This window comes from Pseudomonas sp. B21-017 (genome assembly GCF_024749245.1).
GTDB lineage: Bacteria > Pseudomonadota > Gammaproteobacteria > Pseudomonadales > Pseudomonadaceae > Aquipseudomonas.
Genome location: NZ_CP087194.1, coordinates 2,890,577 through 2,946,782 on the forward strand (window position 1 = coordinate 2,890,577; position 56,206 = coordinate 2,946,782).

At 59.8% G+C, this 56,206-nt stretch carries 52 protein-coding genes, 2 tRNA genes and 1 pseudogene (2 of these 55 cut by a window edge); 29 read left to right on the forward strand and 26 right to left on the reverse strand.

Annotated elements, in window-relative coordinates; translation table 11 throughout:
- Window positions 1-347 carry the 3' portion of an HAD-IA family hydrolase gene (locus LOY28_RS13035; RefSeq protein WP_018928968.1) on the forward strand. Its footprint begins 322 nt before the window's first position, so 347 of the gene's 669 nt are visible here — the last part of the coding sequence; its start codon lies off the left edge, out of view; it ends in the stop codon at window positions 345-347.
- 25 nt (window positions 348-372) lie between these two features.
- Here LOY28_RS13035 and LOY28_RS13040 read toward each other — a convergent pair whose 3' ends face one another.
- Window positions 373-1,032: an isoprenylcysteine carboxylmethyltransferase family protein gene (locus tag LOY28_RS13040; protein ID WP_018928969.1), complete on the reverse strand. Its 660-nt coding sequence runs from the start codon at window positions 1,030-1,032 to the stop codon at window positions 373-375.
- A gap of 166 nt (window positions 1,033-1,198) precedes the next feature.
- On the opposite strand from LOY28_RS13040, the gene LOY28_RS13045 reads away from it, so the two are divergent.
- Complete coding sequence (locus LOY28_RS13045) at window positions 1,199-2,146, forward strand: pyridoxal-phosphate dependent enzyme (protein WP_064617590.1); 948 nt, start codon at window positions 1,199-1,201, stop codon at window positions 2,144-2,146.
- 35 nt (window positions 2,147-2,181) lie between these two features.
- On the opposite strand, the gene LOY28_RS13050 is transcribed toward LOY28_RS13045, so the two are convergent.
- The 3 genes from LOY28_RS13050 to LOY28_RS13060 all read right to left on the reverse strand — a co-directional run bounded on the left by LOY28_RS13050 (window position 2,182) and on the right by LOY28_RS13060 (window position 4,757).
- Window positions 2,182-2,499: a DUF2388 domain-containing protein gene (locus LOY28_RS13050; protein WP_026286632.1), complete on the reverse strand. Its 318-nt coding sequence runs from the start codon at window positions 2,497-2,499 to the stop codon at window positions 2,182-2,184.
- Window positions 2,500-2,590: 91 nt separating this feature from the next.
- Window positions 2,591-4,261: a Na/Pi cotransporter family protein gene (locus tag LOY28_RS13055; RefSeq protein ID WP_258614108.1), complete on the reverse strand. Its 1,671-nt coding sequence runs from the start codon at window positions 4,259-4,261 to the stop codon at window positions 2,591-2,593.
- Between the two features lie 199 nt (window positions 4,262-4,460).
- The gene (locus LOY28_RS13060) at window positions 4,461-4,757 is read right to left on the reverse strand and encodes a hypothetical protein (protein WP_018928973.1); all 297 of its coding nucleotides are present in this window, start codon (window positions 4,755-4,757) and stop codon (window positions 4,461-4,463) included.
- A gap of 451 nt (window positions 4,758-5,208) precedes the next feature.
- On the opposite strand from LOY28_RS13060, the gene LOY28_RS13065 reads away from it, so the two are divergent.
- Both LOY28_RS13065 and LOY28_RS13070 read left to right on the forward strand, forming a co-directional pair.
- Window positions 5,209-6,327: an NAD(P)/FAD-dependent oxidoreductase gene (locus LOY28_RS13065; protein ID WP_192350340.1), complete on the forward strand. Its 1,119-nt coding sequence runs from the start codon at window positions 5,209-5,211 to the stop codon at window positions 6,325-6,327.
- 223 nt (window positions 6,328-6,550) lie between these two features.
- Window positions 6,551-7,057 (forward strand): DinB family protein, encoded by a 507-nt coding sequence (locus tag LOY28_RS13070; protein ID WP_018928975.1) that lies wholly within the window; start codon window positions 6,551-6,553, stop codon window positions 7,055-7,057.
- A 100-nt stretch (window positions 7,058-7,157) separates the two neighbouring features.
- Here the strand turns inward: LOY28_RS13070 and LOY28_RS13075 are convergent, their stop codons facing one another.
- Together LOY28_RS13075 and LOY28_RS13080 are read right to left on the reverse strand one after the other, a co-directional pair.
- Window positions 7,158-8,552: a HAMP domain-containing sensor histidine kinase gene (locus LOY28_RS13075; RefSeq protein WP_018928976.1), complete on the reverse strand. Its 1,395-nt coding sequence runs from the start codon at window positions 8,550-8,552 to the stop codon at window positions 7,158-7,160.
- Window positions 8,530-9,213 carry a response regulator transcription factor gene (locus LOY28_RS13080; protein ID WP_018928977.1) on the reverse strand — a complete coding sequence of 228 codons (684 nt, stop codon included), beginning with the start codon at window positions 9,211-9,213 and terminating at the stop codon, window positions 8,530-8,532. Before LOY28_RS13080 ends, LOY28_RS13075 begins: the two co-directional genes overlap by 23 nt.
- Window positions 9,214-9,373: 160 nt before the next feature.
- Here LOY28_RS13080 and LOY28_RS13085 point away from each other — a divergent pair, with 160 nt between their 5' ends.
- From LOY28_RS13085 to hcnC, 4 genes are all read left to right on the forward strand, one after another.
- Window positions 9,374-9,694, forward strand: a complete 321-nt coding sequence (locus LOY28_RS13085) for a hypothetical protein (RefSeq protein ID WP_064617596.1) — start codon at window positions 9,374-9,376, stop codon at window positions 9,692-9,694.
- 287 nt (window positions 9,695-9,981) lie between these two features.
- The gene (locus LOY28_RS13090) at window positions 9,982-10,296 is read left to right on the forward strand and encodes a (2Fe-2S)-binding protein (RefSeq protein ID WP_018928979.1); all 315 of its coding nucleotides are present in this window, start codon (window positions 9,982-9,984) and stop codon (window positions 10,294-10,296) included.
- Window positions 10,293-11,702, forward strand: coding sequence for a cyanide-forming glycine dehydrogenase subunit HcnB (gene hcnB / locus LOY28_RS13095; protein ID WP_230139129.1), 1,410 nt, complete (start codon window positions 10,293-10,295; stop codon window positions 11,700-11,702). Before LOY28_RS13090 ends, hcnB begins: the two co-directional genes overlap by 4 nt.
- Complete coding sequence (gene hcnC, locus LOY28_RS13100) at window positions 11,695-12,954, forward strand: cyanide-forming glycine dehydrogenase subunit HcnC (protein WP_018928981.1); 1,260 nt, start codon at window positions 11,695-11,697, stop codon at window positions 12,952-12,954. Before hcnB ends, hcnC begins: the two co-directional genes overlap by 8 nt.
- Window positions 12,955-13,005: 51 nt before the next feature.
- On the opposite strand, the gene LOY28_RS13105 is transcribed toward hcnC, so the two are convergent.
- The 8 genes from LOY28_RS13105 to LOY28_RS13140 form a co-directional block, all read right to left on the reverse strand.
- A complete protein-coding gene (locus LOY28_RS13105; RefSeq protein ID WP_018928982.1) occupies window positions 13,006-13,875 on the reverse strand; it encodes an oxaloacetate decarboxylase in 870 nt (289 codons plus the stop codon).
- A 134-nt stretch (window positions 13,876-14,009) separates the two neighbouring features.
- A complete protein-coding gene (astA, locus tag LOY28_RS13110; protein WP_086945598.1) occupies window positions 14,010-15,044 on the reverse strand; it encodes an arginine N-succinyltransferase in 1,035 nt (344 codons plus the stop codon).
- Between the two features lie 61 nt (window positions 15,045-15,105).
- Complete coding sequence (locus LOY28_RS13115) at window positions 15,106-16,122, reverse strand: arginine N-succinyltransferase (RefSeq protein ID WP_064617605.1); 1,017 nt, start codon at window positions 16,120-16,122, stop codon at window positions 15,106-15,108.
- Window positions 16,123-16,241: 119 nt separating this feature from the next.
- On the reverse strand, window positions 16,242-17,591 hold the full coding sequence (locus tag LOY28_RS13120) for an APC family permease (RefSeq protein WP_018928985.1): 1,350 nt from the start codon (window positions 17,589-17,591) through the stop codon (window positions 16,242-16,244).
- Window positions 17,592-17,644: 53 nt separating this feature from the next.
- Entirely contained in the window at window positions 17,645-18,397 is a 753-nt protein-coding gene (locus tag LOY28_RS13125; protein ID WP_018928986.1) for an N-formylglutamate amidohydrolase, read from the reverse strand.
- Window positions 18,381-19,712 (reverse strand): glutamine synthetase family protein, encoded by a 1,332-nt coding sequence (locus LOY28_RS13130; protein WP_258614132.1) that lies wholly within the window; start codon window positions 19,710-19,712, stop codon window positions 18,381-18,383. The genes LOY28_RS13125 and LOY28_RS13130 overlap by 17 nt, the downstream gene beginning before the upstream one ends.
- Window positions 19,709-20,353, reverse strand: coding sequence for an isochorismatase family cysteine hydrolase (locus LOY28_RS13135; RefSeq protein ID WP_192350353.1), 645 nt, complete (start codon window positions 20,351-20,353; stop codon window positions 19,709-19,711). The genes LOY28_RS13130 and LOY28_RS13135 overlap by 4 nt, the downstream gene beginning before the upstream one ends.
- 2 nt (window positions 20,354-20,355) lie before the next feature.
- The gene (locus tag LOY28_RS13140) at window positions 20,356-21,210 is read right to left on the reverse strand and encodes a MurR/RpiR family transcriptional regulator (RefSeq protein ID WP_018928989.1); all 855 of its coding nucleotides are present in this window, start codon (window positions 21,208-21,210) and stop codon (window positions 20,356-20,358) included.
- 478 nt (window positions 21,211-21,688) lie between these two features.
- On the opposite strand from LOY28_RS13140, the gene LOY28_RS13145 reads away from it, so the two are divergent.
- Window positions 21,689-22,261, forward strand: coding sequence for a histidine phosphatase family protein (locus LOY28_RS13145; protein ID WP_258614133.1), 573 nt, complete (start codon window positions 21,689-21,691; stop codon window positions 22,259-22,261).
- A complete protein-coding gene (cobF, locus tag LOY28_RS13150; protein WP_064617614.1) occupies window positions 22,261-23,016 on the forward strand; it encodes a precorrin-6A synthase (deacetylating) in 756 nt (251 codons plus the stop codon). The genes LOY28_RS13145 and cobF overlap by 1 nt, the downstream gene beginning before the upstream one ends.
- 18 nt (window positions 23,017-23,034) lie before the next feature.
- Here cobF and LOY28_RS13155 read toward each other — a convergent pair whose 3' ends face one another.
- Complete coding sequence (locus LOY28_RS13155) at window positions 23,035-24,258, reverse strand: DUF3422 domain-containing protein (protein ID WP_258614135.1); 1,224 nt, start codon at window positions 24,256-24,258, stop codon at window positions 23,035-23,037.
- A 259-nt stretch (window positions 24,259-24,517) separates the two neighbouring features.
- On the opposite strand from LOY28_RS13155, the gene LOY28_RS13160 reads away from it, so the two are divergent.
- The 3 genes from LOY28_RS13160 (at window position 24,518) to LOY28_RS13170 (ending at window position 26,556) form a co-directional block, all read left to right on the forward strand.
- A complete protein-coding gene (locus tag LOY28_RS13160; protein ID WP_258614137.1) occupies window positions 24,518-25,405 on the forward strand; it encodes a universal stress protein in 888 nt (295 codons plus the stop codon).
- A gap of 65 nt (window positions 25,406-25,470) precedes the next feature.
- Window positions 25,471-26,151 (forward strand): phosphoribosyltransferase, encoded by a 681-nt coding sequence (locus LOY28_RS13165; RefSeq protein WP_258614139.1) that lies wholly within the window; start codon window positions 25,471-25,473, stop codon window positions 26,149-26,151.
- 75 nt (window positions 26,152-26,226) lie between these two features.
- On the forward strand, window positions 26,227-26,556 hold the full coding sequence (locus tag LOY28_RS13170) for a hypothetical protein (protein ID WP_111453226.1): 330 nt from the start codon (window positions 26,227-26,229) through the stop codon (window positions 26,554-26,556).
- Between the two features lie 119 nt (window positions 26,557-26,675).
- Here LOY28_RS13170 and LOY28_RS13175 read toward each other — a convergent pair whose 3' ends face one another.
- A complete protein-coding gene (locus LOY28_RS13175) occupies window positions 26,676-27,356 on the reverse strand; it encodes a glutathione S-transferase family protein (RefSeq protein WP_258614141.1) in 681 nt (226 codons plus the stop codon).
- A 285-nt stretch (window positions 27,357-27,641) separates the two neighbouring features.
- Between LOY28_RS13175 and LOY28_RS13180 the strand changes: the two genes are divergently transcribed.
- Window positions 27,642-28,562, forward strand: coding sequence for an alpha/beta fold hydrolase (locus LOY28_RS13180; RefSeq protein WP_018928997.1), 921 nt, complete (start codon window positions 27,642-27,644; stop codon window positions 28,560-28,562).
- Here the strand turns inward: LOY28_RS13180 and LOY28_RS13185 are convergent.
- Genes LOY28_RS13185 through LOY28_RS13200 form a run of 4 tightly spaced genes read right to left on the reverse strand, consistent with a single transcriptional unit; the run spans window position 28,539 to window position 33,155 of the window.
- Window positions 28,539-29,003: a response regulator gene (locus LOY28_RS13185; RefSeq protein WP_018928998.1), complete on the reverse strand. Its 465-nt coding sequence runs from the start codon at window positions 29,001-29,003 to the stop codon at window positions 28,539-28,541. The two genes, LOY28_RS13180 and LOY28_RS13185, sit on opposite strands and share 24 nt — an antisense overlap.
- A complete protein-coding gene (locus tag LOY28_RS13190; protein ID WP_258614149.1) occupies window positions 29,000-31,327 on the reverse strand; it encodes an ATP-binding protein in 2,328 nt (775 codons plus the stop codon). Before LOY28_RS13190 ends, LOY28_RS13185 begins: the two co-directional genes overlap by 4 nt.
- Window positions 31,324-31,974: a response regulator transcription factor gene (locus tag LOY28_RS13195; RefSeq protein WP_258614150.1), complete on the reverse strand. Its 651-nt coding sequence runs from the start codon at window positions 31,972-31,974 to the stop codon at window positions 31,324-31,326. The genes LOY28_RS13190 and LOY28_RS13195 overlap by 4 nt, the downstream gene beginning before the upstream one ends.
- The gene (locus tag LOY28_RS13200; RefSeq protein ID WP_258614151.1) at window positions 31,971-33,155 is read right to left on the reverse strand and encodes a sensor histidine kinase; all 1,185 of its coding nucleotides are present in this window, start codon (window positions 33,153-33,155) and stop codon (window positions 31,971-31,973) included. The genes LOY28_RS13195 and LOY28_RS13200 overlap by 4 nt, the downstream gene beginning before the upstream one ends.
- Window positions 33,156-33,327: 172 nt before the next feature.
- Between LOY28_RS13200 and LOY28_RS13205 the strand changes: the two genes are divergently transcribed.
- Entirely contained in the window at window positions 33,328-33,846 is a 519-nt protein-coding gene (locus tag LOY28_RS13205; RefSeq protein WP_028940690.1) for an SgcJ/EcaC family oxidoreductase, read from the forward strand.
- Between the two features lie 163 nt (window positions 33,847-34,009).
- Here the strand turns inward: LOY28_RS13205 and LOY28_RS13210 are convergent, their stop codons facing one another.
- The 3 genes from LOY28_RS13210 to LOY28_RS13220 all read right to left on the reverse strand — a co-directional run bounded on the left by LOY28_RS13210 (window position 34,010) and on the right by LOY28_RS13220 (window position 36,199).
- Window positions 34,010-34,936, reverse strand: a complete 927-nt coding sequence (locus tag LOY28_RS13210; protein WP_018929003.1) for a bifunctional 5,10-methylenetetrahydrofolate dehydrogenase/5,10-methenyltetrahydrofolate cyclohydrolase — start codon at window positions 34,934-34,936, stop codon at window positions 34,010-34,012.
- Window positions 34,937-35,105: 169 nt separating this feature from the next.
- On the reverse strand, window positions 35,106-35,594 hold the full coding sequence (locus LOY28_RS13215) for a copper chaperone PCu(A)C (RefSeq protein WP_018929004.1): 489 nt from the start codon (window positions 35,592-35,594) through the stop codon (window positions 35,106-35,108).
- Window positions 35,594-36,199 (reverse strand): SCO family protein, encoded by a 606-nt coding sequence (locus LOY28_RS13220; RefSeq protein ID WP_018929005.1) that lies wholly within the window; start codon window positions 36,197-36,199, stop codon window positions 35,594-35,596. Before LOY28_RS13220 ends, LOY28_RS13215 begins: the two co-directional genes overlap by 1 nt.
- 786 nt (window positions 36,200-36,985) lie before the next feature.
- Here LOY28_RS13220 and nirB point away from each other — a divergent pair.
- The 5 genes and pseudogenes from nirB (at window position 36,986) to LOY28_RS30110 (ending at window position 42,149) form a co-directional block, all read left to right on the forward strand.
- Window positions 36,986-39,547, forward strand: coding sequence for a nitrite reductase large subunit NirB (nirB, locus tag LOY28_RS13225; RefSeq protein ID WP_258614152.1), 2,562 nt, complete (start codon window positions 36,986-36,988; stop codon window positions 39,545-39,547).
- Window positions 39,547-39,933 (forward strand): nitrite reductase small subunit NirD, encoded by a 387-nt coding sequence (nirD, locus tag LOY28_RS13230; protein ID WP_018929007.1) that lies wholly within the window; start codon window positions 39,547-39,549, stop codon window positions 39,931-39,933. The genes nirB and nirD overlap by 1 nt, the downstream gene beginning before the upstream one ends.
- Before the next feature lie 31 nt (window positions 39,934-39,964).
- Entirely contained in the window at window positions 39,965-40,405 is a 441-nt protein-coding gene (locus LOY28_RS13235; protein WP_018929008.1) for a CBS domain-containing protein, read from the forward strand.
- A gap of 130 nt (window positions 40,406-40,535) precedes the next feature.
- Window positions 40,536-41,291: pseudogene (locus LOY28_RS30105) on the forward strand (MCP four helix bundle domain-containing protein); the annotation flags it as partial.
- A gap of 132 nt (window positions 41,292-41,423) precedes the next feature.
- The gene (locus tag LOY28_RS30110) at window positions 41,424-42,149 is read left to right on the forward strand and encodes a methyl-accepting chemotaxis protein (protein ID WP_371924247.1); all 726 of its coding nucleotides are present in this window, start codon (window positions 41,424-41,426) and stop codon (window positions 42,147-42,149) included.
- A 30-nt stretch (window positions 42,150-42,179) separates the two neighbouring features.
- Here the strand turns inward: LOY28_RS30110 and LOY28_RS13245 are convergent, their stop codons facing one another.
- Both LOY28_RS13245 and LOY28_RS13250 read right to left on the reverse strand, forming a co-directional pair.
- Window positions 42,180-42,953, reverse strand: coding sequence for an L-iditol 2-dehydrogenase (locus LOY28_RS13245; RefSeq protein WP_258614158.1), 774 nt, complete (start codon window positions 42,951-42,953; stop codon window positions 42,180-42,182).
- Window positions 42,954-43,054: 101 nt separating this feature from the next.
- Entirely contained in the window at window positions 43,055-44,365 is a 1,311-nt protein-coding gene (locus LOY28_RS13250; protein WP_258614161.1) for a sugar ABC transporter substrate-binding protein, read from the reverse strand.
- 301 nt (window positions 44,366-44,666) lie between these two features.
- Between LOY28_RS13250 and LOY28_RS13255 the strand changes: the two genes are divergently transcribed.
- The 3 genes from LOY28_RS13255 to LOY28_RS13265 all read left to right on the forward strand — a co-directional run bounded on the left by LOY28_RS13255 (window position 44,667) and on the right by LOY28_RS13265 (window position 46,166).
- Entirely contained in the window at window positions 44,667-45,569 is a 903-nt protein-coding gene (locus tag LOY28_RS13255) for an AraC family transcriptional regulator (protein WP_018929012.1), read from the forward strand.
- Between the two features lie 241 nt (window positions 45,570-45,810).
- A tRNA-Cys gene (locus LOY28_RS13260) sits at window positions 45,811-45,884 on the forward strand.
- 195 nt (window positions 45,885-46,079) lie between these two features.
- Window positions 46,080-46,166: transfer RNA gene (locus LOY28_RS13265), tRNA-Leu, on the forward strand.
- A 137-nt stretch (window positions 46,167-46,303) separates the two neighbouring features.
- Here LOY28_RS13265 and LOY28_RS13270 read toward each other — a convergent pair.
- Entirely contained in the window at window positions 46,304-46,504 is a 201-nt protein-coding gene (locus tag LOY28_RS13270) for a KTSC domain-containing protein (RefSeq protein ID WP_309475744.1), read from the reverse strand.
- Between the two features lie 219 nt (window positions 46,505-46,723).
- Between LOY28_RS13270 and LOY28_RS13275 the strand changes: the two genes are divergently transcribed.
- The 6 genes from LOY28_RS13275 to LOY28_RS13300 form a co-directional block, all read left to right on the forward strand.
- A complete protein-coding gene (locus tag LOY28_RS13275) occupies window positions 46,724-46,897 on the forward strand; it encodes a hypothetical protein (protein ID WP_408981041.1) in 174 nt (57 codons plus the stop codon).
- Window positions 46,898-47,323: 426 nt separating this feature from the next.
- Complete coding sequence (locus tag LOY28_RS13280) at window positions 47,324-47,839, forward strand: Hcp family type VI secretion system effector (RefSeq protein ID WP_007900657.1); 516 nt, start codon at window positions 47,324-47,326, stop codon at window positions 47,837-47,839.
- 129 nt (window positions 47,840-47,968) lie between these two features.
- A complete protein-coding gene (locus tag LOY28_RS13285; protein ID WP_258614164.1) occupies window positions 47,969-50,881 on the forward strand; it encodes a type VI secretion system tip protein VgrG in 2,913 nt (970 codons plus the stop codon).
- A complete protein-coding gene (locus LOY28_RS13290) occupies window positions 50,878-55,563 on the forward strand; it encodes an RHS repeat-associated core domain-containing protein (protein WP_258614167.1) in 4,686 nt (1,561 codons plus the stop codon). Before LOY28_RS13285 ends, LOY28_RS13290 begins: the two co-directional genes overlap by 4 nt.
- Window positions 55,553-56,032: a DUF4265 domain-containing protein gene (locus LOY28_RS13295; protein ID WP_258614168.1), complete on the forward strand. Its 480-nt coding sequence runs from the start codon at window positions 55,553-55,555 to the stop codon at window positions 56,030-56,032. Before LOY28_RS13290 ends, LOY28_RS13295 begins: the two co-directional genes overlap by 11 nt.
- A gap of 10 nt (window positions 56,033-56,042) precedes the next feature.
- Window positions 56,043-56,206, forward strand: the beginning of a protein-coding gene (locus tag LOY28_RS13300; RefSeq protein ID WP_309475745.1) for a hypothetical protein. Its footprint extends 232 nt past the window's final position; only the first 164 of its 396 coding nucleotides appear in the window; its start codon is at window positions 56,043-56,045; its stop codon lies off the right edge, out of view.

Genomic DNA, 56,206 nt, shown 5'->3' on the forward strand with positions numbered 1-56,206 from the left:
CCATCGTCACCTCTGCACCGCGGGCCCTGGCGTTGCGCCGAATGGCCGCGGCCGGTATTCCCGAGCCTGGCGTGATGGTTACCGCTGAAGATGTCAGCGCCGGCAAGCCCGATCCTGCGGGCTATCGGCTGGCGGCTGGTCGACTGCAGGTGGACCCAGCCGAGTGCCTGATCTTCGAAGACGCCGACGTCGGAATTCGCGCAGGTGAAGCGGCGGGTGCCAACATCATGGTCATCACCGCGACCCACGTTCATCCCCTTCAGACCCGGCACGCCACACTGGCCAGTTATGACTCGGTCACGAGCCATGTGGATGCCAATAACCTGATCCGTTTACACTTTTTGTAATCGACACGGCCCTGATGCGGTCAGTTCAGTAGATCCCCGGAATCAATCGCCAGCTACGGGCGCAATAAGCTTCGTATTCGTTGCCGAACTGCGAGCGTAACAGCGCTTCTTCAGAGCGAATGCGGGCGATCAGCGGTATCAACATCAGCGCCACCAGCAGTAACCCGACACCGGAACGAAAGGCCAGCGCCCAGCCCACGCCATTGATCAGCAGCCCCAGGTAGCTGGGGTTGCGCACATTCCGATAAATTCCGTCGGTGACCAGACGGTGTCCTGGCTGAATCGCCACTAATCCGCTGAAGCGCTTGCCCAGTACAAACACCGGCCACATCCGCAACGCGCCGCCGCCAATGAACAGCAGCGCACCCAGCCAACGCACGCCCTCGCCACCGAAGGTCCAGAAGTCGATCCGGTCGGTGTAGGCCGGCAGATACCCGCTCAACAACCCGAGCACCCCGAAAACCGGCAGCACCCAGCGATTGGCCCGGTCTTCACGTTCGCCGGGGCTCAAATTGCCCTCACTGAACAATGACACGATCGCCATCACCAGGGTTGCCAGCGCAATGACCACCAGCGGTGGATGCGAGAAAAACGCCGCCAACCCGCCCAGCCCGAACACCGCGAGAGCGAGGTAGGCAAGGGTGCTGACGAGGGCGAAAAACGCGAGTTTGGCTGAGATTTTCATAACTGATCTCGCAAAAAGGGCATATCACCAGTGTAGAGGGCAGTCCGTTATGAGAGCGGTAGTCGTCGAGCAGGGTGAACTAAGCTTGGATAAGGATGAGCCTGTCCGTTCACTTCCGGCCCGTTGAAAGATCTCAACGCGCCGGTGCTGTCACAAGGAGCACACGATGCTTCACATCAGAACGCCCCTGATTCTGCACCCGGGTCTGTCGACTCCGACCCGGCGAATCTGGCTCAAGCTGGAAAACCTGCAACCCAGCGGCTCGTTCAAACTGCGCGGCATGGGCCTGTTATGCAGTCAGGCGGCAGAGCAGGGCAAGCGCAAAGTTGTCTGCCCTTCCGGTGGCAATGCCGGTTTGGCCACGGCCGTGGCCGCCGCCAACCTTGGGCTGAAAGCCTGCATCGTGGTGCCGAACACGACCCCGGAAACCACCCGCGCCAGGATCAGGAAAACCGGTGCCGAGGTGATTGTCCATGGCAAGGTCTGGGACGAGGCCAATCAGCGGGCGAAAGAACTCGCGAAGGGCGCAGACACCGAATACGTGCCGGCTTTCGATCACCCGGTGTTGTGGGAAGGGCACAGCACCATGGTCGATGAAATCCTCGAGGACTGTCCTCAGGTCGATGCGTTGGTGACATCCGTGGGGGGCGGCGGTTTGCTGGCGGGCCTGCTCACCGGCCTGATTCGTCATCAGCGCATGGATTGTCGGATCGTTGCGTGCGAAACCCAGGGGGCGGCGTCGTTCGCTGCCGCCATCGCTGCCGGGCACCCGGTCAGATTGCCGCGCATCGACACCGTTGCCACCTCACTCGGCGCCGCGCAAGTGGCCGCCTGGCCGGTGCAGCACATCCTTGATTTCCCGCATGAATGCGTGGTGCTTAGCGATGATGAGGCGATCATGGGCGTGGTTCGTTACGCCAACGACCTGCGCCAGTTGGTCGAACCGGCGTGTGGCGTTTCATTGGCGATTGCCTACCTCGACCATCCGGCAATTGCCGAGGCCCACGACGTAGTGATTGTGGTGTGCGGCGGCGTCAGCATCAGCGCGCAGTTGGTCGCCGGCTGGGCACGCCTGTCTGCCGGGGTCGAAAAACACAGCGTTGAAGCAAGGTAGGGCTGTCACTAGCCCTACCGCTTACGTTTCAGACTTTATTGACCGGCTGGAACACCTTCTTGAACGAGGATCGCTCTGGCCAGGTCTTCATCGCTGGCCTTCAGGTCGGGATGATTCTGGCGAATTTCCTTCAATACCGACTCCAGGTAAACGCCACGGATCGTGCCGCCGCTGGCGACAAAACTGGAGGCGTCATCCCGGGCGGGAATGACCATTTTGTGATCCTTGAACGTTGAGTACAGCGATGCGGATACCCCGGCTGAGGTGGCGACATCGCCCGCATCCACACGGGCCATGGCTGAGCCAAAGGGCAAGCAAAGCACGAGTGAAGATACTAAAAACAGACGGCGCATGACGGCGTCCTCCGAAGCGTGAAGCGTAAAAGAAGTAACACATAATTTAGGATGCCTGGCGGTGGTCAGGAGTTCCCTGCCGATCGACACCTCACTCAATTCCAGCCAGATCTACCGTCATGCGACCCGTAGCGGGAGCATCGATGCTCTCGACCAAGCGCTCACCGGCGCGTTCGAGCAGCGGATACGCCAGGGCGGCGATGTGGTGATGCATGCGCCGGTAATCACGCAGTACCCGCTGGAAAATATCACCGGATTGCGCCCAGGTACTTTTGTCTTCCTGCAACTGGCGAAAGTGCTCGCGGCTGGCGCAGGCTTCGAGCCTTCTGACGGTCTCCTTGCGCTGGATCAGTTGATGGGCGGTGGCGATGTCTTCGCGCAGGAACACGGTGATCGCCAGGCTCAGGCTTTCCAGAACGGCGTCGTGCAGCGGGGCGATGTTGCCCAGTTCGAAGGCCGAGAACTGTTCACCCCGACGCAAGCGGCGCATGGCCAACTGCGTGAGGCTGCTGGAAAGAATGTCCGCGGCATGTTCGAGGTTGATCACGAACGTGAGGATTTCCTGGGAACGATCAGCATCGCTGTCACTGATGCCTTCCTTGCCGATGTCGGCCAGATAAGCGCGAATTGCCGCGCTGAGCAGGTCCAGGGATTGATCGATCCGCTGCACTTCATCGGCGCAGGCCGGTAGCGATGTGTGGAACAGCTGCAGCATCCGGCCGAGCATGGTCGAGAACATGTCGGTCATGCGCAACGCTTCGCGAGCGGCATTCGACAGGCCGATGTTGGCCACTTCCAGGCCGGCCTCGTCCAGATAGCACGGCATGCCGGGATCGACATCCCGCTCAGGTGCCGGCAGCAGTCGGGTGAGGGCATTGGCGAGTACGTCGGTCAGACCGATGAACACCAACGCCAGCAGTAGATTGAAACCGGTGTGCAGGCACACCACCAGGGTCGAGGGCGCGAGCGGCGCCTGAGCGAGCAACCCGGCAAACGGCAAGGCCGCCAGAGCACCGACCGCACGCACCAGCAGGTTGCCCAGCGGCAGGCGTCGGCCGACGCTCGATCCGGCGTTGATGACCGAGGGCAGCGCACCGCCAATGTTCACCCCCAGCACCAGCGCGACGATGGTGCTGGCCGAGAGCATGCCAGTGGCGGCCAGCGAGACGATCAGCAACACCACGGCCACGCTGGAGTGGCACAGCCAGGTGAGGATCAGCGCCACCAGCAGCGCAATGACCAGATCGCCCTCGAGGCTCTGCATGATCAGCTGGAAGATCGGCGTGCCTTCGACTTCCGCCAATGTGGAGCCGAGCATGTGCAAGGCCAGGAGCATCAGCCCCAGGCCGATCAGTGCACAACCGACGCTTTCGTAGCGCGAGTCATCGCGCAGACGAAAGACGATCAGGCCCGCCAGCAAAACGCTGGGCGTGAGCATCGACACATCAACGCTGAGCAATTGCACCACCAACGTCGAGCCGATGTTGGCGCCGAGCATCACCGCCAGGGCCGGCGCCAGTCCCAGCATCCCGGCGGCAGTGAACGAGGTCGCCATCAGGCTCACGGCGGTGCTGCTTTGCAAGACCCCGGTGATACCGATCCCCGACAGCAACGCCATCCAGCGGTTGTTCAGGTTGTGGCCCAGCCACTGACGCAGCGGCGTGCCGAAGCCGCGTAACAGCGCCGAAGAAATCATATGAGTGCCCCATAGCAACAGGGCAATGGAGCCGGCGAGGTTGATCAGTAGAGTAGTTCCCGACATGAGGGCTCTCCCTTGTTTCGTATTGCATTTATTGAAGGCCCGGAACCCGGCTCGTGGTATCTGAATAACACCCGTGATTGTGGTGTTACTTGATGGTCCGCAACTAATTCCAATAATTCAGATTTTTTACGGGCAATAAGAAGTTGTCGGATTCCCGTTTAAGGAAACCGTTCTGGAAGGACTTTGAAGTGCCTTCAGATCAACTGAAAATGCATGCCCCGATAGACAGGCCGAGCATCAGGCTCGCCTGCTGGAAGAGGCGCGCGATGCGCCGACTTTGTGGGTCCTGACTGTCGTCGAAGCTCCAGCGTTGCTGAAGCCGGCCGGTTGTCGGGCAGACACGCCAGTTGGCACGAGGGCGCACCTTGGCGTGGGTAGAAGGGGCGGAGAACGGGGCGCAGAGCCGAGTCGTCGGCAGACGCTCACGGCAGGGCTTGACCCGCATGGTCGATGCAAAGGCGCGTACGCCCGGCAGTACAGTGGTTTTGAAGTTCATAACATGCCTCTGGGCCGGACTGATTCCGGTGAGGCAAGTTACGGTGGAGCCTCAAGCTCTAGCGCAGCTCACCCGACCGAAAAGTCGAGGCCCGTCATTGTCTGGGTTATGTGCCAGATCCTGCGTGTGAGCAGTCATCCGACAGCGACTAGATACTGTGTCCATTGAATTCTTTTGTGAGTTGAAAAAAGCCGTTGTTATCGGCCGGCGCAATTTACTCAGGCAGGTTGGCAAAGTCAATCGCCGATAGCCGGTTAAGGTTGTGTTGAAGGGGGAAGTTGGAAAGTGTTCAGGTCAATGACAGTTAATTGTTATTTTGAATGATCGTTAAATGGGAAATTAAACATAGAGTGTGAACGCCACGTAGCAGACCGTATGAAGTCATGCTGGCGATATCCTCCAGCCTGATCGATTATCGCATCCAGGGCTGGCTTGAATGAGTGGAGGGCAGGTGAGCGTCGATATCGAATGCGTGGTAGTCGGGGCTGGCGTGGTCGGCCTGGCGGTGGCCAGAGCCTTGGCCCGGACCGGACGAGAAGTGATCCTGGTCGAGGCGGGCGAGGGGATTGGCGTGGGCATCAGCTCGCGCAATTCGGAAGTGATCCACGCCGGGATCTATTACCCGAGCGGCAGTCTCAAGGCGCAATTGTGCGTGGAGGGCAAGCAACGCCTGTATACCTTCTGCGATGAGCGCGGTGTCGATTACCGGCGCCTCGGCAAGCTGATCGTGGCCACCGATGACCGTCAGCGCCATGCCTTGCAGGCGTTGCTGGAGCAAGGCCGGCGCAACGGTGTCGATGACCTGCAATTACTGGATGCCGGTCAGGCACGAGCGCTTGAGCCGGCGTTGTTTTGTGTTGCAGCGCTTTGGTCACCGTCCACCGGGATTGTCGATTCCCATGCCTTGATGCTGGCGCTTCAGGCCGATGCCGAAGCCTGGGGCACCTCGGTGGCCTTTCATACGCCGCTTACATCGGCCCGTTGTACCGAACAGGGTTTCGAGCTGCACATGGGGGGGACTCAGCCGATGACCTTGAGCTGTCGTGAACTGATCAACTGCGCCGGACTGTCTGCGCCAGAGGTGGCGAGCCGGATCGAAGGCTTGCCGGCGCGGCACGTGCCCAAGGCCTGGCTGTGCAAGGGCAGCTACTTCAGTTTCAGCGGCCAGGCGCCGTTCCGGCATCTGGTTTATCCAGCACCGGAAAGCGCCGGGCTGGGCGTGCACATGACTCTGGACCTGGGTGGTCAGGCCCGTTTCGGGCCGGATGTCGAATGGGTCGAGCAGATCGATTATCGCGTCGACCCCCATCGTGGCGAAGGCTTCTATCAGGCGATCCGGCGCTACTGGCCGGCGTTGCCCGATGACAGTCTGCAACCGGCCTACAGCGGCATCCGCCCGAAAATCAGCGGGCCGACCGAGCCGGTCGCCGACTTCATCATCAGCGGCCCGGACATTCACGGCGTACCGGGCCTGGTCAATCTGTTCGGCATCGAATCGCCGGGGCTGACCAGTTGCCTGGCATTGGCCGAACGGGTGGTGCAGCGTTTAATTCGCAATGAAACACTGTAGCAGCTGGCGAAGCCTGCGTTCGGCTGCGTAGCAGTCGTGAATCCTGCGCACGTGGTTTATCTGACCCACCCGCAGCGTATGGTTTAGCGACTGCTGTGCAGCCGAACGCAGCCTTCGGCAGCTGCTACAAAGTCGTGCGGCGCAACCGATGATCAGGGTTTAGGCTGCAACCAGCTGCGAGGACTATTCTTGGCAATGCGCCCATCGCCATGGGAGATCTCTGATGATCAACGTACGCACTGCCCGCATGCTCGCCGATTACAAGCGCTGGGCCGATCAGCGACTCTTCGACAGCCTCATGGCGCTGCCACCTGAGGAACTCAATCGCAAACGGGTGTCGGTGTTCAATAACATGATCGGCGCCTTGAACCACACCTATGTGGTGGATTGCATCTGGCAAGCTCATCTGGAGGGCCGGGGGCACGACTTCAAGACCTCCCATGGCCTGCTCCATACCGAGCTCGCCGAGTTGCGAATGGCGCAACAGGAGATTGATCAATGGTTCTGTGGCTGGAGCTCGGCCCAGACCGAGGAGTCGCTGGATAAACCCATCGAATTCACCTCCATGTCGGGGGAAAGCGGGGTCATGAGTGCCGGCGCCATGCTGTTGCATGTGGTCAACCACGCCAGCTATCACCGGGGCTGGGTGATCCAGATGTACTTCGACATTCCGGCCATACCGCCGATCACCGACCTGTCAGAGTTTTTGCGCGAGGTTCCCGGGTATTGAGTCGAGCCCTGGCCCGATAACAGCATAAATCCGCTGTGGGAAGTGGCCCTGTGGCGAGGGGGCCGCTCCCACATTGATCTTCTTTGTTATGGAGATTGGGTCAAGCCTGGGGAATCAGGTTCTGCCGGCAATCGAGCACCAACCGCGCACCCCCTAACTCACTGCTGTCCACCTCCAGCGTAAACCCATGCAGGCTGGCAATCGCGGCTACGATCGACAGGCCCAGCCCGAATCCGCTTTGCGGGTTGCCGCCTTCGGCGCGATAGAAACGCTGAAACACTGCCTCGCGCTCGGCCGGCGCAATCCCGGGGCCGGAGTCGAGCACTTCAATGCGCGTGTGCCCCGCGTCATTCACCCCACGCAAAATCACCTGGCCACCTGGCGGGGTGAATTTGATCGAGTTGCTCAGCAAGTTCGCCACGGCTTCAAACAGCAGAGCGCGGTCGCCGTTGAGCCCGGGCAAGGATTCGGGCATTTGCAGTTCAAAGGTCAGTTCGCCTTCTTCCGCCAGCGGCAGATAAAAGTCATGCAACTCCCGCAGCAACGGCACCGGGTCCAGTCGCACGAACCCCGAACGGCGCTGGCGATCCTCCAGCTCGGAAATCCGCAACAAGCCACGGAAACGCGCCATCAAGGTGTCCGCCTCGCCGAGCACCGAATCCAGTTGCACGGCCAGTGTCGAGCCTTCATCGGCCTGTTGCTGAATCCGGTACAGCTGCGCCCGCAGACGAGTCAGCGGCGTGCGCAGGTCATGGGCGATGTTGTCGCACACGCCCTTGACCTCATGCATCAAGCGCTCGATGCGTTCGAGCATGGCGTTGACGATGGCGGCGAGCATGTCCAGTTCGTCACGGCGATTGGACAACGGCAGGCGCCGGGTCAGGTCGCCGGCGACGATGGCTTCGGCGCTGGCCTGGATCGCCCGGATCCGCCGCAGCGGGCGCCGTCTCAATAAATGCCAGCCGGCGATGCCCGGCAAAATCGTCAGCGACACGCCCCACAATAGCGCGTGCAGGATGATCCGGGTCACGGCAAACAACGAACCGTTGTCCCGCACCAGCACCAGCCAGCGGCCGTCCAGGGTTCGGGTCGCGACGGCGTCGCAGCTGTCGGCGGGCAGGGTCGGGTCGTCGGATTCGGCGCAATCGCCGAGCATGTGAATTTTGCCGTCCAGCGGCAGTTCTTCGGGGATCTGGCGCAAGGCGCCGCTGAGGTAGCGCTGCTGGTCATCGAACAGGCCATAGGCATCGATGCCGCGAATGTCGAAGGTCATGCTGGCGGCGAGGGCATCCACCAGTTGCTCGCCCTGGAAGCGTGAAAACAGATGCTGACGTTGCATCAGCGAGTGTTTGGCGAGGGTGTCGAGGTAGTTGGACACCTCGTAATACATGACCCCCATGAGAATCGCGCTCCAGGCGACGAACAGCGAACTGTAAAGCGCCAGCAAACGGCTGCTGGAGGAACGCCAGCCTTTAGAGGGGTTCAGCAATGACATAACCCGAGCCTCGCACGGTCCGAATCAGTGGGGCTTTGCCTGGCGGGTCGATTTTCTTGCGCAGACGGCCGATGTGCACGTCGATCAGGTTGGTGCCGGGGTCGAAGTGATAACCCCAGACTTCTTCGAAAATCATCATCCGCGACAGAATCTGCCCGGTGTTGCGCATCAGAAATTCCAGCAACTTGTACTCGGTGGGCAACAGCGTCAGCAACTGGCTGTCGCGGCTGGCCTCGTGGCTGATCAGGTTCAGCTCCAGATCGGCCACGCGCAACGTAGTGGCCTGGGCGGTCACGGTGTTCTGCCGGCGCAGCAAGACTTCGACCCGGGCGGCCATTTCATCGGTGGCGAACGGTTTGGTCAGGTAATCGTCGCCGCCGGCACGCAAGCCACGCACGCGTTCATCGACGTCGGAGAGGGCGCTGATCATCAGGATCGGCGTGGCCACACCCATGGTGCGCAAGGTGGTGACAATCGCCAGGCCATCGAGCTCCGGCAGCATGCGATCGAGGGTGATCAGGTCGTAGTCGCCACTGACGGCGCGCTCCAGGCCTTCGCGGCCATTGTCGACCCAATCCACCTCAAGGCCGTGGCTGCTCAGTTCGGCGACGATTTCCCGGGCGGTCACGGCGTCGTCTTCGATGGTCAAAATACGGGTCATAGGGCTTGCCTGATAATCGGTTCAATACGAAGTTGAGGCATTTTGCCAAGAATTACATGCGGCTGATTAAATTAACTTTCATGTGGTCTCGTGAGGCTGGTCGCAACATTGATATCATCCAGCCATGACTCTAAATGGAAGCTGCACTGTGCGCACTTTAATGGTTCGTGGCTGGATGCCAATATTTGTGCTGTTGTGCCTGTTCGGTTCATCCGCCTGGGCTGCCAATACGCCGTGTTCGGGGAAGAAGGGCGGTATCGATCGTTGCGACGGCGATCTGTTCCTGTGCAATGACGGCTCCATCAGCGGTTCAAAGAAAAGCTGTTCGGCGATGTTTGGCACTAAAAGCCAGGCGCGGCCGCAGACGCTGTTACAGGAAACCGAAGGCTGCGCCTGCGGTACCGGTACGTTCTGCACCGGGCCAAGAGGCGGTGTGTATTGCCTGACGCCCAGCGGCAACAAGAGTTACAAGCGCAAGTAATTCGTTTGCAGCCAAAAAACGCTTAGCGCAATGCTTAGCGTCGATGTTGGATAGGACGCAGGTGTTTTCACTGGCCTGGATCAATATTTCCTTCGGCGATATTTCCTAACATAAAAAGATCCAGCCCCATCTCGCGGTATTGACTACATTGCTTGGACGCGCAGCTGATGCGTTGTCGAAGTACCAGTGCAGACCTTCTCGTTGTTATTAGTCAGGTGGCCCGCAAGGTGTAGTGCAGCATGGAGCTGAAGAATCTCACCTGAACCTTTCACGGATGAACAATCGCAATGCAACGCATAAACCGAACCTTCGATATCCAGCCACTGGTGCGGGCGGATATGACTGTGTGCATCAATGGCCAGACTGTCAGCGCCGCCATCGGCGAAACCGTCCTGACGGTCATTCAGTCACTGGGCATTCGCCAGGTGGCCCGTAACGATCACGATCAAATCAGCGGTGCCTATTGCGGCATGGGCGTGTGCCAATGCTGCCTGGTGAAAATCGATGGGCGCCACAAACGGCGTGCCTGCCAGACGATCGTGCGTGAGGGCATGCGCATCGAAACCCGGGTCAACCGTATCGCCGGGCAGGAGGTTTTATGAGCCTGCAACCGGTGATCGTCGGCGGCGGGCCGGCGGGTATGGCCGCGGCCATTGAACTGGCGCGCCATGGTGTGCGTTGTACCTTGCTCGAAGAGGCTTCGCGTCTTGGCGGGGTGGTCTATCGCGGCCCCTTGCGCGATAACGTGCAACTGGATTACCTGGGGCCACGCTATTCGGAAGTGCTGGCCAAACTGCATGGAGAATTCCACGAGCAGTCGGGCCTGATCGACGTGCGCTTGAACCACCGCGTGGTCGGCGCCGAAGGCACCCGGGCGTTGGTGGTGCTGGACATCAACGAGCATTTGCAGGAGGTCGAATACCCGCAGCTGCTGTTGGCTGCCGGTTGCCATGAGCGCAGCGTACCGTTCCCCGGCTGGACCTTGCCTGGGGTGATTCTGCTGGGTGGTTTGCAACTGCAAATCAAGAGCGGCGTCGTTCAACCCCAGGGGCCGGTGGTGATTGCCGGCACCGGTCCGCTGTTGCCGCTGGTGGCCTGCCAGCTACACGCTTCGGGGGTGAGCGTCGCCGGAGTCTACGAGGCGTGCGGGTTCGGCAAGATCGCCCGGGAAAGCCTCGCGCTATTGAACAAGCCACAGTTGTTCCTCGACGGTTTGAGCATGCTCGCGTACCTGAAACTGCACGGCATTCCCATGCACTATGGCTGGGGCGTGGTCGACGCACAGGGCGAGGATGAGTTGAGTTCGGTGACTGTCGCGCCGTACTCCAGCACCTGGGAGCCAGACCTGAGCCGCGCCGAACGGATTGCCGCGCAGACCCTGGCGGTCGGCTATGGCTTCATTCCTCGCACCCAACTCAGCCAGCAAATGGGCCTGGACCATGGCTTCAGCGATGACGGCTACCTGCGGGCCAGCGCCAATGTCTGGCAGCAAAGCAGCGAACCCCATGTGCATCTGGCCGGTGACATGGGCGGCATTCGCGGTGGCGAGGCGGCCATGCTCGCGGGACGAATCGCAGCAGTGTCGATCCTGCTGCAACGTGACGTGCTGGATGCGGAGTTGGCGCGGGTCAGACGTGACCGCTACCTGTCGAAACTCAAGTCCATCGTGCGCTTTCGCGCCGCCGTCGACCGTTACACCGAACGCGGTGCCGGGCAGACCGCATTGCCGGTCGCCGACACGGTGATTTGCCGCTGTGAGCACGCGACCCGCGCCGACATCGATCGGGCGCTGGAGCAGGGTGTGCAAGACCTGGCCAGCCTGAAAATGCGCACCCGCGTGAGCATGGGCGACTGTCAGGGGCGGATGTGCGTCGGTTATTGCACCGACCGTTTGCGCGAAGCCACCGGGCGGCAAGATGTGGGCTGGTTGCGACCGCGCTTTCCCGTCGACCCGATTCCTTTTTCAGCATTCCAGTCTGTCGGCACGGAGGCTGCAAGCCATGAGTAAGTTCTACGACGTGATCATCGCCGGCGGCGGTGTGATCGGGGCGTCCTGCGCCTATCAGTTATCCAAGCGCAAACACCTGAAAGTCGCGCTGATCGACGCCAAGCGACCCGGCAACGCGACCCGTGCTTCGGCCGGGGGCTTGTGGGCGATCGGTGAGTCGGTGGGCTTGGGCTGCGGGGTGATTTTCTTCCGCATGATGTCGGCCAATCGCAAGCGCGAAGCCCAGGGCGCGGCGGTGGCGGTGGACTCCAGCACGCCGCATATCCTGCCGCAGTCGTTCTTCGATTTCGCCTTGCAGTCCAACGCGATGTACCCGGATTTGCACCGGGAGCTGCAGGACAATCACGGGATGGATTTCAAGTTCGAGAGGACCGGCTTGAAATTCGTGATCTACGACGATGAAGACCGGCTCTACGCCGAGCACATCGTGGCGTGCATTCCGCACCTGGCGGATCAGGTGCGCTGGCTCGATCAAGCGGCACTGCGCGAAGCCGAGCCAAGTGTCAGCCATGAGGCGAGGGGGGCGCTGGAGTTTCTCTGCGACCATCAGGTCAGCCCGTTCCGCCTGGCCGATGCCTACACCGAAGGCGCGCGGCAAAACGGTGTGGACCTGTACTTCAACACCAACGTCACCGGGGTGCTGCATCACGGCTCGCAGGTCACTGGCGTGCAGACCTCCGAGGCCGGTGTGTTCCGTTGCGATACGCTGATCAACGCTGCGGGTGCGTGGGCCGCCGACCTCAGCGAGCAGGCCACCGGCATTCGCATTCCGGTGAAACCGGTGAAGGGCCAGATCCTACTGACCGAGCGCATGCCGAAGATCCTGCGCGGTTGCCTGACCACCAGCGACTGTTACGTGGCGCAGAAAGACAATGGCGAAATCCTGATCGGCAGCACCACCGAAGACAAAGGTTTTGACGTGACCACCACCTACCCGGAAATCAGCAGCCTGGTGCAAGGCGCAGTGCGCTGCATTCCGGCGCTCGCCGACATCAACCTGAAACGTTGCTGGGCCGGGTTACGTCCTGGTTCGCCGGACGAACTGCCGATTCTCGGGCCGATGAAAGGGGTGCAGGGTTACCTCAATGCCTGCGGACATTTCCGCACCGGCATCCTGACCTCGGCGATTACCGGCGTGGTGCTGGACAAACTGGTGAATAACGAGCCGTTGCCGCTGGATATCACACCGTTTCTGGCGGATCGGTTTGAAGTGACGCCGGAGGTCGAATCGAAAGAAGCGCACATGGCTTGACCTCAACCTCACCACAGACGCGCGAGCGCTGTGGTGAGGGCGCTTGTGCCGTCACTCTTTAACGCTCATGAACTCCTTGGCCCAACGAATGTAGTCCTCCGGCTGCGTATAGGTATGCGTTAGTTCGGTGGCGTTCAGGTCGGAGGCCTGGGTGAAGATCTGGCGCTGTTCACGCAGGCTGTCATAAGTGGCTTTGATCGCTGCGAAGTAGGCGCCATGGCCGTCGATGGTGACTCGCACGCCCAATTCGGCCAGGCGTTTGTCGTCGCGCAGCAGCGGGTTGCCGTAGGTGACCAGCATCAGCGGTACGCTCAGGTGTTCGGCGATCTGTTCCAGATGATCGAAATCCTGCACGCCCACCATGCAAATCCCGTCGGCCCCGGCCTGTTGGTAATGCTGGGTGCGGCTGATGATTTCCTGGACCGGCAGGATCCCTGCGTTGGTGCGGGCGATGATCGCCATTTCCGAATCGACCCGGGCTTCCAGCGCCGCGCGGATCTTGCCGACACCTTCGGCGACCGTGATCAGGTCGGTGGACTTGCGACCGAATTGCGCCGGTAGCAGGGTGTCTTCGATGGTCAGGGCGGCCACGCCGGCGCGTTCGAGTTCGACGATGGTGCGCATGACATTGAGCGCGTTGCCGTAGCCGTGGTCGGCGTCGGCAATGACCGGCAATTGCGCCACTCGGCCGATGCGGGTGGCCTGTTCGGCGAACTCACTGAGGGTGATCAACGCAAAATCGGGGGCGCCCAATACCTGCAACGACGCCACCGAACCACCCAGGATTCCCACCTCAAAACCCAGGTCGGCGGCGATGCGTGCCGACATCGGGTCGAAGACAGAGGCCGTGTGGTAGCAGATGCCGGAAGCGAGCAGTTGGCGGAAATTACGGCGTAAATCTTGGTGAGAAAGCCTGGACATACGAGTTCCACCATATAAAGGAATGGAAGGGCTTGAGCAAAAGTGTCAACGCCGAAGGAACAAAAGGCTATCACGCGGGCGGGTAAAGGATGATGACGAATTTTTTTGGCAAGTGAACGCAAGATCTTTTCCGCTCACGCCGCTACCGCTTGCTGCTGTTGGTTGAGCAGCGGCACCGCGCGTACCGAGCTGCCGGGTTGCAATTGCAGGCGTTTGGCGGTGAGGCGGTCGACCACCAGGCTATTGCCCACCAGCCGCGCCCGGGCGGTGGTGATGCGGCAGTTTTCCAGGCGACGGTTGTGGATCAGCCATACCGGGGCCTGGTCGTCGGGCGTGCCGATGGCCAGCACCAGTGATTGGCTGTCGCGCACCGCGCGGATTCTCGACACCGGGGCTTCGATCACCGGGCCTGCGTCGAAGATGTCGATGTAACCCTTATGGGCAAACCCCTCGGCGGTGAGGATCTTCAGCGCCGGTTCGGTGTTGGGGTGGGGCTTGCCGATCACCGCCTGGGCCTGTTCGGTGAGCAGGCAGGTGTAGAGCGGCTGGCGCGGCATCAGTTCGGCGATGAACGCTTTGCTGCCCAGCCCCGACAAGTGATCGGCATGGCTGAAATCCATCTTGAAGAAGTGCCGGCCCAGGCTGTCCCAGAACGGTGAGCAGCCATGTTCGTCGGCACTGCCGCGCAGTTCGGCGATGAGCTTGTCGCCGAACAGCTGGGGGAATTCGGCAACGAACAGCAGCCCCCCCAGCGACAGCAATCGACCATTGCTGCCATAACGTTGATCGTGTCGCAGGAACAACGAGCAGATTTCCGATTGCCCGGTCATTTCGTTGTTGAGGAACAACGTGGGGATCTGGCGCTGAATACCCAGGTCCGGCGATGAACTGACCGTGAGCCCGACCCGGTAGTTGTACCAGGGCTCTCGCAGACCGACGGCCCCGATCAGGGCACTGACGCCGACCACTTGCTGATCATCGTCTTCGAGCACAAACAGGTAGTCGGCATCCGCGCGCTCGACCTGTCCGGCGAAAGTCCGCTGGGCCCAGCGCACCCGGTGGGTCAGGCGCTCTTCGTTGGCCGGCAGGGTAGTGAACCCGGGGCCGGCCCGTTGTACCAAATCCAGTAAAGCGGGCAGGTCGGTCATTTGAACCGGGCGCAAAATCATGATGCAGCTCCTTCTTCGCGCCTGCTCGGGCGCTGTCGTTGGGCTCGGGGCCGGTTGCCACTCACAGGGCGATCAGCCGGATCGCACTGGCGTCGGTCACGTTCAAGGCCGCGCACATCTCGGCGCTCAAAGCGATAGGTTGCCCGGCGCAGTAGTCCAGTTCGGCGACGATGGCGCGGTAGTCCTTCAACGAATCGTTGCTCACCAGGTAACTGCCACGGGCGTCGATGGGCGAGCCCGTCTGCACCGTGCCGGCCTGGCTCTGGGCGATGGAACGAATGCTTGAGGTGCGGGCGTACAGCGTCGGGCCGCCGTCGAACAGGTCGATGTAGCTGTTGGTCTCGAAGCCTTCGCGCTCCAGAATGTCGAAGGCCTCCTGGCCATCGGGGTGGATCCGGCCGATGCAATCTTGCGCAGCCTGCGACAGCATCGGCACGTAGATCGGGTATTGCGGCATCAATTCTGCGAGGAATGTTCGGCTCTGCAGGCCGCAAAGCCGCTCGGCCTCGACGTAAGGCAAATCGAAGAAATGCTTGCCCAGCGCATCCCAGAACGGCGATTGCCCCTGTTCGTCGCTGTAACCGACGATCTCGGTGATCACCGCTTCGGCAAAACGTGCCGGGTGGGCGGCGATGAACAGCAGTCGCGCCCGGGACAGCAACTCGGAAAATGGCGTGCGCTCCAGTGCCGAGTCGATATGGAAACCGCGCAGCAAAGAGTGACCGCTGAGGTCTTGGCACAACGACAACGCCGGCACCCCATGCTCGATGTTCAGCTCCCGTGAGGCGCTGGTGAAATGGCGGTTGCGCAAACTGTAGAACGGCTCGCCGAACCCGGCGGTGGCGAGCACTTCCGAGCAGCCGACCAGACGGCGAGTCGTCAGGTTTTCCAGCACGAAGAAATAGTTCTCCGGACCTTGGCCCTGGACGTCTTTTTCGAACGAAGCACAGGAATCGAGAATTTTCTCCCTCAGGCGTTCGGTGTCGTCCGGCAAGGACGTGACCCCCACCAGACTGTCACGCGCCAGTTGCTGCAACTGGGGCAGGTCGGTTAACTCGACTGGACGTAAGACCAGCATGGACATACTCCTGTATCAAAGGGTTCGGCGGCTTGCACCGAACCTGACTATCACTGTCGGTTTCCACGCGTAAAATCGGCAGTCGCCTGAAATCATGTCAGACGTTGCTCTTTTTCTTGTCAGCCGTTGCTTGGGTCGGGCAGTGCGGTGCTGGCACCCAGTTTGTTGAGGAAGAATAGATAGACCAGGCCCAGGGCAATCCAGATCAGGCCGAGTTTCTGTGCATCGACGCCCATGTTGTACATGATGGCGGCGACGATGATGAAGCCGATGACCGGGCAGATCAGGTGACGGATCACCTGGCCGGATTGCTGCCGGCGCCAGTAGTAGTTGATCACGGTCAGGTGCAGCAGCATGAAGCCGCTCAGGGCGCCGAAGTTCACCAGAGAGGTGAGGGTGTCCACCGAGTTGATGAACAGGTAGCAGATCACCAGCGACAGCACCGCCACCAGATAAATGCTCAAGTACGGTGTGTTGTGTTTCGGGTGCACTTTGGCCAGCACTTTTGGCAGTTTGCCGTCTCGGGCCATGCCGAACAGCAGTCGCGAAACCGCCGCTTGGGAGGTGATGGCGACCGCCACACCCCAGGCCAGCGCAGTGGCCACGGCGGTCAGGGTGGCCAGCCAGCTACCGGCGGCGATTTCGGCGATTTCATAGAACGCGGTGTCGGCGGACTTGAAGCCCAGGCCGGCGGCCAGGTCGGTGGCGATCCAGGTCTGCACGACGAAGATCACGCCCATCACCACCAGGGTAATCAACGCTGCTTTGCCGACGCTGCGGCCCGGATCGCCCTTGATCTCTTCGGCGAGGGTCGAAATCGCATCGAAGCCGAGGAACGACAACACCGCGATCGACACCGCTTGCATCAACAGGGCGAAGTTGAACGTCTCGGGGTTGTACAGCGGCGCCAGGGTCAGCTGACCGTTACCGCCGCCACTGTGCAAGGCAGTCCAGGCGTAGAACAGGAAGATCCCCAGCACCACCAGTTGCGCCAGCAGGAAGATGATGTTCATCCGCGCGGTGAAGGTGATGCCCCGCAGGTTGACGAAAGTGGCGCTGACCAGAAAGGCCAGGATGAAACCGACTTTCGGGATGTCCGGGTACAAATGATTCAGCGCCATCGCCGCGTATACGTAGAGCAGCGGCGGAATCAGCAGGTAATCGAGCAGCATCAGCCAGCCGGCGATAAACCCGACATGTTGGTTGAGGCCGCGTTGTGCGTAGGAATACACCGAGCCCGCCACCGGAAAGGCCCGGGCCATGCTGCCGTAACTGAGGGCGGTGAACAGCATCGCCACCATGCCGATGATGTAGGCCAGCGGCACCATGCCGGGTGCTTCGGCGTTGACGTAACCATACACGCCGAACGGAGCGATGGGGATCATGAAGATCATCCCGTACACCACCAGGTCGGTCAGTGACAGGCTACGTTTCAACTCTTGCCTGTAGCCGAATTCTTCAATGTCCATGAAGCCGTTCTCCTTGATATAAGCAGCTACACGCTGCGAGTTTGAAACTGTTGCTATAGCAGCGGTGCCAGATAGTCGGTCCAGCGACTGACGTCCTCGGGGGTGCGCAGCAGGTCGTTGCGCACCTCGATCAGCACCGAGTCCAGCCCGCGTGCATCGCCGTGAACCGGTACGGTCATGTCACCCAGCGGATCGACTTTGTATGGCTGATTACCGGCGACTTTCAATGGGTGCCGGCTCAGGCCGTCGATCATTCGCTGGGCGTACTCCGTGGCCTGGCCGTACAACACGCCGACTTCCAGCGATCGCGGCTGGCCGTAATATATCGGCGTGAAACTGTGAATCCCCACCACTCGAACCGGTTTATTTTGCTCCACACGGGCGTCGATCAAGGTTTGCAGGCGTGCATGAAACGGTTTGAACAGGCAGTGCCGGCGGTATTCACGGGTGGCCTCGTCCAGATCGCGATTGCCCGGCACCTGATAAATCTCGCTCTGCAACGGAATGCTGTCCGGCGCGTGGCGCGGGCGGTTGAGGTCGATCAACAGCCGCGAATAGTTGGCCGCCAACAGGGTCGCGCCCAGTGCTTCGGCCAAACCCTCGGCCAGCGCCAGGGCGCCGATGTCCCAGGCGATGTGTTCGCGGGCGGCCTCGTCGCTCAGGCCCAGGTCGTTTAACCGGTCCGGGATAAAACGACTGGCGTGTTCACACACCAGAATCAGCGGGTGCTCGGAAGCTTCCCGGCTCAGGGTGTAGGCAGGCCGGGTGTAGAGGCCCAGTTCGGCGGATTCAGTACAGGCGCGCATAGTGCTCACAGAGGTCGGCGGGCGAGAGCTGTTCCGTCAGCGTCAGTTCCTCGGTTTTCAGGGCGAAGTAGGTGTCCAGTAACGCGCTCGGCAGGGCTTCGATCAGCGCCTCGCTGTTGCGCAGGCAATCCAGTGCCCGGGACAGCGACGCGGGCAGGGCGACGATGCCGCGGGCATGGCGTTGCTCTTCGTTCAGGGAGTCAGGGATTTCATCGGTGATGGCGTTCAACGCCAGGCGCTGCTCGATACCCAGGCGCCCGGCGATCAGCAATGCAGCCATGGCCAGGTGCGGTGAGGCGGTGGCGTCCATGGCGCGAAATTCCAGGTTGTACTGCATCGCCACGGATTTGCCGCCCAGGCTGACGGTCGGGCAAATCCGCAGCGCCGCTTCGCGGTTGCGTTGGCCGAGGCAGGCGTAGGAAGCGCTCCAGTGATGGGGCTGCAAGCGTTCATAGGAAATCGGCGTTGGCGCGGTGAACGCACAGAGCGCCGGCAAGTAATGCAGAACGCCGGCGGCCCAATGCTGGCCGAGGGGCGACAGGCCGTTGGCGGTGCCGGCGTCATACATCACCGGTTGGCCGGCCATGTCTTGCAGGCTCACGTGCAAATGCACGCCGTTGCACACGGCATGCTCGGCCGTCTTGGGGGTGAAACTCAGGCTGAGGCCCATTTGCCGGGCAATCTCACGGGTGATCTCGCGCACGTTCACCGCGCGGTCGGCGGCGGCGACACCAAGGGCCGGGCGGCAGGTGATTTCGTATTGGTGCTTGCCGTATTCCGGCAGGAACATTTCCGGTTCGACGCCGCCGGCTCGCAGTGCACTGAGCAGCCAGCCGCCGAATTCGGCGCCTTGGCGCTGGGCTTCCAGAGAGAACGCCAGGTGCTCCGCCGCGCCGCTGTCGAGGTTGAATTCGTGTTCGAACGCGGCGTTGATCTGCAAACCCAACTCGTCGCGATAGCGTTCCACTTCGTTGCGCAACAGCGTACGAGGGCAGGCGCCCCACGGACGGCCATCGGTTTCGCGAATGTCGCCGTGAATGAAGTCCAGCGCCGGCGCGTTGGCATCCGGGCCGTTGTTGACGGTCACCCGGCTGCTCAAGTCTGGAATCAGCCGTAAATCCCCATAAGCGCCCCAAGGGTTGCTGGCGGCGATGATGTCTTGCGGGGTCAGGGCGCTATTGGCCGGCACCCAGCCGCAACCGGCCACTTGATAGGCATCGAGTTCGTCGGTGGGGAAGGAACGGCCGCGTGTCACGCCGATCAGGTCGGTGGTGACAATGGTGGTCATGGGCAGGGGTGACAGGCGTTCGCTCATGGCTGGATCTCCTGCAACCGGCCAAGCACAGTCTGGGTGTCGGTGATCCAGCAGTAGCCCTTGATGGCGTTCAGGCAGGCGTGATGCCGCTGTTCGGTGTAGGTGGCGCAGGCATCTTCGACCAGCGTTACCAGATACCCGCGGTCGGCGGCGTCGCGCACGGCCATGTCGACGCATTGGTCGGTGACGATGCCGGCGATGATCAGGTGGCGGGTTTCTAGGTTGCGCAGCACGTAGTCAATGCTGGTGGAGTTGAACACCCCGGAAGAGGTCTTGGGCAGCACGATTTCGTTTTCGGTCGGCGTCAGCTCTTCGATGATTTGCGCTTGCGGGCTGCCCTTGGGCAGGTGCATGTCCGAGAGTTTGTGGTCCAGCGAACGGTCGCGGCCATCGGCGGTGAGGCTTTCGATGAGTGTGTGCAACACGTTTTGCCGGGCGCTGCGAAAGGCATCGAGCAGCCTGCGTTGATTGGGCACCACCTGCGTGCGGGCGCGGGTCAGGAAGTAGTCGGCATCCGGTTCGTTGAGGTGTGGGTCGAACTGCGGTTCGAGCCAGGCACGTTGCATGTCCACCAGCAACAGCGCGGTGTGGTCGGCGGCAAACGGCAAGTCCCGGGGCGAATGGTGGGGGAGCATGAACATCCTTATTTATCCTCCAGCAGGTGAGTGTCGAAATCGGCTCGCAGGGCATCGATGCCTTCCAGGCGATCGGCCAGATCGGGGCTGCGCAGGGTCAGGCAGGCAATCAGTGCTTCAACCTGGGCCAGCGCCGGCACTATCGAGTCGAAGGCCGACGCCGATTCCACCGGTGCGCTGATGATCAGGTCAGCTATTTCCCGCAGCGGTGATGCGTAGATGTCGGTGAACAGCACGACACGCGCATGTCGGCTCTTCGCGGCATTGGCGACCCGCAGGGCCTGGGACTGATAGCGGCGATAGTCGAACACCAGCAATACGTCCTGACGCTGCACGTCAAACAACCGGTCCGGTAATTGGGCGTTGTCTTCCAGGGCGAAACAGCCGGGCCGCAACAGGCGCAGGTGATTGAGCAAATAGTTGGCGAGGAAACTGCTGAAGCGACCGCCAAAGCAGTGGACCTGGTGGCGGGTGTCGAGCAGCCACTCCACCAGAATCCGCACATCTTCAGGCTGGGTAAGCGCCTGGGTTTCTACCAGTGCCCGATGGCTGTCTGCCAGATAATGGCTCCAGGGGTCATCTTTTTTGAGTTGGGCGCGGGGCTGCAACAGGGTGCTGGGGGAGCGCAGGCGGTGATCCATGTCACTGAGCAAGGCTTCCTGAAAATCGGCGTAACCGCTGAAACCCAGCTTTTTTACCAGCCGCACGATGGTCGGATCGCTGACACCGGCATGTTCGGCCAGACGTGACATCGGGCCCAGTCCGTTACGCGGGTACTGGTCCAGCAAGGCACGTATGACTTTGCGTTCCGACGGCGTGAAGTCCAGGCCGGGCTCGGTGATCAGGTCTCTGAGAGGGGGCATCCGGGCTCCTGCTGGATGGGTATGTCGGTTTCATTTCATAAAACGCTAAATTAGTATTTATGTAACGTGTGCTACATGTCTAGTTAATTTTTGTGCGGATTTTGAAAGCACTAAAATGGGGCAAAACCCCCGTGCGTGCGGGGCTGAGTGGATGTCGACAGGCTTTGTAGGACATCGCCCATAGAGGTGTGAGATATCGACCCAGCTCAGGAATAAAATGGGCGTTGTGAGCCCACGCCGTAGCAGCTGCCGAGCTCGCGAGGCTGCGTTCGGCTGCGAAGCAGTCGTAAACCCTGAGTGCACAGTGTGCCTGACGGATCACAGTGCCTGATTTTACGACCGCTACGCGGCCGAACGCAGCCTCGCGAGCTCGGCAGCTGCTACAAGGAAGGCGCCCAGAGTGCGTTTCTTGCGGCACAATGAACCGATTGTTCGCGGCATCGTGCCATCTTTCATCCCATCGACAGAGAGAACCTTCGTGCAGGCAACCCGCTTGACCCTGATTTGCCACGCTCGAACCGTCGCACAGAAACTGGCGCGTTTTCCTACGAATGAACCCGTGGAAATGGATTGGCAATCGGCGAAGGGCTCGCGCTGTCGTCTGTTCAAGCGAGCCCCCCGTTTACTCTGCGGCCCTGAACGGCGGACCCGGCAAACCGCTGAGCTGTTTGGCGACAACGTGGAGATTGTCACGGCATTGGGGGATTGCGATTTCGGACGCTGGAAGGGCACGTCGATCGACGATTTGCAAACATCCGAACCCGAGACGCTCCAGGCCTGGCTCAGCGACCCGACGTCGGCGCCCCACGGTGGAGAATCGGTGGCGCAGCTCGGTGAGCGGGTAGCCGCATGGCTGAAGACCCTTGAGGCGACACCGGAGCATATCGTTGCCATCACCCATCCGTTTGTCATTCGCGCCGCGCTGATGCAGGTGTTGCAGGGCACCGGGTTCAACCAGATCGATGTCGAACCGTTGTCGGCCGTCGAGTTGCGGTTCAACGGTCGCTGGCGGTTACGCTTGACGGGCATGGACCCTGAAGGAGTGCTGTGATGAAAAAACTTCTGGTTATCGGTGTCGGCGCGGGCAATCCCGACTACATCACGATGCAGGCGGTGAAAGCGCTGAACCGGGTCGACGTGTTTTTCCTCATGGACAAAGGCCAGAGCAAAGACAAACTGATCGACCTGCGCCGCGAGCTCTGCGAGCGCTACATCACCGATCACGACTACCGCTTCGTTGAAGCCCACAGCCCGGAGCGTGAGCGCGGGGATGTGGACTACAACGCCAGCGTCGAAGACCTGAACCGTGCCAAGCAGCAGACGTTCGAGCGGTTGATCAATGAGGAAATGACCGACGATCAGTGCGCCGGTTTTCTGGTGTGGGGCGATCCGGCGTTGTATGACAGCACCATTCGGATCCTGCAGGCGATTCTGGCGTCCGGTCGTTGTCTGTTCGAATTCGAGGTGATCCCTGGCATCACCAGCGTGCAGGCGCTGGCGGCGCAACATAAGGTGCCGCTGAACAGCATCGGCCGCTCGATTGAAATCACCACCGGCCGACGGCTGGCGGCCGGCCAGGTAAGCGATGCCGACAGCCTGGTGGTAATGCTGGATGCGCAAGATGCCTACCATCACGTGGCTGATCAGGAGACAGACATTTACTGGGGGGCCTATCTGGGGACGCCGGATGAAATCCTGATCAGCGGCAAGCTCAAAGACGTGGCCGATGAAATTGAGCGGGTGCGCAAGGCGGCGCGGTTGGCCAACGGGTGGATCATGGATACCTACCTGTTGCGCAAGCCTTGAACGCCGCCAGCTGATGGATCAGTGCTCTTTGGCTTTTCTGATCCTGATCAAAATAAACAGCAGTATGCACAGCGCGAGCGGGGTCATGGCCAGCATGGCGTCCCTCGGGGAAATGTCTGCGCCCATGGTGTGCAGGCCCGAGTAGAACAGCTTGAACAGGCTCAGCAAATAATAGGTGATGGCGATAATCGACAAGCCTTCGACCGCACGCTGGATTTTGATTTGGGTATCGGCGCGAGCGTTCAGGCTGCTCAGGATTTCCGAGTTCTGTTCTTCCATTTCAACCTGCACCCGCGCCTGCAGCAGATCCCCGAGGTTGGCCACGCTTTTGGCCAGCTGCTCCAGGCGCTGTTCGGTGACGTCACAGTACCTGACGGTAGGTTTGAAGCGTCTTTCGATGAAGATCCCGAGTCGCTGGCAATCGCCCACGTGAGTTTCCCTGAGTTCGCCCAAACGCTCGAAAACCAGCTGGGCATACGCTTGGGTGGCGCTGAAGCGGTGTCGGGTTTTCGCGGTGCTGCTGACCACTTGCGCAGACAGACTGGCGATGTCGGTCAACAACGCTTTCGCATTGCCGGTATCGGGGCCGGCGTTACGTTCCGAAAGGTTGACCAATGTCTTGTCGAAGACGTTGAGCTGAGCGCTCAAGGTTTTCGCGGTGGTAAGGGAAAGCGACGCCATCATGCGGTAGGTTTCGATTTCCAGCAGGCGGCGGATCATCCGGCCTTGGCGATAGGCATTCAGGCGCTTGTTGACGAACAGGAAACGGTTGGTGCCGTCCTCGCTCAGGCGAAAATCGCACCAGACCGTCGCATCGCCACCGCCTATGCATGAGCCGCAAGGGTCTTTGAATCCATAAACCGACAGATCGCCGGAAAAAGACGCATCGTTACGCACCACAATCTGCACGGCGTTGATCACGTGCTGCATGAAGGGTTCGACGCGGTCCATCAAGGTCTTGGGGGGCTGGCTCCAGTCAGGCTCCTGACTGGAAGAAGGCACCACCAGTGTCAGCGTCAGGAACTCCGCGTGTCGCTCCCACTTCAAGGCATGCCCCTCCAGCCTGGTGATGCCCTGGGCCGCATCCGGGTCGACGGGGCCGGGGCAGCAGCGACTCAGCAGGGTGTCGCATTGCCCGTCATTAGCCAGAAACGCCAAATGAAACACGTGGGCGGGCTCGTCGAAATACAGCGAAGGGCGCGCGTGCAACTCATTGTGCAGGGTCAGTCTTTGCGGGTGCATGCTGTCGAGGCCATGTTGGAGTTGTTTGTTCTTGGGACTGGGTGACCCATTTTGGAGTCACATACAACTCCCCTCGCCACACGAGCCCGGCACGAGATGCACAACACAGTTGTGAACTATTCTTTCCCAAGTGGGCACCTTCAATGACGCCCACAGGGAATTGATATGAATCAAGGCCCAAGAGACTTTAAGGGGGGAGTCTGGGCTGAAGCCGGGTTGTTGACCTGGCGAAAACGCCATCGCTGTCCGGAGTCAGATCATGAGCCAGTATCAACGGTTATTACTGATCATCAACCCGCTCCTGCGCCAGTCTCCCGCGCTCAACCATGCCGCTGCCGTGGCCAAGGCCAGCGGGGCGAGTTTGCATATTGCGGCGCTGATCCCCTCGTTGGACATTCTGTCGTTGCTCGAAGAGGGCGACCGGAAAGTGGCTCGGGCGAACTACCTGCAGGAACACCGCGACTGGCTCAAGGAACAGGCGGAAAAAATGCAGGGCAGGGGGATCGAGGTGACAACCGAGGTCGCCTGGGCCGACAACATGCGCCAGGACATCCTTGATCACGTCACGGAAATGCAACCCGATCTGTTGATCAAGCAAGTCCAGCATGAGCCCGTGCTCAAGCGCGCGTTCTTTACGCCGCTGGACTGGCGTTTGTTGCGCCATTGTCCGGTGCCGGTCTATCTGGTGGGCGCCGAAAGCCATGCCTTGCCGCAGAAGGTGGTGGCCGCGGTTGATGTTGTCGATACCGAGCCTTCGAACAGCGAACTCAATGACCGGATCATCCTGCAGGCGTCTGCCCTTGCGCTGCAATGCAATGCCGAGTTGCATCTGCTGTTCGCGTGTGACATTCCGGCCGCTTTTCTGGCGGATCTGGGTGGTGGCCTGACGCTATCGGAGCTTACCCGGGAATTGCGCAAGGACCTGGAAACCTCATTCCTCAAGTTGGCCGCCCGGTTCGGCGTGCCCGCTGAATGCCGGCATTTCATCACGGGGCATCCGGTGTCGGCGCTGAGTGAGTTCGCCCACGAACACCAGATAGATGTGATCGTGATGGGTAGAACGCAATACGGCAGCCTGGAGAAACTGCTCGGCAGCACGACCGAACATATTCTGTACCAGGTGCCTTGCAGCGTTCTGGCGGTGTAGTCGCAAGCATCCTTGGCGAAATTGACTTGCCCGTTTCGGGGTTCCCGCCCCAGGGAGGTTTTCAGATGAATCACAGTCCTTCATTGCAAACCATCTTGCATGACCGGGTTGATGCCGGCCGAAGCCTAGTGGAACCGTTGCTTAAATACGCTAAAAGAGCCGATGTCATCGTCCTGGCCTTGCCCCGTGGCGGCGTACCGGTCGCCTATGAAGTGGCCACGGCCCTGGAGGTTCGCCTGGACCTGATGCTGGTCCGCAAGCTCGGGGTGCCGTCCCACCAGGAATTCGCCATGGGTGCTATCGCCAGCGGTGGCATTCAAATCGTCAATGACGATGCGCTGCGGGCTAACGGCATCGACCAGCGTACGCTCGACGCGGTGGTGGCGAAGGAAACGCAGGAAATGTTGCGTTGCGAGCAGCTATTCCGGGTATCCCGCGGGCCTTTGGCACTCAAGGATCAGGTGGTGATTCTGATCGACGACGGCCTGGCGACAGGGGCCACGATGATGGCTGCGATACAGGCCGTGCGCTTGCAAGCACCATCGCGCATCGTCGTCGCCGTGCCGGTGGCCCCCATGGAAACGGCAGAGGCACTGCGCGACGAAGTGGACGAGCTGATTTGCCCGCTCACCCCCGATTGGCTGGTATCGATCGGCCATTGGTACACGGACTTTACTCAGACGTCGGACCAGGAAGTCATCGATCTTTTACATCGGGCCAGGCAGAGAGAATCAGTGATGAAATGAGGCAAACTGCTGGCCCCCCGATCTCTGGTTCGTTGTCAAACTCGCTTTCTTTTCAGCAGGTTAGGCATTGGCGATATGCGGACTTTGGTATGGATGACTGCAACGTTTGTCCTGGTGGTTATCTCGTTTGGAGCCCAGGCAAAGGAACTGAGCAAGAACTCTCGCTATGTATGCAGCTGGGGCTCGGAAATAGCCGAGGGCGCGCAAGCCTCGAAACTTTCCGGGCTTACGCTTTACGGAGCACGCAAGAAGCTGCAATCGCGCAAGTTTCCCCGGCCGTGGATGCGCATGACGGCCATGGGCATCACGGAGCAAACCTATAACAGCCCTTCGCGTCTCAAGCCTGCCGGCATCAAGCAAACGTATTACGAGCAATGCATCCGGCATGAGTTGGCGCAACGGTAAACCGCCGGTCGCAGGGGCCGTTCCTACGACCCCATCCCTCCCGCTCAGCCTTGCGAATCCCCACCAGCAACATCGCAAACGCCGGGTTGTCTACAGATCGCGTTACGGCCAATGACTGGTCATGCATTATCCGGCGCCTCACGAAACCGTTGTGCAAGGCGATCCGCAAACGGATAAAACGAAAACCAGGGCCTGGCTTCGTCGATCACACGCAGGAATGACGGTCGCTGTATCAACCGGTCGAAATAGGCGCTCAAGTGCTGGTAGTCGTCGGGGAACGGCACCAGTGTGCAGGCATAGAACAGCGCCGGGGCGGCGGCACAATCGGCCAGGCTGAAGTCCGGGCTGGCCACCCAGATCCTGGACGCCATTCGGCGCTCGAGCATGCTGTACGCCGTCGCAAGTGTGGCCCGTTCCCTGGTCAAATCACCGTTGGTCGCGTGTAGTCGATCACTGACAATCTGTTGGACCGGCGTTTGTAGATAATTGTCGAAAAACCGGTCCCATAAGCGCACCTCCAACGCGGTCTCCCAATCGTCCGGAACCAGGCGCTGTTCACCTGGATACAGGCGATCCAGGTACTCGATGATGACGCTGGACTCCGGCAGATTACGTTGACGAGCATGATCGCGAAGTACCGGGAATTTTCCGATTGGCCACAATGCCTGAAGCTCTGCGCGGTCGGCGGCGTCCGTGAGATCGATGATTCTTCTGTCGAACTTGATGCCGTTTTCGTAAAGCGCGATGAGCACTTTGTGGCAGTACGACGACAGCGGATGGTAGTAAAGCGTTAGCGACATTTTTCAACTCCTTGTTGGGCAGATGAAAAGGGTGGGGCAATCAACAAGCATAGGCTGATGCCGGCGAAGCGTCTGGGCAGATGCTTTCGAGCTTGTGAGCTTGCACACGGGAGAATTCCTGCTTAACTGGAAACCGCTGGTCGGGTTGTGACTCATTGGTCATGGCGTTCATCTCAGCGCCCTTGTACCGTTGTCGCTGGTTTGTGCTGTCAGGCTTGCCCGGAGGAAGCCGGACAGTCGATCACGCTGTGTGTCTGGTCCAATTTGTTCAAGGAATAGAATGAAATGATGCCGAAAACTGCCATCGTCGAGATTGGTAAGAAGTACAAGGTTTATACCGAGCACTATCTCAACGCCGCTGCTGACAAGACGATCATTCTGGTCAATGGCTCGCTGGCAACGACCGCATCCTTTGCGCAAACGGTGCGTTACCTGCGGCCACGCTTCAATGTGGTTCTCTACGATCAGCCCTACGCCGGTCAATCGAAACAACACAACCGGCATGACCAACCGATCCGCAAGGAAGACGAGGCCGAAATACTGCTGGAGTTGATCGAGCACTTTCGCGCCCAGCATGTGCTGTCCTTTTCCTGGGGCGGCGCGGCGACCTTGGTAGCGCTGGCCCAGCGGCCCCGCCGGATCGAAAAGGCGGTGATCAGTTCATTCGCCGCGCGGATCAACACACCGATGCGTGAGTATCTGGAGAGCGGCCGGCACTTTCTCCATGCCTGCGATCGGCGCAACGTCGGGCGTTTGATCAACAGCACGATCGGCAAGCACCTGCCGTCGCTGTTCAAGCGTTTCAATGAGCGCCATGTCAGCAGCCTGGACGAACACGAATACCGTCAGATGCATTTTCACGTCAATGAGGTGCTGACCCAGGACACTCACTGCTACGTGTCCTGTGCCGATTCCATCGAAGTCCCGCTGCTGTTTATCAACGGTGAATGGGATGAGTACACCTCGGTGGAAGACGCCCGTCTGTTTGCGGCGCATACCCCCAAGGCGCAGTTTCAGACCATCGAGAACACCGGGCACTTCCTTGACATGGAACACCCCACGGCCTGGCATGACACGCAGCGGGCCTTGCTGGGCTTTCTGCAGCCGCCAGTCGTGAAGACGCCAAGCCAGCTACGCAATCCGGCTTTCAGCGGCAAATCGTCAGTGATTCCGCCCCTGCAATCAGCTAACTGGCTGCGGCCTTAACTGACGCAGCAACTCGATTTGATCCGCAGGGACCAGCGTGCGCAGGGCTTTATACAGTGCGCGGGTCTCTAGCAGGTTCCAGACCCGCAGCATGGTTTCCAGGGCGTCCAATGGCTTGCTGATGAAGTCCTTGGCGCCCAGGGCCAGCGCGCGCAGGCGGGTATCGCGGGTGGCGTCGGCGGTGAGCACGAGGATCGGCAGGTATTCGCCGGCCGGAATGCGCCGGTTGAGCTGTTCGAGCACGGCAAAGCCGTCGAACTCCGGCATGTGCAGATCGAGAATGACCAGATCCGGCTCGAAGCTGTTGAACAGGTCCAGGGTTCGCAGCGGCTGGGTGCTGCTCAGTACATTGGTCAGGCCTTCGCGGACCAGCAACTGCTCCATCAAATCGAGGTTGGGTCGTTGGTCGTCGATGATCAGAATGCGCAGGTCGGTGTTCACACGGGCTCCGGTAGGTGCTGGTCAAGATGGGCGAGGAATGAAGGAATATGAATCGGCTTGGTCAGCACCGCGGTCGCTCCTGCTTCCAGCAAGGCCTGGTGCGTGAGGTCGCTGGCATCGGCGGTGATCATCAGCACGGGCGTGGCGCGGGTGCTGGAGGACAGACGCAAGCGCTGCAGAACGTTGAAACCGTCAAGATCCGGTAGCGCCACATCCAGCAAAATCAGCTGCGGTGCATGTTGCCGGGCCAGGTCCAGGCCCATTTGCCCCTGCATGCTTGAGAGCAACTGGATGTGTGGCCGTCGCTGCAGCAGGGTTTCGATCAGAGCCAGGCTCGACAGATTGTCTTCGATGCACAGCACTTTGCCCTGGTAATCGGGGGCGGCGAGGGCGGGTGTTGCGGTTGGCGGGCTGATCAGTGCCGCAGGTGGCTCAGTGGTTGACGGCAATCGTTCGAAGGGTAGCTCCAGGGTGAAACTGGAGCCGTTGCCGGGTTGGCTTTTGACGGTCAGGCTGCCGTTCATCATTTCCAGAAGACTTTTGCTCAACGCCAGGCCGAGGCCGGTGCCTTCAACGTTCGGATCGGTCTCCAGGCGCTCGAACGGTTTGAACAGTTGGTCCTGCCGATCAGCCGCAATGCCCTTGCCGGTATCGCAGACCGATACCGCAATTCGTTGTTGATGAACCCTGACTTCAATGTGCACCTGACCCTGGGGCCGGTTGTATTTGATCGCGTTGGACAAAAGGTTCAGCAGCACCTGAACCAGCCGTTGCCGATCGGCGACGATCCCGCTGTCGGCGGCCAGCATCGGCAGTTCCACCAGTTGAATGCCGGCGTCGCAGGCCATGGGCGACACCAGCGTCAGGGCTTCTTGCAGCACCACCGCCAGGGGCACAGCCTCAATGTTGAGCGGCAGCCGCCCGGCTTCGATCTTGGCGATGTCCAGCACTTCGTTGATCAGGGTCAGCAGGTGTTGCCCGGCCCGCAGGATGTGACCGATCTGCGCCCGCTGCCCTTTGGGCGAATCCATATCCAGCAGTTGCGCGAAGCCGAGAATCGAGTTGAGCGGGGTACGCAGTTCGTGGCTCATGCGCGACAGAAACTCGCTTTTGGCGCGGCTGGCGCGTTCCGCTTCTTCCCGCGCAGTACTTAGCGCGATCTCGGCGGCACGGCGATCGGTGATATCGCGGGTGATCTTGGAGAACCCGCGCAGGGCGCCACTGCTGTCGTACTGGGCGGTAATCACCACACTGGCCCAGAAGCGGCTGCCATCCTTGCGGCAACGCCAGGCCTCTTCCATGTAATGACCATTGCGTGTGGCCTCGCGCAGTGCCATGTCGGGATGCTGCGGACATTCTTGCGGCAGATAAAACACCGAGAAATGCTGGCCGACGATCTCCTGTTCGGTATAGCCCTTGATTCGTTCGGCGCCGGCATTCCAACTAGTGACGAAGCCGCGTGTGTCGAGGGCGAAAATACCGTAGTCCTTCACCCCATCGATGATCAGCCGCAAGCGTTCTTCGTTGTCGCGCAAGGCTCGTTCGCGTTCGGCCAGCAACAGCCCGGCCTCGACCAGGCGCGTGCCCAATTGACCGATCTCATCGTTCTCCGGCGGTTGCGGCAATAACGGCTGGCCGAGTGCCAGCCGTTGGGCGTTACGCTGAACCTGCTGCACCCGGGCGACGATGCCTTTGGACAGAAACAGCACCGCGACAATGGCGCCGAACAACCCGCAAACGGCGGCCAGCAAGGTGGAGAACAACAGGCGCTGTCGAGTGGAGGCCGCCGCTGCGGTGCGCTCGGCCAGCAGGGTGTCCTCGAGGGTGCGCATGGCGCTGATGCGCTCGCGTAATTCGTCGAGGACATGTTTGTTGTTGATCAGGATCGTGGTAATCGACTCTGGGGTTGCGTTGCGATCATCGAGCAGTTCAACCAGACCTTCGACCTTGGTGTCGATCAGCGGCGTGATCGCCTCCAGATGTTTACGCACCCGCTGATCGCGAACGTTGCGGTCGAGCCGCTGCAGGGCCGATTCGATCAAGGGCTTGGCTTGCCGGTAACCTGGCAGGAAATCCTCGCGATGGGTCAGCAGATAGCCGCGCACGCTGGCGGCGGCCTCGGCGAGCAGGGTGTGCACCGCCTGAATATCGCCTTGCACCAGCAACACGCGGCGCACGTCCTCTTCCGCGCGTGCGGTCTGCCGTTCGGTGGTGTAGATCAGCACCAGCGAGAGCAACAAAATCACCAACGGCAGGGAAATCACCACGAGGGCTTTGCCGCGTAACGGCAGATCGGCCCAGCGGCGGGCGTTTGACACTTTCATGACTGGGTCACCAGACCCAGCGCAATACCACGCACAGCGGCCTGGGTGCGGTCGGCGGCGCCGAGTTTGCCGATGACCCGTTCCACATGGGCTTTGGCCGTGCCGGTGGTGATGCCGAGTTTTGCACCGATTTCACGGTTGCTCATGCCGCTGGCCACCAGCCCCAGCACCTGGCGTTCCCGTGGGGTCAGGGTTACGGGAGCGGCGCCGCTGGCGTTGCGCTCGGTCAGGCGGCGCAGCAACTGCGCGCTGACTGAACTGTTGAGGGCCTGCTCGCCGTCAGCGACACGTTGCAAGGCGTCGATCACTTCGTGGCGGCTGGCATCCTTGAGCAGATAGCCCACGGCGCCGGCGTTCATGGCGGCTTCAAGGTGATCGGGGCTGTCGTCCATGGTGAACATCATCACTTTCAGGCTCGGCAGGCGCTCTTGAAGCAGGCGTGCGGCGCCCAGCCCGTTGAGCACCGGCATGCGGATGTCGAGGATGACGATGTCGGGCAAAAGACGTTCACATAAGTCCAGTGCTTGCTGGCCATTGCACGCCTGGCCGACCACTTCGAATTGCGTCAGGCCGGCGAGCAACGAGACGAAGCCGGTGCGCGTGACTTCATGATCGTCCGCCACCACCAGTCGTATAGCGTCAGTCATTGAGGGGTTCCATTCAGGCCTGAGGGGACAGTGGCGCGCAGTTGCGTTCCGCCGTGAGCATGGCTGATGCAAGTGAATTCGCCGCCCAGCAGGCTCGCGCGTTCCTGCATCGCGGCAAGCCCCAGGTGCCGGGCGCCGCAGGTATCGAGGGGTTGTTCCATGGCAAAGCCCTGGCCGTTATCGTCCACCCGCAGCGAGGCGTGTCCGTCATGCAGTTGCAGCGCCAGCACGACGTGGCTGGCCTGCGCATGTTTGAGAATATTGTTGATGCCTTCCTGGGCGATCCTGAACAGGGCGATCTCCACCTGGCTGGGCAAACGTGCTTCGCAACGTGCACTCCAGTTCACTTTGATCCCGGCCTCGCGCAGGCGATCGGCCTCTTTGTCGACCGCTTTCAGCAAGCCAAAGTCGTCGAGCACCGTCGGACGCAGGCCACGGATCAATTGCCGGCCTTCACCGACGCAATGCTGGGCCAGTTGAAGAATCGTCTGTAAGTCCGCACTGAGTTCGTCGGGCAATGGCGGGCAGCGACCGGCAAAACCTTGCAGGCGTTGATGCAGCCCGGCGAGGGTTTGTGCCAGGCCGTCGTGCAGGTCGTAGGCCATGCGTTTGCGTTCGTCTTCCTGTGCCCGGAACAGTCGGTGGACCAGATCGGACATGGTGCGCTCGCGGGTCACCAATGCGTCGAGCAAGCGCTGGTTTTCCAGGTGCGCGGCGAGCAGCGTGGCGAGCAGTTGCAGGGATTCGAGGTCTTCGGTGTCCGGTGCGCTGATGCTGACGCTGTTGGCCAGCACCAACGCACCGAAGGCGGCACCATCGCCACCGCGTAAAGGCACCCGCAACACATTGGACAGATCCGCGCTCGGCTGTTCCTGCCATTGCGGTGCGCACATTGCGGTGTCGGCGAGGTGCTCGAGGCTGTGCAAACGATCACGGCTGCCGTGACTGGCGGTGGTCCGGACCTGCGCATCCATGTCCCATTCCAGCAGTAGCGCGTGGTCCATGGCCAGGAAGGCGCAGGCCCGTTGCAGCACCCGTTGGCGCATGGCCTCGGGAGCCAGTTGGGTCAGCTCCTGGCCGGTATCCACCAGCAGCCGCAGCCGCGCGGCGCGACTTTGCGACTGCCGATATTGAGTGCGAATGGCCAGGGCGCTACCGGGGTCATGATCAGGGTTTTGCATGGGGGCAGGTTCCGGCGCCGGCACGCCCGTTCGGGCAGGGGCGTCATTAAACCTTGTTAGCGGGGCAGGGCGCTATCTGCCGAATGGCATAGGCAGATGGCTCCGGTTGGCCGATGGCGGGCCGCGTTCAGGGCGGCACAGTGTGCCCATCGACCATCATTGGAATAGCGCAATGAAATTCAAGACCTCGACCATCGCCCTGTTATTCGCCCTGACCGCCCCGTTGGCTCAGGCGTTGGAAGCGGTGCCTTACGTTTACAGCAGCGTGGCGCAGCAACCGACCAACGCAAAGGATCGTGAAATCGCCGCCCTGTTTGACCATTGGAACAGCGCGTTGAAGAGTGGCAATGTTCAGAGCGTGGTCGACCTGTATGCGCCGAACGCGGTGCTGCAACCGACGGTTTCCAATCAGGTGCGCACCACGCCGGCACAGATCAAGGACTACTTCGATCACTTCATGGCGCTCAAGCCGGTAGGGCTGATCAACTTCCGTGAGATCCGCCCATTGGGCGCCAACGTGGCCATGGACAGTGGCGTCTACACCTTTACGTTGACCGAAGCCGATGGCAAGACCCGTCAGGTGCAGGCGCGTTACACCTTCGTTTATGAGCAGGTGGGCGGTCAGTGGAAGATTCTCAACCACCACTCTTCGGCGATGCCGCAAACGCAGGTGTTGCACGCGGGGAAATAAACAAGAGGATGTGCCAGACCGACACGGCCCACTGTAGGAGCGAGGCTTGCCCGCGAAGGCGTTCTCAAGTACGCCAAAAGCTTCGCGGGCAAGCCTCGCTCCTACAGGTTGATCTGCCCCCAAAAGTTGGACATCAATCCTAATTTTGGGGTCAGATCAATGCTCAGTTCAACGCCAGGTCGTCTTCGGGCTGCTGCCCGCGAGCCTGTGCCGCGCGTTGCAACCGGCTGGCGATCAAGGTGTTCTTCAACAGATAGGCAATGGTCATCGGCCCGACGCCACCGGGCACCGGGGTGATCGCGCTGGCGACGGTGCGGGCGCTGGCGTAGTCGACATCGCCCACCAGACGGTTGCCGAACTCGCTGGTGATGCGGTTGATGCCGACATCGATCACCACCGCGCCGGGCTTGAGCCAACTGGCATCGATCAACGCTGGCCGGCCCACCGCGGCGACCACGATATCCGCCAACCGGCACAACGCCGGGGCATCGACGCTGCGCGAGTGCACCACGCTGACCGAACAATTGGCCTGCAGCAGCAAGGTCGCCATCGGTTTTCCGACGATGTTCGACCGGCCGATCACCACCGCGTGCAAACCACTCAAGTCATCTCCGCAGGTTTCGTGCAACAGACGCATGCAGCCGCTGGGCGTGCACGGAGTCAGCACTTCGATGCCTTGCACCAGCCCGCCAACGTTTTCCCGGTGAAAACCGTCCACGTCCTTGATCGGGTCGATGGCATGAATCACTGCCTGCTCATCGATAGGGGCCGGCAAGGGCAGTTGCACCAGGATGCCGTTCACCGTGGGATCGGCATTGAGTTGTGCAATCAGTTCCAGGACCTGGGCCTGGCTGGCGGTTTCCGGCAGGCGGTATTCCAGGGAGCGGATACCGACTTCCTTGGCGCGCAGCAGTTTATTGCGCACATACACATGGCTGGCCGGGTCGTCGCCGACCAACAAGACCGCCAGGGCGGGGTAGATCTGTTGGCCAGCCAGGGCCAGAACCTCTTCCCGGACCTCGTCGAGAACCTTGGCAGAAATGGCTTTGCCGTCGATATCGCGGGCAAATGTGGGGGTGCTGCTGATCAAGAGAGTCACCGTTGTCTTGATTGAATGGGGGTGAAGTGATCATCGCGGCGTCTTCACGCGCCGATGATCCATCAGAGACATGCAGGCAAGGGTGCTCAGGCTATCAGGTGAGGGCAGGCATACGCCACCGGAACACCAGCCAGCGATCAGACAGGCTGGGATCGAGCTCTCAATGCATCTTGCTGTGATCAGGCATGCCGAGCGCCTGAGTCTCGGCGTCAACGGTGATCGTCTCTTTTTCGCCCTTGGCGTTTTCCACGGTCAGGGTCAGGGGCACTTTGCCGCCTTCCTTAACCTGGGCCGTCAAATCCATCAACATGATGTGATAGCCATGGGGATCGAAGCTTACCGGTTTGCCGGCCGGCAGCGCGACGGACTCGACCTGGCTCATGCTCATCACATCGTCTTTCATGCTGGATTGGTGAATTTGCACGGTGTTCGCTACCGGCGACTGTACGCTGAGCAGTTTGCTATCGCTGTCGGCCTGCAGGGTCATGAAGGCGCCGGTCGAATGCTGACCGGCCACCGTCGCGCGGACCCAGGCGTCGCTCACCTGGGTTTGAGCGGACACCTGCCAGGCCATGCCAATCAGGGAAAGACCCAGGACCAGTTGTTTGATACCCAGCTGTTTAATACGTGGTGCGCAAATCGAAGTCATCAGCAGACCTCCATGACGGTGAGCAGGTCTTCTGCACACTCTTTAGCGGTAAGGGACGCGGACAGCCCCAGGCGCAAATTGCCTCGGGAGTCGAAAACGAAGCTGGTCGCGGTATGGGAGAGGGTATAGGTCGAACCGCTCGGGATCTTTTCATAGAACACACCGAACTCCTTGGCGGTGGCGGCGGTTTCTTCCAGCGTACCGTACAGCGCCTCGAAACTCGGATCGAAGGCCTTGACGTAAGCGTCGAGCATTTGCGGCGTATCGCGCTCGGGGTCCAGGGTGATGAAGATCACTTGCAGGCGTTCGCCATCGCGGCCCATCAGTTTTTTCGCCTGTGCCGCACGGGCCAGCGTCGTCGGGCAGACCGCCGGACATTGGGTGAAACCGAAGAAAACCATCGGCATCAGGCCCCGATAGCTGGTCAGCATCCGGGATTCGCCCTGGGCGTCCTTGAGCTTGAAGGTACGCCCCATGATCTTGTCACTGAGGTCCTTGCCGTACTTGAACGACAGCTTGCTGCTGTCATCGCAGCCAGCGAGCAGGCCGAGGCTCAGCAGGCTCATGCCGCGCAGGACCGTGCGACGGGTATACAACGTACTCATGAACAAAAGCATCCTGTGTAGCGACCGGGAATCTACAGTGGCTGATCAATCAGACGAAAAAAAGCGCATGGATGTTAACAAACTGTTGCCCTGTGACGCTTAATCGATGGCTTGGCGGCATGCGCCAAAAGGTCGCGGCCTCGATATATCTGAAAATACAAATACGCGATGCTGCTGAAGGCAACGCTTACCCGGGCCGGTAAGTTGAGCAGCGACGAGCCGCAATTACTGATTTGACGACTGCTGCGCAGCCGAACGCAGCCTCGCAGGCTCGGCAGCTGCTACAGATCGGCATTGACGCTTGCCCGAATGGCACCGGGAAATGCCCGGCAGGGTGTAGAGCATGCACTTTTAAAGAGCCACGTCTGACAACATGCACCAGTGCGAAGCGGTTTCCTGAGCTGTTCCTTCCTTCAGTCCCAACGTCCGCCCACCCGCTCGCGGGGGGCTGCAAAGTTGACTCGCGCCTGATGAGACCCGCCCGGGGCGCGGTCTTTATCAAACTCTCCCATCGTTCAGCCGTTGGTTTTCCAGAACTGAGGAAGTCATGCGCTGCAGACTGGCACAAAGGCTGCATTCTCCCTTCAGCCTCATCTGAAAAAGAGGGGCAGCCCACTCGATCAACGAAGATCGACCGGCCGGGCAGGTCGTGGGCAACATCGGTGGATCAGGCGAAGGCGCCAGGTCGAACACCGCGAAGAACAGGCAAAGACGCCTGAAACCGAGAGGTTTCAGGCGTTTTTTTTTGCTTTTTTATCCGTGATTGGCTTTGGCTGGGTGCTTACTATGAATTCCAATGTTGCCGCATTGAACAAACTGCAAACGCTGATCGTGATCGGCAATGGCATGGTCGGACATCATTGTGTCGAGCAGCTCATCGAGCGCGGCGCCCTCGACCATTACCGCCTGCATGTCTTCAGCGAAGAGCCGATGCGTGCCTACGATCGTGTGCATCTGTCCGAGTATTTCGGCGGTCGCGATGCCGAATCGCTGGCCCTGGGCGAAGCCTCCCTGTATCAAACGCCGGGCGTCACCCTGCATTTGGGTGTGCCGGTGCTGGAAATCGACCGCGCCCGGTGCCAGGTGATTACCGCGCAAGGTTGCGTCGCCTACGACAAACTGGTTCTGGCCACCGGCTCTTATCCTTTCGTGCCACCTATTGAAGGTGCCGAAGGCGACTCGCGCCTGGTGTATCGCACTCTTGAAGACCTCGACGCGATTCGTGCTGCTGCGGCCAATGCCCGGCGTGGCGTGGTGGTCGGCGGTGGCCTGCTCGGTCTGGAGGCCGCCAACGCCCTGAAAAGCCTGGGCCTGGAAGCCCATGTGGTGGAATTCGCCCCGCGCCTGATGCCGGTGCAGCTGGACGAGCAGGGCGGCCTGGCGCTGAAGGCGCAAATCGAGCGGCTCGGTGTGAGTGTGCACCTGTCCCGTGGCACGCAGTCGATCAGTGCCGGCGAGCAGTACCGCTACCGGATGAATTTTGCCAACGACGAATTTCTTGAAGCCGACCTGATCGTGTTCTCCGCCGGCATCCGTGCGCAAGATGCATTGGCCCGCCAATGCGCGCTGAACATTGGTCCTCGCGGCGGCGTGGTGATCGACGACCAGTGCCTGACCAGCGACCCGAACATCTACGCCATCGGCGAGTGTGCCGCCTGGAATGGCAGCCTCTTCGGCCTAGTCGCCCCCGGTTATCAGATGGCCCGTGGCGTCGCGTCGCTGCTGTGCAATCAAGCCGCCGAGCCGTTCCAGGGCGCCGATATGTCGACCAAGCTCAAACTGCTCGGTGTTGACGTCGGCTCCATCGGCGATGCCCATGCCCAGACACCGGGCGCGCGCAGTTATCAGTTCATCGATGAAGCGACGGCCAGCTATCGCCGCCTGGTGGTGGATGCCGACAGCAAGCGTGTACTTGGCGCAGTGTTGGTCGGCGACAACAGCTATTACGACACCTTGCTGCAATACATGCAGAACGGCATTGCCTTGCCGTCGGAACCGGCCAGCCTGATTCTGCCGTCGTCCGCCGGCGCGCCAACCCTGGGCCCGGGCGCGTTGCCCGAGTCGGCAACGGTGTGCTCGTGCCATAACGTCACCAAGGGCTCGATCTGCTCGGCCATCGATGGCGGCTGCACCGACCTGGGCCTGCTCAAGTCGCAGACCAAGGCGTGCACCGGTTGCGGCGGTTGCGCGGGGCTGCTCAAGCAAGTCTTCGAGCATGAACTGATTGCCCGTGGCGTCAGCGTCGACAAGAGCCTGTGCGAACACTTCGCCTACACCCGCCAAGAGCTTTATGCGCTGGTGCGGGTAGAAGGGGTGATCACTTTCGAAGAACTGCTGGCCAAGCACGGCCGTGGACACACCGGTTGCGACGTGTGCAAACCGGCAGTGGGCTCGATCCTCGCCTCGTGCTGGAACCAGCCGATCATGGACGCCTCGCTGGTTCCGTTGCAGGACACCAACGATACCTTCATGGCCAACATGCAGAAGAACGGCACCTATTCGGTCGTGCCGCGCATTGCTGGCGGTGAGATCACTGCCGACAAACTGATCGCGATCGGCGTGGTGGCGAAGAAATACGACCTCTACACCAAGATCACCGGCGGCCAGCGGATCGACCTGTTCGGCGCGCAGTTGCATCAGTTGCCGGACATTTGGTCCGAGCTGATCGAGGCCGGTTTCGAAACCGGGCACGCCTACGGCAAGTCGACCCGTACCGTGAAGTCTTGCGTGGGCAGCACCTGGTGCCGTTACGGCGTGCAGGACAGCGTGAAAATGGCCCTGACCCTCGAAGATCGCTACAAAGGCCTGCGCTCGCCGCACAAGCTCAAGTTCGCCGTCTCCGGTTGCACCCGTGAATGTGCCGAGGCGCAGAGCAAGGACGTGGGCGTGATCGCTACCGAGAACGGCTGGAACCTCTATGTGGCCGGCAACGGCGGCATGCGTCCGCGTCACGCCGAGTTGTTCGCCACCGACCTGGACGATGCAACCCTGATCCGTTACATCGACCGTTTCTTGATGTTCTACATCCGCACCGCCGATAAATTGCAGCGCACCTCGGTCTGGCGCGAAAGCCTGGAGGGCGGCCTGGATTACCTCAAGGACGTGATCATCAACGACACCCTGGGGCTTGGCGCAGAACTTGAGTCGCAGATGCAACTGGTGGTCAACCGCTACGAATGCGAATGGGCCAATGCCCTCAAAGACCCGGAAAAACTCAAGCGCTTCCGCACCTTCGTCAACGATCAGCGCCCGGACCCAGACATCCATTTTGTCCAGGAGCGCGGTCAGCGCCGGCCGATCATGGCCGCCGAACTCAACCTTATCCCTGTCACCGAGGAGAATGCCTGATGAGCCAGTCCAATACCCAGCGTGTCGATGCCCTTGCAACCGCAGCCAATGCCCAAGCCTGGCAGGCGGTGTGCAGCCAGCAGGATCTGGTCAGCAACTCCGGCGTTGTCGTTTGGCTCGACGGCGCCCAGGTCGCGCTGTTCTACCTGCCACAAGCCGAAGGCCGCACCCTCTACGCCATCGACAACCATGATCCGCAATCTGGCGCGAACGTCATTGGCCGCGGACTGATCGGCAGTCTCAAGGGTGATCTGGTGGTGGCGTCGCCGATCTACAAGCAGCATTTCCGTCTTGAAGACGGCAGCTGCCTGGAGTACCCGGAACAGCGCCTGCGGGTGTGGCCGGTGCGCTTGAACGCCGGCGTCGTGGAAGTCGCGGCGGCTTGACCGTCGCCCTGGACCGTATCGGAGAACGTTGATGAAAACAGCCGCACAGTTGCTGAAACTGAAGATCGTGCAAAACCAGCAGGTGCACAGCATCGCACCGGATCAGATGGTGCTCGACGCCCTGAAAATGATGGCCGAGAAGAACGTCGGCGCGCTGCCCGTGATCGAAGAAGGGCAGGTGGTCGGCGTCATCAGCGAGCGCGACTATGCGCGCAAGGTGGTGCTACAGGGGCGTTCTTCGGTCGGCACGCCGGTGCGCGAGATCATGAGCGCACCGGTGGTGACTGCCGACAGTTTGCAGAGCATCGAGCGCTGCATGGAGGTCATGACCGACAGTCATTTGCGTCATCTGCCGGTGCTGGAAGGCGGGGAACTGATCGGGCTGCTGTCGATCGGCGATCTGGTCAAGGAAGCCATCGTCGAGCAGGCCGATTTGATACGGCAACTTGAGCACTACATTCGCGGGCATTGAGCCCGCGCATACCGTAGGTCGCAAAAATCGGCTGGCGTGGAAATAAACCTAAGTAACCGGTTGGAACAGTCGATAACCCCAACAGTAGGCAATTAGCCGACCACGCACCTGCCGACAGGGGAACCATCGAGTGTCCATAAAATTACGTTTGATCTTGTTGATCGGCACTGGCTTGCTCACCGCCCTGATCGTGAGTCTGGTCAGCTATGTGGGTAACACTCGGATGGCTGAAGCGGTGAGTGACAACGAGGTCAGTATGACCGCGCTGCGCAACCACCTCGAAGCCGACATGATGCACGATGCACTGCGCGCCGATGTGCTGTCGGCGATGCTGGTAGGGTTGGGCAAGAGCCCCAGCAGCAAGGCCGAGGTGCGCAGTTCACTCAATGAGCATGCCGCGCATTTTCGCGAGATGCTCGGTGACAACCTCAAGCTGCCGGTCAACGACACCCTCAAGGCCGCGCTGGACAAGATCAAGCCAAGCCTCGATACGTACATCAGTGCCGCCGAGCGCATTGTCGGGCTGGCGCTGGATAATCCTGATTCCGCACAACAGCAACTGGGTACGTTCAATAACGCGTTCAGCCAACTGGAAAGCCAGATGGCCACCCTCAGTGAGCTGATCGAAACCAACACTCAACAGACAAGCGCGGGCACTCGGCAAACCATCAGCAGTGCCAACTTCACCCTCGGTGTCGTACTCATTGCCAGCTTGTTGCTGCTGCTCGCCCTGGGACGCTCGGTCATCCTGAGCATCATGGGGCCGTTGCAGATCGCCAGCCGGATTGCCGACAGCATCGCCCATGGCAACCTGAGCGAGCCTATCGTCGAGCCCACCCGCAAGGATGAAGCCAGCACCTTGATTCGCAGCCTGGCAACCATGCAGCGCGACCTGCGCGGCATGATCGAAGTGGTTCGCAGCAACGCCCACGGCGTAAGCGGCATGAGCCAGCAGTTGAGCAGCGGCTGCCATCAGGTCGCGGGCAGCAGCCAGCAGCAAAGCGTTGCCGCCAGCACCATGGCCGCGGCGGCCAGCGAAATGACTGCGAGCATCGAAGAAATCACCCGGCATGCCGAGCGTGCACTGAACATGGCCAACCAGGCCGAGGAACTGGCCAAGGACGGCGGTCGGGTGATTCATCAAGTGGTCAGCGACATGGACGGGATTGCCCGTTCGGCGCAGCAGTCGGCCCAGGTGATCCGCACCCTGGACAAGGAGTCCGAGGGGATTTTCAGCATCATTCAGGTGATCAAGGGCATCGCCGATCAAACCAACCTGTTGGCGCTTAACGCCGCCATCGAGGCCGCCCGTGCCGGTGAGCAGGGCCGTGGTTTCGCCGTCGTCGCCGATGAAGTGCGTAGCCTGGCGGGCCGCACCAGCGCCTCCACCCAGGAAATCGCCACCATGGTCGCGCGTATCCAGCAAAGCACCCGCGAGGCGGTCAGCAGCATGGAGGCGGGCGTCGCGCAGGTCGACAAGGGCATGGCGGTGACCGCCGACGTCGAGCGCGCCATCCGCGAAATCCTCCAGGCCACGCTCAATACCACGGAGCTGGTCAATGACATCAGCCGCACGATCGGCGAACAGAGCCTGGCCAGTAACGAAATCGCACATCAGGTGGAAATGATTGCCGGCATGTCCGAAGGCAACAGCAAGGTGATCAACCAGACCGCCTCGACCACCGATGAACTGTCCAGCCTGGCCGGACAGCTCTCGCAGTCGGTGGATCGGTTTCGCCTTTGAGGCATTGGCTGGCCCTGATATCAGGGCCAGTCAGCTCATCCAGTTGCCGCCATCGACGTTATAGGTTTGCGCCACGATGTAATCGCTTTCGGCCGATGCCAGGAAGATCGCCATGCCGACAAGGTCATCCGCCGTGCCCATGCGCCCGTACGGCACTTCCTGTCCCGCCAGTTTTTTCTTTTCCCCGAGCGGGCGGTTTTCATAGCGGGCAAACAGCGCGTCGACGCCGTCCCAATGCTCGCCGTCCACCACCCCCGGCGCGATAGCGTTCACGTTGATGTGATGGGGAATGAGATTGAGACCGGCCGATTGCGTGAGGCTGATCACCGCCGCCTTGGTCGCGCAATACACCGCGACCAGCGCTTCACCGCGCCGACCGGCCTGGCTGGCCATATTGATGATCTTGCCACCATGGCCCTGGCGGATCATCTGCTTGGCCGCGGCCTGCAGTGTGAACAGGGTGCCGGAAACGTTGATCGAGAACAGCCGTTCGTAGCTGTCGCGAGAAATCTCTGTGATCGGCGCGAGATCAAACAGCGCCGCGTTGTTGATCAGGATGTCGAGCTTGCCTGTGGTGGCGATCACCGTGGCGATGGCGGCGTCGATGGATTGCTGATCGGTCACGTCCATCTCGACCGCATAAGCATTGGGCCCCAACTCGGTTGCCGTGGCTTGGGCGCGCTCCAGGTTGATGTCGGCGATCGCGACCGTAGCGCCTTCGCGGATATAGGCTTGCGCGAACGTCCTGCCTATTCCTCTGGCGGAACCGGTAATCAGGGCGCTTTTTCCTTCTAGACGTTTCATTGTTCCCATCCAATCGTAAGAGCTAAAGAGTTGCCCAATCGAGGGCATCAAAACCAGTCGTTAGTCTGCGAAGACCCCGCAGTGATTGCGCCTAGCCGTTGCTACTTGGGATAACCGGCGCGCTTCATCTCGCGTTCGGTGCTTTGCTGCGCGGAGGCCAGGGCCTGTTCCACCGGCATCTGCCCGGTGAGCGCCGCGGATACCAGCTTGCCGACCGACGTGCCAATCGCCTGGAATTCGGGAATGGTCACGTACTGAATACCGACGTAGGGCACGGGCTGGACTGATGGGTGCGCCGGGTCGGCGTTCTGCATCATTTTCAGCGTGACACCGGCGAAGGGCGCAGCCTGCAAATAGGCGTCGCTGTAGGTCGACATGCGGGTGCCCGGTGGTACGTTGCTGATGCCATCCGTCTTGGCAACCAGTTGGATGTATTCCCTGGAGGTGGCCCAGGTCACAAAGGCTTTGGCGGCTTCCTTGTGTTTGGATGTCGCCGGGATGGCCAGTGACCAGGCATAGAGCCAGGACGAACCCTTGTCGGTGACTTCTGTTGGCGCGGCGACGAAACCAACATCATTGGCCACCTTGCTTTGCGTTGTGTCGGTGATGAACGAGCCGGCGACGCTGGCATCGACCCAGATTGCGCATTTGCCACTGTTGAACAGGGCGAGCGTTTCGTTGAAGCCATTGCTCGACACACCCGGTGGGCCGTACTGCTTCAGGGTGTTGACGTAGAAGTTGGCGGCGGCAGTCCATTGCGGCCCGGTGAGTTGCGGCTGCCACTGCTCATTGAACCAGCGCGCGCCAAAGGCGTTGGACATGGTCGTCAGCAGCGCCATGTTCTCACCCCAACCGGCCTTGCCGCGCAAGCACATCCCATACTGTTCTTTATCCGGCTGGTGCAGCTTGCCGGCGAACTCGCCGAGCTGCGTCCAGGTCGGGTGCTCGGGCATGCTCAGGCCGGCGTTCTTGAACAGGTCGGTTCGGTAATAGGTGACGGTGCTTTCGCCATAGAACGGCAGGGCATAGAGCGTGTCGTTGACCGATAACCCTTGGCGAACCGCAGGGAAAATATCTTCGAGGTCATAGCTGGCGGGCAGGTCCTTTATTGGCTCCAGCCAATGCTTGGCGCCCCACAACGGTGTTTCGTAAGTGCCGATGGTGAGCACGTCGAACTGGCCGCCCTGAGTGGCTATGTCGGTGGTCAGGCGCTGACGCAACACGTTCTCTTCAAGCACCACCCAGTTGAGCTTCACGTCGGGGTGCAGCTGTTCGAATGTTTTGGACAGTCGCTGGATGCGGATCATGTCGCTGTTGTTCACGGTGGCGATGGTCACCGTTTCACCCGCCTGGCAGAGCAGGGCAGAGCCCAGGCCGGCGGACAGAAAAAGTGCGCTTGGAATGATCTTCATCGTGATCTCCGCTCTGCGCCTTGGGCGGCAGAAGCTTTATTGTTGTTGTAATCCACGAGGCGGGGCATAGCCGCACCGGGATGACCACAGAATTGCAGCTACCCAAGCAGCGAACAAATGAATGGCATACGCGCCGCTGATACTTTTTTGACCGTGGAAAAAAAGTATCAGTGGGCTCCATGTAACGCGCTAGGCGCCGGGCGTCGTTAGTGCGAGTCTCATGTCAGCGTCCCGAGACTTCGACTCGTCCCGGGCTTCGCGGTACCTTGATAAAACCAACAAAAACGGAATCGCCAGGGTGATGAACCATCACGTAACCGCAGACAAGCCGCCAGCGCTTGAAGTCATTCTGAACGAGCCCCAGCACAGCTTTCGTTGGTATGAGCACGACTATCCCTTCGACCTGGCGCGCTGGAACCATCATCCGGAGTTCGAGATCCACCTGATCCGCGAAGGCAGCGGTCGGCTACTGGCTGGTGACTACATCGGCGTATTCGAAGCTGGCCATGTCGCCCTCATCGGCCCGGGCCTGCCTCATGACTGGATCAGCGATCTGGGCAAAGGCGAGGTGATTACCGGCCGTGACGTCGTGTTGCAGTTCGATGGCCAGATGCTGATGCAACTGCGTGACAAGGTCCCGGAGCTCAGCGAGTTACAAAGCCTGTTTCGCCAGGCGGCGCAGGGCATCGAATTTCATGGCAACACCCGCAAAAAAGCAGCTCGACTGCTGGAAGAGATCGGCCAGTGCCACGGATTGCAGCGGTTGTGCCTGTTCCTGTCATTGTTGCAGTTGCTGGCTTCGGCCCCCGACAGCGAGAGACAGACGCTTGCCAGCCTGCAATACGCGCCCATGCTCGACGCATTGACGGCCCAGCGCATGAGCATTGTCTTCGACTACATCCTGAACGACCTCGCTGACGAGTTGCGGATGTCGGTCATCGCCCAGCGGCTGGACATGAACGAGCCGGCCTTCTCCAAATTCTTCAAGCGCGCCACCGGCCATACCTTCGTCGACCTGACGCGCAAACTACGAGTCCAGCGCGCCTGCCGTTTGCTGGCGCAAAGCAGTTTCAGCGTTGCCGATATCTGTTTTGAGGTGGGGTACGCCAACTTGTCGAATTTCAATCGGCACTTTCGCCATGAAATGCATGAGACACCCAGCGAGTATCGGCAGCGGTTGCAGCGCGCATCTTGCGGTGGGTAGCGCTTTCTGTGGCGCTGAAGTGTTAGTCTCGAAAGCAACCGGGTAGTGGCGTTAGCGCATCTGGAATTATTTTCTTCCAGTTCTTGACATGCCTTTCGAACCAGTCCAGAATTGCGTCCATTCCTGATTCAGGAACACGAAAACCCCTTAGATTTCAAAGGGTTGGAAGCTAGATTAGAATCTTGTTTCCAGATACGAGTTTACACGTTTGATGTTGCGCTACTGAACATCAGATGTTTGAGGCCGAATAGCAAAATGGTTATGCAGTGGATTGCAAATCCACCTACGCCGGTTCGATTCCGACTTCGGCCTCCACTTTAAACGAGCTCCGTAGATCCATGATCTACGGAGCTTTTTTATTTTCGCAGTCCTGCAAGATTTAGTCTTGAAAAGGGGATTTGCGAACTTGCTTCAGCGGGGCGGGATGTATATATTTCCCCCTCTGTTGCACAAGCGTCAGAACTGCCAGATCGTTATTTGGACAGTCTTCAGACTGCTTACCGCGCTACCGCCCGAATGGCGAAACTGGTAGACGCATGGGACTTAAAATCCCCCGCTCGTAAGGGCGTGCCGGTTCGATTCCGGCTTCGGGCACCATGAATATCAAGGGCTTGCATGACATACCTCATGCAAGCCCTTAGTTCTTTTTTCCGCAATCAAAAAATCTTTTCCGCAATTCGGGACTAGCTGAAAGTTTTGCAGGGATGTCCGTCTTTCCAAATGGAAGACGGCGCTCAGCACTGATAACGATCGCGTATGTGTTGATTGTAGTAGGAGCCTTTGGACACAGCGGCCATCAAGCCATTGTGTATGGCAGGGGGGACACCGCAGAAATCGTAAGAGTGACCCTGTTCAAAGCGGATCCTCATTCGTCTCGTTGCTGGTTCGTAGCCAACGGCAGTCATCGCACTGGAACGCACGGCAATCATTTCCATGACATCTCTCCATCTGACAGATCGTCAACAGATACTAGTCGAGCCGGATGGATCTGCGGTCCCTCCCGCCAAAAAGCGCCGGGGACCCTGAGGACTTTCAAAGGACGCGGGGTCGGAAACCCGCGGGATCGTGTTAGTGGAAAACCCGCCAGCTTACTGAAATTTCAATCACTGAAATCTTGAAAGGATTCATTGAAAAGCCGCTGAAAAGGAGAGCTCATGTCAGCATTCATTTACCTGTCCAAGAACGTCTTCGCGGCGCGGATCGGTAGGCCGCCGAGCTACATCACCTGGCTGACGGCGAACGGCCCATTAGTGTTTTCGCCGAACAGCAAACAGGTCGACGTCCTGGCTATCGAAGCGCGCATTCGCGACATCGCAAGGCTACAGTAGCCGCCCGCCGCCCGCAGGAGCGGATCCAGCGCGACACCTACAACGAGCTGTCACCTCTGGCCGAGCCGACTTCCACGGCTGCGCCGCCGCCCGTGAATCACAAAGTAGACCTGGAGTGAAGACTATTGCGGATGTGCGCAAGAAGTTGCGCACTCAATTGTCAAAATCAGCCTGATATATCGCTACAGGCCACGTAGTTCGTGCCCTACAGCCAAGTGCGCAAGAAGTTGCGCAGTACTGCGCAACTTCTTGCGCACTTTTCTTCTGTTTCTCACCGTGAACGTCGAAAAAGTCACTACCGAGGCCACCTAACCCCTTGATGGATAATGGCTATATGCTGGCTGGCATGGATCTTGATCTCTCCGCCGACACCTGGGCAGGCAATCACGCCGTCCGGTCCTGTCTTTTGAGCAAGGAGAGCATCCCATGGCGACACCAGCGTACATGTCCGTTACCGGCGAGAAACAAGGCCTGATCACTGCCGGCGCCTTCACCGCCGACTCCGTTGGCAACACCTACCAGGAAGGTCACGAAGACCAGGTCATGGTTCAGGCTTTCAGCCACGACGTGATCATCCCGCGTGACCCACAGTCCGGCCAACCGACCGGTCAACGTGTACACAAGCCAGTCGTGATCACCAAGGTCTACGACAAGTCTTCGCCACTGCTGCAAGCGGCGTTGACCTCCGGCGAGCGCATGAGCGAAATCGTTATCCAGTGGTACCGCACCTCGGCTCAAGGTACCCAAGAGCACTACTACACCACCAAACTGGAAGACGCGATCATCGTCGCCATCAACAACAAAATGCACAACTGCCAGGATCCGTCGAACTCGCACTTCACGCACCTGGAAGAAGTGCAATTCACCTACCGCAAAATCACCTGGACCCACGAAGTATCTGGTACTTCGGGCTCCGATGACTGGCGCGTTCCGGTCGCCTGATACAGGCCGGCCGTTTCACCCCTCGGCCAGCTCTGCTGGTCGAGGCGGGTGGTACCCCTGAAGAATTTTTGCAGTCGTTGATCGCCACTGGCGTCGGCGAGTGCCGCAACATCGCATGAGGAACACGGAATGTTCGCACCGGCCAATCAGACCCATTTCAGCCTGACCATCGATGGGGCGGACAGCTACTTTCAGGTGCTGTCCTTCACCGGCCGGGAGCGCCTGAACCAGCCGTTCGAGTTCGAACTGGAACTGGTCAGCGAAAAAGCCGCGATCAACCTCGAAAGCGTGTTGCACAAACTGGCGTTTCTGCAGCTGTCCCCCACGGGCACAGGCATTCACGGGCTGGTCTACAGCATCGCCCAAGGCGAGGCCGGCAAGCGCCTGACCCGCTACCGGATTTCCCTGCGCCCGCAACTGGCCTACCTGGCGCATCGGGTCAACCAGCGCATCTTCCAGCAGATGACCGTGCCGCAGATCATCGCCCAGGTCCTGGAGGAGCACGGCATCCTTGCCAGCGAACACAAGTTCCAGCTGAGTGCGGTGTATCCCGAACGCATCTACTGTGTGCAGTACGACGAATCCGACCTGCACTTTGTCCAGCGCCTGTGCGAAGAGGAGGGGATTCACTACCACTTCGAGCACAGCGCCAGCGGCCACTTGCTGGTGTTCGGCGATGACCAGACGGTGTTCCCGAAACTGGCACCGATGGCCTATCAGCAGGACACCGGGCTGGTGGCGGATCAGCCGGTGATCAAGCGCTTCGGTCTGCGCATGATCACCCGCACCAGCCGCACCACGCGGCGCGACTACGATTTCACCAAGCCGAAGATCGAGCTGGAAAGTGACGCCAAAAGCGCCGCGAAACCCGACCTGGAGGATTACGATTACCCGGGCCGTTTCGTTGATCGCGAGCGCGGCAAGCATCTGGCCAATCGCGCCCTGGAGCGCCATCGCAGTGACTACCGCCTGGCCGAAGGCAACAGCGATCAGCCACTGCTGGTCAGTGGGCATTTCCTGGCGCTGACCGCACACGCCAACCCGGCGTGGAACGACCTGTGGCTGCTCACCGAGATCCTCCACGAAGGCAAGCAGCCGCAGGTACTGGAGGAGGTGATCAGCAGCGACGTCACCGACCTCAAGGACGATTTCCACCAAGGCTACCGCAACCAGTTCAGTGCTATTCCCTGGGACGTGCCGTACCGTCCGCCGTTGGAACACCCGAAACCGAAAGTCCTCGGCACCCAGAGTGCGGTGGTCACCGGCCCTGAAGGCGAGGAGATTTTCTGCGACCAGTACGGTCGGGTGAAGGTGCAGTTCTTCTGGGACCGCGAAGGCCAACACGACGACAAGACCAGCTGCTGGATGCGCGTGGCCTCGAACTGGGCCAGCCAGAACTTTGGCTCGATCAACCTGCCGCGCATCGGCATGGAAGTGCTGATCACCTTCCTCGAAGGCGATCCCGATCAGCCGTTGATCACCGGTTGCCTGTACCACGGCGTGAACCTGCCGCCGTACAAACTGCCCGACTTCAAGACCCTGGCCACGGTCAAGAGCAAGGAATACAAGGGTAGTCGTGCCAACGAATTGCGCATCGACGACACCACCAGCGAGATCAGCATTGCTCTGCGCAGCGACCACGGCGCCAGTGCGATCAACCTCGGCTACCTGACCCATCCGCGGCCGTCCGGTGGCCAGCCCCGCGGCGAAGGCTTCGAACTGCGTACCGACCGCCATGGCGCGGTGCGCGCCGCCGCCGGTTTGCTGATCACCACCGAGCCACGCCCGAACGAATCCAAACACCATAAGGATCTGCCGGAAACCGCCGAGCGCCTGGCCACGGCCAGCGATCAGCAGGACGGTTTCGCGATGCAGGCCAAGGAGCTGCAAGCTCAGGAAGCGGGCGACCAGGATGACGTGGCCAAGGCGCTGCACGCCCAGCACCAAGGCATACTCGGCAGCGGCCCAGCGAACATGACCGCCAACGAATTTCCGGAGTTCACCGAACCGCATCTGGTACTGGCGAGTCCTGCCGGCATCGCGCTCACCACGCCGCGCTCCAGCCACATTGCCACCGGCGAACACCTGGCCCTGAGCAGCACTGGCCACACCAGTCTGTCGATCGGCAAACGTCTGCTGGCCAGCGCCAGTCGGGGCATGCGGCTGTTCGTGCAGAGCATGGGCTGGCGCCTGGTCGCCGCCTCCGGCGACATCGATGTGCGAGCACTGAAGGACAGCATCAACCTGCTGGCCAAGCTCAACATCACCGCCAACGCCGACCGCATCACCATCACCGCCAAGACCGAGCTGGTGATCCAGGGCGGCGGTAGCGCCACCACCTACAACGCCGGCGGCATCACCCACGCTACCAGCGGGCCGTACACTGCTCATGCGGCGAACTTCGCCTACACCGGGGCGAAGAGTCTGGCCGGCGTGTTCCCCGAACCACCGAAGCCGGGCAAAGGCAACCTCGAACTGTTCAACCAGTACGCCGGGCGCCAAGGCATCAAGGAAGGCGATTACGAAGTCATCGACGCCCTGGGTAAGAGCATCAAGGGCAAGCTCGATGCGAAGGGCTTTGCCAGCGTCTCTGGCGCCGCACCGGGCCCGGCGCGGGTGTTGTTCGGCAAGGATCCGGCGGACACCTGGAGCGATGGCAGTTACATCGGCAAACCCGAATGGCCGTTAAAACCGCCGAGTGCAGATGACGTTCCGGCACAGGTGCAATCCATGGTTGCCCAAGTGCTTCCGAGTACGGGCAAAAGTGCCGAAATGCTAGAGAAGGGTAAAGATTTGGCGCAGACGGGCATGAGTGCCGTGCAGGCCGCGCAAGGTGCGATGCAAACGGCTCAGCAAGTCCAAGGCGCTCTACAGGGCGGGGCGGCCGGATTGCCGAAGCTGGCCAGCGCAGCCGCACCAAGCGCTTCGCGCATCCTCGGCGCAGCGAGTAAGAGCGGCAAGTTGCCGAGCCTGCCGGCCGTTACCCCTCCCAAGACTTCCTTTAAAACCCCGGGCCTGCTGGCGGGTGAGATGCTGTCATGACGACTGAAACTGCTGTTGTAAAACGTGAACCCCAAGTTGCGATCGTTCCGCTTAACGCCATTGACGCTAAGGATGTCGGACGTGGCGCAGCCAAATTCGATGCTTGGCTTCAATCCATCAGCGGTGGTGTCGTCACACTGGATCGGATCAAGAACGTTGCAGGTTCTTTGCCGGTGGTCGGCAACATCATGGCGCTTGTTGATGCTCTGGGTGACATAGTCACCTTGTCCAAGAGCAAGAAGCGTGAAGTGCTCGACTGGGTCAGTCTCGGCATCAACCTGATAGGCGTACTGCCCGCACCGCCGAGCATGGCAGCTGCACGCATGAGTCTGCGTCCGACGCTGTTTTTGGTTCGTCAGGAACTGCGCAACAGCGCCAAGATGTTACTCGGTGATTCGCTGATTGAAGTGCTAATCGGGCATTTGAATGCGACCATCGTCGGCACGATAGATGATTTCGTGAAGCAGGCTCAAGGGAAGCTAGCGGGTATTCTCGCCGACGCTGGCGAGCTTGGTGAAAGCGCGATCAACGAAATTGCCAAAGGACTTGAGACAGTCGTCAAGGGCGAGCTTGATACCAAAGGCTCGGTTCAAGATGCTAAGAAGCAAATGAGCGCGGCAGGCGACAAGTTGCTCAGTGATCCCAAGGCTGCCATCGGAAACATTTTCGGTGCAGCGTTCAGTGCCTATAAGGCTGCCGGCAAGGGATTGGCCAATAGCGCGTCGCGGGCTCTGATGCCTGATGAAATCAAACACCTGGTACTCAGTCATACCGCTTCTCTGCGAGCTATGGGGCCGGAGTTGCGCGGCCAGTTGAGCAAGCTCGGTGATCCCGGCGTTCAACATTCCATCGGTTGGCTGCTGGTAGTACTGGCAGGTTCGGTCACGACCTGGCGCAAACGTAATGCGCATGGCCAGAGTACCAGTGTCAAACTCGGTGCCACCAGTAAGGCCCAACGCCAAGGTACTGATGGTCAGTTGGGAGCCAGCAGCAAAGAAGCACCGGCGGGGCAGGCGGCGAAGGGAGACAAGAACGGTTGCTGTACCGGTACTTGCAACAGCATCAATTTTGCATTGGGCTCTGAATCCCTGAGCCATACCGATTTCAGTCTTCCTGGTCCATTCCCCATTGAATGGATACGTACCTATAGTTCTCGGTTTGATGCTTTCGACAATAGTGAACTTGGTGCTCGTTGGGTAACCGAGTTCTCCACTCGTTTTGACTGTCGGGGCGATGGCTTGGTGTTTTTTGGTGCCGATGGCCGGAGCATCGATTTTCCGTTACCCAAGGTTGGTCTCTTCCATTATGACGCCATCGAAAATCTCACCTTGGTACGCTCAAGCGAAGATCAGTTGCTGGTCTGCTTCGGTTTCGAGCGCAAGGAAACCTATGTGCGTCGTGGTCAGAGTTATTTGCTGACGAATGTGATGCTGCGCAGCGGTGCTGGGATGATGCTGCACTACGAACATCGTCATGGCGACTCGTCGATTCTCTCGGACTTGATCACCTATCAAGATGACGTAACAAAAGTCCATCTGCATGTAGGCACTCTCATAGATGAACAAGGCCGGCTGACCGGTCTTTGGGAAATTCGTGATGGTGCTCCGCAGCGACAACTATGCAGTTATCAATACGGCGTTAATGGGGATCTGATCCTGGCGCAGGATGAAAACGGCGCAACCTGGAGTTACCAGTACCAGCACCACCTGCTTACGCGATATACCGACCGCACCGGACGCGGAATGAATTTGCAATGGCAGGGCCTCACCGCCGAAGCGAAAGCTGTTCGCGAATGGGCCGACGACGGCAGTTTCGACACTCGCCTGGACTGGGATGAAAACATTCGTCTTACCTACGTCACTGATGCCCATGGCAACGAGACTTGGCATTACTACGACATCCTGGGTTACACCTATCGGATTCGTTATGCCGACGAACGCTCTGAGTGGTTCTTCCGTGATGACGCCAAGAATGTGATTCGCCATGTTCACACGGACGGCAGCACTGATCGTTACAGCTACGACGAGCGAGGTAATCTGCTCGAGCACATCAGTCCTGATGGAAGCGTGGCTCACTACGCCTATGACGATCTGAATCAGTTGATCAAGGTCAGCGATGCTGAAGGTGGCCAGTGGCAGCGTGCTTACGATGAAGGCGGCAATTTGGTGGAGTCGGTCGATCCGCTGGGCAACAAAACCGAATATGCCTACGACAAGGCAGGTCGACCGATCGCTATTAAGGATGCAAACGGCAACGAGAAAGAGCTCGAATACAACGACGCTGGCCAACTCGTGAAATATACCGACTGCTCCGGAAAAACCAGTGCCTGGAAATACGACGAGCGCGGCCTGATGATCTGTTTTACCGACGCGGCGGGGCAGAGCACCGAGTATCAATACAAGGCAGGGCAACTTGTATTGATTACGCACCCGGACAAGAGCGAAGAGCGTTTCGAACGCGACGCCGAGGGGCGATTGTTGGCCCATGTCGACGGCTTGGATCGCTGTACGACCTGGAGCTACACCGCGGCCGGCCTGATCGCCGAACGGGTTGACGCTTCTGAGCAAACCCTACGCTATCGCTGGGATCGCTTGGGCCGGTTAGTGACACTTGAAAACGAAAACGACCAGCGCACCCAGTTCCATTACGATCCGGTCGGGCGACTCCTTGAAGAAACAGGCTTCGATGGCCGTGCCACGCGTTATCAGTACGATCCAGAAAGCGGTCGATTGGCCAGGGCGGTCAATGGTGAACGCATTATCTCCATGAATTTTGACCCCATGGGGCGATTGATAGAGCGTCGCGCCAATCTGGGAAACACAGCGCAAAGTGAGACCTTCGCCTATGACGGCAATGGCAATATGGTTATGGCCACAAACGATCAGAGCCGGTTGCAATGGTTCTACGATCCGGCGGGTAACCTGATAAGAGAGCACCAGCATTACCTGGGCCTGGAGAAGCCGACTGTTGCTATTTGGAGGCATGAGTACGATGTACTTAACCAGTGCGTTGCCACGACCCGTCCAGACGGCCACCGCGTCAGTTGGCTGACTTACGGCAGTGGGCACTTGCTCGGATTGCGTCTGGATGACCACGAACTGATCGGCTACGAACGTGATGATCTGCACCGCGAAGTTGCCCGTCATCAGGGTAACCAATTACTGCAGACTCAAAAATGGGATCCGGTAGGACGTCTGCAAGAACAACTCCTTGGGCGTAGTGATGACAAGCCCACTCTACTAAAACGCGAATACAAGTATGACGCTGTTGGTCAACTGACCGAACTGAACGATAGCCGTCGAGGCCCATTGGCTTATCGTTACGATCCGGTCGGGCGGCTGCTCAGCGCCGCCAGTCGTCTTGGTGTTGAGACGTTTGCCTTCGACCCGGCCGGTAACCTTCTTAACGACAAGGCCACAGATGTACGCCGACCACTGGATCTGGATCCGCCGCGCAGCAATCTTATTGATAACCTTCTGCGCGAATATGCCGGTACGCACTACGAATACGACGATCGGGGAAATCAGATCCAGCGTTGGCACAACGGAAGTCGCAGTCGAATGCAGTGGGACTTGTTCGATCGATTGGTGCATTTTGAGGATGCCCGTCTCTCTGTGGCATATGCTTACGATGCTCTGGGACGACGTTTACACAAACAGTCCACGGCACATTACAAACCTCGTCCTGAGGCTGGTTCACACTGGAACCGAAACGAGCAGGGGCGCATACAGCGCGAGCTTGGATGCGGCTTCACTCTATACGGATGGGATGGAGATAATCTGTCTTGGGAAAGCAGTCCGGCCCACATCGATGGAGGCACTGGTCGCACGGTGCACTACATTTACGAGCCTGGCACCTTCGTGCCCGTTGCACAGGCCCTTCGGCATAGTCCGATTAATCTAGTGAGTCAGCCTGAATACAGCGGCGACTATAGCCTCGATGATGACCCATTGTGGAACTATGCGCCGAAAGCACAACCTTTCGACGTGTTGGCTTGGTACCAGTGCGACCACCTTGGTACGCCGCAGGAGCTGACTGACCAACATGGTGATATTGCCTGGAGCGCTCACTATAAGGCGTGGGGGCAAATACAGGAGCAGAGATCAGCTTTTGCAGTGCAGCAAGGGCTGACCAACCCTATCCGATTCCAAGGGCAGTACCACGACCACGAAACAGGTCTGCACTACAACCGGTACAGATACTACGACCCTCAGGTCGGACGCTTTATCTCCAAGGATCCGATAGGTCTGGCAGGTGGCATCAACCTCCATCAATACGCGCCCAATCCAACCCAATGGATTGACCCGCTTGGTTTGGTGAAGAAACCACCGTCGAAGTTCGCGCTCCCGGATGGTGACGGGGCAACGCCTCAAGAAATGGCTGCGAGTAAAGTAGGTGGTGGCAGTCGAAAAGGGCAGGCCGGTTGCCGTAAGAAACTTATCGATAAGAGTAAACCGGTGGGCGTCTACAAATGCTGGCGGTGTGGGCATACCTCCACCAACCCTGATGACATGCACCTGGGGCACAAGAATGTGGCGACCTCAAATGGTGGGAACCTTGCAGATGTGAACGTGGATCTCGAAGGCGCATCGTGTAACCTGAGCGCAGGGAACAGCGGTTACGTAAAAGAAGGGATGTCGTGTGTTGAACGTGGAAGTTGTGGAGCACCGTATGGACGATAAAAATGCGCCTGTTCTGATTCAGGTGTTTGTATCAGACGATGGCCCTGTCTTTGAGGAACTTCCTGCTCGTCAAATTGATGAGGATACCTATGAGTTGCTTTCCTCGCCCGGTCTCGCGCTCAATCTGGCACGAGGGGATATCGTTTCGATCAAAAATAAAAACACACACGCGGAGGTTCTAAAGCGAGGCGGGAACTTCTGTATTCATATCTATGCCGACTATATTCCTCCCGAGGATATCGCTGGACTCGAAAGCGATGTCGTCCGTGAGTTGAGCGGAACGCTGGACGGTGTGTTTGAGGGTAATCTCTCGTTGGCCGTCCCTGCGAGTAACGGGATGGAAAAGATTAATGAGTTTTTCGATCGGTTTAGCGAAAAAACCGGGATTCAATGGTATTACGCGAACATCTATAAAAACCTCGATGACGATGATGACGAGACACTTTTGAATTGGTGGCTCCAAAGCTGACGGATCCAACGTGCAAATCGAACTGTCAGTGGACGTACTGGCCAACCAAGGGGCTGCTATGGGCGAGTTAGAACCGGCTTATCCCGACCCGTCACAGATAAGGATCTGTGAAAAGCATGGGTTGTCTGCGCTTCCTCCAGAAGACATGGTGGCCATTGCATTGGATACTCTACA

What these genes read in the sequence shown, in the direction of transcription:
- LOY28_RS13160 (WP_258614137.1), top strand. Translation starts at nt 24,518, where the DNA reads ATGAGCCAGTATCAACGGTTATTACTGATCATCAACCCGCTCCTGCGC.
- nirB (WP_258614152.1), top strand. Translation starts at nt 36,986, where the DNA reads ATGAATTCCAATGTTGCCGCATTGAACAAACTGCAAACGCTGATCGTG.
- hcnB (WP_230139129.1), top strand. Translation starts at nt 10,293, where the DNA reads ATGAGCCTGCAACCGGTGATCGTCGGCGGCGGGCCGGCGGGTATGGCC.
- LOY28_RS13155 (WP_258614135.1), bottom strand. Translation starts at nt 24,258, where the DNA reads ATGCACCCGCAAAGACTGACCCTGCACAATGAGTTGCACGCGCGCCCT.
- LOY28_RS13270 (WP_309475744.1), bottom strand. Translation starts at nt 46,504, where the DNA reads ATGGAAATGATTGCCGTGCGTTCCAGTGCGATGACTGCCGTTGGCTAC.
- LOY28_RS13290 (WP_258614167.1), top strand. Translation starts at nt 50,878, where the DNA reads ATGACGACTGAAACTGCTGTTGTAAAACGTGAACCCCAAGTTGCGATC.
- astA (WP_086945598.1), bottom strand. Translation starts at nt 15,044, where the DNA reads ATGATTTTGCGCCCGGTTCAAATGACCGACCTGCCCGCTTTACTGGAT.
- LOY28_RS13130 (WP_258614132.1), bottom strand. Translation starts at nt 19,712, where the DNA reads ATGAGCGAACGCCTGTCACCCCTGCCCATGACCACCATTGTCACCACC.
- LOY28_RS13070 (WP_018928975.1), top strand. Translation starts at nt 6,551, where the DNA reads ATGATCAACGTACGCACTGCCCGCATGCTCGCCGATTACAAGCGCTGG.
- LOY28_RS13140 (WP_018928989.1), bottom strand. Translation starts at nt 21,210, where the DNA reads ATGCCCCCTCTCAGAGACCTGATCACCGAGCCCGGCCTGGACTTCACG.
- LOY28_RS13170 (WP_111453226.1), top strand. Translation starts at nt 26,227, where the DNA reads ATGCGGACTTTGGTATGGATGACTGCAACGTTTGTCCTGGTGGTTATC.
- LOY28_RS13090 (WP_018928979.1), top strand. Translation starts at nt 9,982, where the DNA reads ATGCAACGCATAAACCGAACCTTCGATATCCAGCCACTGGTGCGGGCG.
- LOY28_RS13125 (WP_018928986.1), bottom strand. Translation starts at nt 18,397, where the DNA reads ATGCGCGCCTGTACTGAATCCGCCGAACTGGGCCTCTACACCCGGCCT.
- LOY28_RS30110 (WP_371924247.1), top strand. Translation starts at nt 41,424, where the DNA reads ATGGCCGCGGCGGCCAGCGAAATGACTGCGAGCATCGAAGAAATCACC.
- LOY28_RS13055 (WP_258614108.1), bottom strand. Translation starts at nt 4,261, where the DNA reads ATGTCGGGAACTACTCTACTGATCAACCTCGCCGGCTCCATTGCCCTG.
- LOY28_RS13105 (WP_018928982.1), bottom strand. Translation starts at nt 13,875, where the DNA reads ATGTCCAGGCTTTCTCACCAAGATTTACGCCGTAATTTCCGCCAACTG.
- LOY28_RS13215 (WP_018929004.1), bottom strand. Translation starts at nt 35,594, where the DNA reads ATGACTTCGATTTGCGCACCACGTATTAAACAGCTGGGTATCAAACAA.
- LOY28_RS13180 (WP_018928997.1), top strand. Translation starts at nt 27,642, where the DNA reads ATGATGCCGAAAACTGCCATCGTCGAGATTGGTAAGAAGTACAAGGTT.
- nirD (WP_018929007.1), top strand. Translation starts at nt 39,547, where the DNA reads ATGAGCCAGTCCAATACCCAGCGTGTCGATGCCCTTGCAACCGCAGCC.
- LOY28_RS13050 (WP_026286632.1), bottom strand. Translation starts at nt 2,499, where the DNA reads ATGCGCCGTCTGTTTTTAGTATCTTCACTCGTGCTTTGCTTGCCCTTT.
- LOY28_RS13280 (WP_007900657.1), top strand. Translation starts at nt 47,324, where the DNA reads ATGGCGACACCAGCGTACATGTCCGTTACCGGCGAGAAACAAGGCCTG.
- LOY28_RS13295 (WP_258614168.1), top strand. Translation starts at nt 55,553, where the DNA reads ATGGACGATAAAAATGCGCCTGTTCTGATTCAGGTGTTTGTATCAGAC.
- LOY28_RS13195 (WP_258614150.1), bottom strand. Translation starts at nt 31,974, where the DNA reads ATGACTGACGCTATACGACTGGTGGTGGCGGACGATCATGAAGTCACG.
- LOY28_RS13255 (WP_018929012.1), top strand. Translation starts at nt 44,667, where the DNA reads ATGAACCATCACGTAACCGCAGACAAGCCGCCAGCGCTTGAAGTCATT.
- LOY28_RS13200 (WP_258614151.1), bottom strand. Translation starts at nt 33,155, where the DNA reads ATGCAAAACCCTGATCATGACCCCGGTAGCGCCCTGGCCATTCGCACT.
- LOY28_RS13245 (WP_258614158.1), bottom strand. Translation starts at nt 42,953, where the DNA reads ATGAAACGTCTAGAAGGAAAAAGCGCCCTGATTACCGGTTCCGCCAGA.
- LOY28_RS13115 (WP_064617605.1), bottom strand. Translation starts at nt 16,122, where the DNA reads ATGCTGGTCTTACGTCCAGTCGAGTTAACCGACCTGCCCCAGTTGCAG.
- LOY28_RS13080 (WP_018928977.1), bottom strand. Translation starts at nt 9,213, where the DNA reads ATGACCCGTATTTTGACCATCGAAGACGACGCCGTGACCGCCCGGGAA.
- LOY28_RS13075 (WP_018928976.1), bottom strand. Translation starts at nt 8,552, where the DNA reads ATGTCATTGCTGAACCCCTCTAAAGGCTGGCGTTCCTCCAGCAGCCGT.
- LOY28_RS13220 (WP_018929005.1), bottom strand. Translation starts at nt 36,199, where the DNA reads ATGAGTACGTTGTATACCCGTCGCACGGTCCTGCGCGGCATGAGCCTG.
- LOY28_RS13120 (WP_018928985.1), bottom strand. Translation starts at nt 17,591, where the DNA reads ATGGACATTGAAGAATTCGGCTACAGGCAAGAGTTGAAACGTAGCCTG.
- LOY28_RS13275 (WP_408981041.1), top strand. Translation starts at nt 46,724, where the DNA reads ATGTCAGCATTCATTTACCTGTCCAAGAACGTCTTCGCGGCGCGGATC.
- LOY28_RS13060 (WP_018928973.1), bottom strand. Translation starts at nt 4,757, where the DNA reads ATGAACTTCAAAACCACTGTACTGCCGGGCGTACGCGCCTTTGCATCG.
- LOY28_RS13205 (WP_028940690.1), top strand. Translation starts at nt 33,328, where the DNA reads ATGAAATTCAAGACCTCGACCATCGCCCTGTTATTCGCCCTGACCGCC.
- LOY28_RS13045 (WP_064617590.1), top strand. Translation starts at nt 1,199, where the DNA reads ATGCTTCACATCAGAACGCCCCTGATTCTGCACCCGGGTCTGTCGACT.
- LOY28_RS13285 (WP_258614164.1), top strand. Translation starts at nt 47,969, where the DNA reads ATGTTCGCACCGGCCAATCAGACCCATTTCAGCCTGACCATCGATGGG.
- LOY28_RS13235 (WP_018929008.1), top strand. Translation starts at nt 39,965, where the DNA reads ATGAAAACAGCCGCACAGTTGCTGAAACTGAAGATCGTGCAAAACCAG.
- LOY28_RS13250 (WP_258614161.1), bottom strand. Translation starts at nt 44,365, where the DNA reads ATGAAGATCATTCCAAGCGCACTTTTTCTGTCCGCCGGCCTGGGCTCT.
- LOY28_RS13040 (WP_018928969.1), bottom strand. Translation starts at nt 1,032, where the DNA reads ATGAAAATCTCAGCCAAACTCGCGTTTTTCGCCCTCGTCAGCACCCTT.
- hcnC (WP_018928981.1), top strand. Translation starts at nt 11,695, where the DNA reads ATGAGTAAGTTCTACGACGTGATCATCGCCGGCGGCGGTGTGATCGGG.
- LOY28_RS13135 (WP_192350353.1), bottom strand. Translation starts at nt 20,353, where the DNA reads ATGTTCATGCTCCCCCACCATTCGCCCCGGGACTTGCCGTTTGCCGCC.
- LOY28_RS13175 (WP_258614141.1), bottom strand. Translation starts at nt 27,356, where the DNA reads ATGTCGCTAACGCTTTACTACCATCCGCTGTCGTCGTACTGCCACAAA.
- LOY28_RS13165 (WP_258614139.1), top strand. Translation starts at nt 25,471, where the DNA reads ATGAATCACAGTCCTTCATTGCAAACCATCTTGCATGACCGGGTTGAT.
- LOY28_RS13190 (WP_258614149.1), bottom strand. Translation starts at nt 31,327, where the DNA reads ATGAAAGTGTCAAACGCCCGCCGCTGGGCCGATCTGCCGTTACGCGGC.
- cobF (WP_064617614.1), top strand. Translation starts at nt 22,261, where the DNA reads ATGAAAAAACTTCTGGTTATCGGTGTCGGCGCGGGCAATCCCGACTAC.
- LOY28_RS13085 (WP_064617596.1), top strand. Translation starts at nt 9,374, where the DNA reads ATGGTTCGTGGCTGGATGCCAATATTTGTGCTGTTGTGCCTGTTCGGT.